Raw genomic sequence first — 56,191 nt, 5'->3', positions numbered from 1 at the left:
GCGGCCTTCAGGCCATGAAAAAGGCCACCGCCGCCCAGCCGCAAAGCATCACCGCCAGCATGGAGGGTGCCAGCAGCCGCCAGAGTTGCGCCGGGCGGGTGCCATCCGCCAGCAGCCCGGCGATCATCGCGGTGACGCCGAAGCTCATGCCCGCGCCGGCCGCCCCGGCGAAGTTGTGCAGGCCGGCAGCGTTGACGAGCGGCAGCCCGGCGGTGTGCCCCAGCGTCGCCTGCACGGGCATGAGCGCGGCGTTGGAGCCGACATTGCTGCCCGTCACCATGCCGGAGAGGAGGCCAAGCGGCGGCAGCGCATAGGCCGCAAACGGGCCGAGCGCGCCGGCGGCGGCGGTGGCCAGGCCGCTGGCGATTCCCGATCCCGCCAGCCACCGCCCAAGCAGGACGTAGAGCAGCATGGCCAGCACCGGGCGGCGCGCTCGCGAGAGCGCCGTCCCCGCGGCGACAAGCGCGCTTCGCGGGCGGAGCGCCAGCAGCAGCGTGGCGACGCTCCACAGAACCACCGCGACGTGGTTCAGCGGCAGGCCGGGCAGGTCCGACCAGGGATGCAGCGCCGGCGCGCCGTGCCAGGAGCGTGCCAGCAGCAGCGCCAGCGTCAGCCCTGCCCAAGGGGCGAGCGCGAGCATGGCATGGCGCCAGCCCTGCGCGCCGCGTGGCGGGTCCAGCCGCCAGAGCACCGCCAGCAAGGGCAGCCCGGCCGCCAGGATACCCGCCACCTCGTAGGGCAGGGCGAGATTGGCGGCCAGCAGCAGCACCACCACGGAGGCCATCAGGCCGAGCTGCGCCAGCTTCTCCCGGCCCGGCACCGTCATGCCCGCCGCTGAGGCCACGTGCCACCCCACCGCCACCAGGCAGAGCAGCCAGCCGGCTTGCGGCCAGGCGGTCGCCAGTGCCACGCCCTGCGGGGGCAGGCTGACCAGCGCCGCGCCCAGGGCGGTGCCCGGCCCAAGCCCGCCCCAGGGAACCAGCACGAGGGCGAGCAGCGCCAGTGCTCCCGCCGGCGGGCCGGAAAGTCCCATCCGGCGGAGTTGCGCCAGGGCGAAGACGGCGCCCACCGCGAAGCCTGTCACGCTTTCCACGAAGGCGCCGCCCAGCAGCGTTGCGGCGAAGACCCGCCGTGCCGTCGCCGGCTGGGCCGGCAGGCCGGTGGGTGCCAGCCTTACCACGGCGGCATGGAACAACAGCCCGCCCGCCAACACGCTGATGGGCTGAATGGCGAGAAAGGCGCCGCGAAGACTTTCCCGGGCCAGGAAGCCGAGCGGCTCGACACCCGTGGGCAGGGTAAGCGAGACCGCCGGCAGGCTCGCCGCCAGGGCGGCAAGGCAGGCGGCGACAGGCCCGGCGCGCCCGGAAATCAGCAGGACGAGCAGCAGCAGAAGCGGCGCGGATTGCAGCAGCAGGAGCATGGTATCCGCATCCTCCTCCAGCGGCCGCGTTCACGCCAGGGCACTCCGCATCGGGGAGCGGGCGGAGTTTTCCTGGCCATGCCGCCGCCCCGCCCTTTCACGCCCGGTCCGGACGGTGCAGCCTGAGGCGCGCACCAGGAAGCAACTGGAGGGCCATTGGCCCCGGAGGAGACGACGCATGATCCTGTCCCTTGTCGCGCCACGCAAACTGCTGATCGGCGGTGGCGCGGTGCAGCAACTTCCCCATCTGCTGCGTGAGTTCGGCCTCACCCACCCGCTCGTTGTCACCGATCCCTGGATCGTCTCGTCCGGCATGATCGACCGCGTGCTGGCGCCGCTCGCCGAGGCCGGCATCGCTGCCAAGACCTTCTCCGACACCGTGGCGGATCCGACGGACACGGTGGTCGCCGCCGGCGTGGCGTTGCTCCGCCAGGAGCATTTCGACTGCCTGATCGGCTTCGGCGGCGGCAGCCCGATGGACACGGCCAAGGCCATGGCGATCCTCGCCGCCGCAGGGCCGGGCCAGGCGATGCGCGACTTCAAGGTGCCCGCCAGTGCCGATCGGGGCGCGATGCCGGTGATCTGCATTCCCACCACCGGCGGCACCGGCAGCGAGGCCACCCGCTTCACCGTCATCACCGACACGGCGAACGACGAGAAGATGCTGATCGCCGGCCTCGGCGCGCTGCCGCTGGCGGCGGTGGTGGACTACGAGCTGACGTTCAGCGTGCCGCCGCGCATCACCGCCGACACCGGCATCGACAGCCTGACCCATGCCCTGGAGGCCTTTGTCTCGCGACGCGCCTCGCCGCTCTCCGACATCTATGCCCGCGCCGCAATGCCGCTGATCGCGCGCAACCTCCGCAAAGCCTTCGCCGAGCCGCGCGACGCGGAGGCACGGTCCGGCATGATGCAGGGCGCCACCCTCGCCGGGCTGGCCTTTTCCAACAGCTCGGTGGCGCTGGTGCATGGCATGAGCCGGCCGATCGGCGCGCATTTCCACGTGCCGCACGGGCTTTCCAACGCCATGCTCTTGCCGGCGGTGACCGCCTTCGGGCTGGAGGCGGGCCGCGCCCGCTATGCTGAGGCGGCGCGCATCATGGGTTTCGCCGAGGAAGCGACGCCCGACGCCGTCGCGGCTGGGCAGCTGCTGGCGGAACTGCGGGCGCTGAATGCCGAGCTCGGGGTGCCGAGCCCGCAGCGATTCGGCATTGGCGAGGCGGAGTGGGAGGCGGCGCTGCCGACCATGGCGGCGCAGGCGCTTGCTTCGGGCAGCCCGGCCAACAATCCGCGCGTGCCGGATGCGGCCGAGATCGCCGCGCTCTATCGCGAAGCCTATTCCCTCTCGCGCTGACGATGCAGCCCGCCGCGCCAGGCCATGCCCCAGGCGGACAGCGCAGCGGCGGGCAGCGGCCGGCTGACGGCGTAGCCCTGGGCGTTGTCCACCCCCGCGGCGGCGACCGCGCGCCAGAGCAGCGCGTTGGAGATGCCTTCCGCGGTCACGCTCATCCGCCGCGAATGGGCAAGCTCGGTCAGGCGCTCGACCTCGGTGCGCGCCCGGCGCCGGTGCGGCATCGCAGCCACCAGATGCCGGTCCAGCTTGATGCCGGCGAAGGGAAGCTCCAGCAGCGCGGCGCGGTCCTCTTCCAGGCCCATGTCGTCGATCAGCACCGGCAGGCCCGCGCGCTGCAGCCGCCACAGGGCGCGCCGCAGCGCGGGCCGGTCGCGCACCGGCGTGGTTTCCGTCAGCTCCAGCGTGAGGGCACTGAGGGGGAAGTTCGCGTGGCGCATGAGGCGGCGCATCCACCCCAGCACGTCCCGCTCCAGCAGCACCGCAAGCGGAAGGTTGAGGCTCAGAGCCGCACCAATGCGGGCGGGCGCCGCCGAGAGCTCGGAGAACGCCGCCGCCGAGACCGCCATGGCCAGCGCCTGCGCCTGGCCGCTCCGCTCCGCCAGCGGCACGAAATGGTCCGGGCCGACCGGCGCATCATTCCGCCGGTGCCAGCGCGCCAGGCCCTCCAGCAGCACCGGGCGGCGGTCGGCGATGCTGACCACCGGCTGATAGCGGACGGTGATCTCGCCGCGCGCCAGCCCGATCGCGAGTTCCTCGGGGCCGGCTTCAGGGCCGCGCGGATGCAGACCCGCAGCCTTGCGCAGGGCGGCGGTCAGAGCCTCGGGGAGGGAGGAGCCGCCAAGCCGGCGAAGAAAGCCGTCGTCGCCCTGGCCGACCACAACAATGCCGGCCGGGCCGAAGGGATCATTGGCCGTGGCCCGCAAGGCTGGCCAGATCTCCCCGGCCGCGGAGGGTTCGCAGACCAGTTGCCGGGCCGTCTCGCCCGTGCTGAAGAGGTGGCGCAGTGCTTCCAGGCCGGAGCCGACCAGGCGAGGAGGGCCGCTGGGCAGACGCGCGGCAGCGAGCCGTGCGGCCTCGATGATGGCGGGATCGTGCGCCAGCACCAGAAGTGCCGCGTTTCGGTCACCAGGGATGGGTCGGAACTGCAAAGCCATTCATCTCCCCCCTCGCAGGGAAGTTGCGATGCAGTGTCTAGGCGGCCAGTCCGCTCTTTGTAAAGAAAAAATATCAGTTTTGAGACCAATGGGGTGAGAAAACAACCCTTGGTTTAATTTAACACACGCAGAGCGATGGGGATAGGCGATCAAATCGCCGAGAGGTTTATAATCTCCCCCGGCCCGGCTGCCAATGCGCCAGGAACCGGGGGAGGTGTGGCCCAGGGCGGCGGTCAGGGGCTCGGGCGGGCGGGCTGTGCCGGCGCCGCCATCGCTTCGGTACCGCGCCGCAGGCGGTTCTCTCCCAGAAAGAGCAGCAGCGGCGCCGCCATGAAGATGGAGGACCAGGTGGAGGCGACGATGCCGAAAATCATGGTCCAGGCGAAGCCGGACAAGGCGTCGCCCCCGAAGATGGCCAGCGGCAGCGCCGAGAGCAGCAGCGTCATGGAGGTGCCGATGGTGCGGTTCAGCGTCTCGTTGATCGACTTGTCGATCAGCTGGCGCAGCGGCATCGTCTTGTACTTGCGCAGGTTCTCGCGCATCCGGTCATAGACCACGACCTTGTCGTTCACCGAGAAGCCGATGATGGTCAGCACCGCCGCCACCGTCGTGAGGCTGAACTCGATGCGCGTCACCGCCAGGAAGCCGACCACCTTGGTGGTCTCCAGGATCAGGGTGATGATCGCGCCGAAGGCGAACTGCCATTCGAAGCGGAACCAGATATAGGCCATCATCGCCAGCATGGAGATGCCGAGGGCGAGCAGGCTGCCGGCGAAGAGCTCGTCGCTGACGCGGTTGCCGACCGCCTCGGTGCGCAGCAGGCGGGCGCCGGGCGCCACCTGCTCCAGCGTGGCCCGCACCTTGTTGACGGCCGTCTGGGTGGCGCCTTCCTCGCCCTGCACGGGCAGGCGCAGCAGCACCGTGGAGGCGTCGCCGAACTGCTGGATGCCGACCTCGCCGAGTTCGAGCGCGCTGACCGCGCCACGCAGCGAGGCGAGGTCCGCCGGGCCGGGGGTGCGGACCTCCATCAGGATGCCGCCGCGGAAGTCGATGCCCTTTTCCAGCCCGGGGTAGAAGGCCAGCATGACCGAAAGCAGCGAGATCAGGGCGGAGAAGGTCACGCCCAGGATGCGGCCGCGCATGAAGGGGATGTTGGTGTTGTCCGGCACCAGCCGGAACAGGGGGCGCGTCAGGAACATCATCGTGCGTTTCCCGTTCAGACCGGCAGCGTCTTGGGGCGGCGGGCGCGGTACCACCAGGAGACGAAGAGGCGGACCAGGGTGGTCGCCGTCCACATCTGCACAACCGTGCCGATCGCCACCGTCACCGCGAAGCCGCGCACCGGGCCGGAGCCGAAGCCGTAGAGGCAGGCCATGGCGATGAGGTTGGTCAGGTTGCTGTCCATGATCGTGCCGGAGGCCTTGGTGAAGCCCGCCTCCAGCGCGCTGATCGGCGGACGGCCGAGCTTGGTCTCCTCGCGGATGCGCTCGTTGATCAGGATGTTGGCGTCGAGCGCGGTGCCCAGCGTCAGCACGATGCCGGCGATGCCGGGCAGGGTGAGCGTGGCTTCCAGCACTGAGAGTCCGGCCAGCATCAGCAGCAGGTTGACCAGCAGCGCCAGGTTGGCGAACCAGCCGAACAGCCCGTAGGCCAGGCCCATGTAGAGGAACACGAAGGCGGCGCCGGCGGCCAGGCTGAGCAGGCCGGCGCGGATGGCGTCCGCCCCGAGCTCGGGCCCGACGGTGCGCTCCTCCACCACGGTGAGCGGCGCGGGCAGGGCGCCGGCGCGCAGCAGCACGGCGAGGTCATTCGCCGAGGCGGCGGTGAAGTTGCCGCTGATCTGCCCCTGGCCGCCGGTGATCGGCTCGCGGATGACGGGGGCGGTGATCACCTTGTTGTCCAGCACAACGGCGAAGCGCTGCCCGACATTCTGCCGCGTCACGTCGGCGAAGCGCCGGGTGCCGACAGAGTCGAAGGTGAAGTTCACCACCCACTCGCCATTGCGGCTGTCACGCGCCGCACGGGCATCGGAAAGGTTGGCGCCATCCACCTCGATGCGCCGGCGCACGGGGTAGCGCAGGCCCGCCGTCTCGCCCTCCAGGAACTCGACACCCGGCGGCGGCAGGCTGGCCTGCATGTTGGCGTTCTCGTCCAGCAGGCGGAAGGTCATGCGGGCGGTACGGCCCAGCAGCTCCTTGATCCGGTTGGGGTCCTCGACGCCGGGAAGCTGCACCAGGATGCGGCTCTGGCCCTGCCTCGCGATCAGCGCCTCGGAGACGCCGGTCTCGTCGATGCGGCGGCGGACGATCTCCAGGGACTGCTCCACCGCGCTGCCGGCGCGGGCGCGCAGCGCCGCCTCGCTCAGCGTCACGCCGACGGTGCCGTCCGGCGCGGCGGCGAGATCCAGGTCCGGCGCGGTCGCGCCGCCGCCGATCGGCACCGGGTTGGCCAGCTCGCGCAGGGCGGCCATGGCCGCGTCCACCTGGCCCTGGTCCCGCACGCGCAGGCTCAGCCGGTTGTTCGCCGGATCGGCCTGCAGGTTGAGGTAGCCGATATTGGCCTGCCGCAGCTTCGTCCGGGCCGCATCGGCCAGGCCTTCCAGCCGCTCCTTCACCACCGCGTCGAGGTCCACCTCCAGCAGCAGGTAGGAGCCGCCCCGCAGGTCGAGGCCGAGCGAGACCTGCCGGGCGGGCAGCCACGACGGAATGGCCGAGCGCGGGAACAGGTTCGGCAGGGAGAGCAGCACCCCCGCCAGGATGACGCCAAGGATCGCGGCAACCTTCCACCGCGCGAAATACAGCATGGCCGAGCAGGCCCCCCCGAGCTTGAGGCGCGGAAAATGCTGCCCCGCCGCCGCCGATGCAACCCACCATGCGCGGGCGGCCACTCTCTGCTACACGCCCCTCCGGCAGAAACGAGGAGGCGGGCAGCGATGCGGCTGAAGCTGGGCGTTCTGGGCGCGGGTCATTTCGGGCGCTTCCACACGCTGAAAGCGGCCAGGGCGCCACGGGTGGAGTTCCTGGGCCTGGCCGACGCCGACCCGGCGCGCGCCGAAACGGTGGCCGGGGAGGCAGGCTGCAAGGTCTGGGATGTTCCGGCGCTGCTTGCGGCGGCGGATGCGGTGATCGTCGCCGCGCCCACGGCCTTCCATCACGAGCTCGCCTCGGCGGCGCTGGCGGCGGGCTGCCATGTCTTCGTGGAGAAGCCGGTCGCCGCCACGCTGGAGCAGGCCGACGCCCTGGTGGCGCAGGCCGCCGCCGCGGGCCGGGTGCTGCAGGTCGGGCATGTCGAGCGGTTCTCGGCCGGCATGGCGACGCTCCAGGGCAGCGCCGGGGTGGGCCGCGCGCTCTACATGGAGGCGGTGCGCATCGCACCCTTCCGCCCGCGCAGCCTCGACGTTTCGGTGGTACTGGATCTGATGATCCACGACCTCGACCTCGTGCTCTCGCTGGCCCGCTCGGAGCTGGTGGCGGTGGAGGCGGTCGGCGCCGCCGTGGCCTCGCAACGGACCGACATCGCCAATGCGCGGCTGCGCTTCGCCAACGGCGCCCAGGCCACCATCACGGCGAGCCGCGCCAGCCTGAAGATGGAGCGCCGGCTGCGCGTCTTCGGCACGGAGGGCTATGCCAGCATGGACTTCCTGGCCCGCGAGCTGAAGCTGGTGCGCAAGGGCCAGGGCGAGCCGCTGGAGCAGATCCCCGGCCACGGCATCGAGCTGCTTTCCTGGCAGGACCGCGACAACCTGGAGGCGGAGCAGGCGGCTTTCGTCGCCGCCTGCCTGGATGGCACGCCGGTCGTGGTGGACGGCGGCGCCGGCCGCGCCGCGCTGGACGCGGCGCTGCGAGTGGAGACGGCGGTGGCGGCCTCCCTGGCGGCGGCGCTGGGCTGAGGCCGCGCAACCCCCTGAGCCGGGCTGCGGGGATGGCGTCACCGCAGCCCGGCCCGGGTCACGAGGCGGACGACCGAAGGTGCCTCAGTAGCGCCTGCGCCCATCATAGGGCGGCGGACGGCCATAGCCGCGCGAAGGCTCCTGCGACTGGTTGTAGATGTAGCCGCCGGCCGCGCCGGCGCCGGCGCCAAGCAGCGCCCCCAGGCCGGCATCGCCGGTGAAGGAGCCGATGATGCCCCCCAGGGCGGCACCACCGGCGGAGCCGCCGACGATGTCCCGGGTCTGCGGGTTCATGCCCCCGGCGCAGCCGGCGAGCGCCAGGGACGCGGCGAGCGGAAGGGCGAGGCGAAGGGGTCGGATCATGGTCTGCGTTCCTCCCCTCAGCGGCTTGTGCCGCCGCGCGCCGGGCGCTGCGGGGTGCTAGAGGGCGGGCAGGGATAGGTCGCCTGCATCCAGCGGAGCAGGCCCTCGATGGCCGGTTCGCTGTTGTGCTGCGGGTTCTGCCGCGCCCATGCGGCGAAGCCGAGGCCGGACTGGGCGACGGTCGGCGGGGGGTTGGGCAGGCAGAACAGGGGAGGCCGTGCGCCGCCCTCCGGATGCAGCGCGGTGTGGTACTGGCCCGCGGCCGTCACGTAGCCCTGGCAGTAGGCGATCGCCTCAAGGCGCCGCGGGCTGTTGGCCGGCGGATCGCACAGGATCGTCAGGTCGGCGACCGTTCCGGCCTGGCTCACGCTGGAGGAGGCCGGCGATTGTGCGAGAGCGGGTAGGCTGGCCAAACCGGCAAGCGCCGCAGCAAGGTAGATGGTCCGCATTCTTGGGTCCTCGCGGTTTTCATGGCCGCCTGGCTTCACGCTCCTGCGGACGCGGAAGCCCTGCGGTCGAAGGACGATCGCCGAGTGGCCGAAGCCCCTGCGGCGGTCCTGACGGGGAGTCGTCACCCGCGGCGTGGTTTCCGCAGGAGGATGGCGGAGCGCCAGCACGATGCTCCCGCCCCGGCACTCAATCGGCCCGCAGCACGATGATTGGCCAGCCACCGCTCAATGGCTGGCTGCCGGCGGCTGGCCGACTGCTCCCGGTGAGCAGGCAGCGCCAGCTCCGCCCTGCCAGCTCGGGCGGCAGCGGCAGGCGGGTATCGCCCCAGGCATCCGGCGCGAGGGCCAAGCCGTCCTGCATCGCCCCGAGCAATGGCACCGACCGGATCGGCACCGCCACCAGCAGCGCCTCCGTGCCGGCCTGCCGCAGGAAGGCCAAGACCCCTTCGGCCCGGGAGCCTTCCGGCCGCAGCGGGATGAGCCGGCCGTGGCGGAACAGTTCCGGGCTGGCGTTGCGCGCTTCCAGCAGGCGGTGGATCAGGAACTGCTTCACCGCGCCCGACGGCCAGTTCCGCAGCAGGATGGCGGGATCGGCGGGCGCCGTCTCCAATGCGGCGTGGCGGGCCGCGTAGTCCACCGGCCGGCGGTTATCCGGATCAACCAGGGACAGGTCCCAGAATTCGGTGCCCTGGTAGAGGTCGGGAACGCCGGGAACGGTGAGACGCAGCGCCGTCTGGGCGAGGCTCTTCAGCGCGCCGGGCGGAGCGATGCGGGCGGCGAAGGCCTCCAGCCCGCGCGCGAGCTGCGGGTGGCTGGCAGGTTCGAGCACGCCGCGAAGGAAGGCGGCGGCGGCCTGCTCATAGGCCTCGTCCGGCATGGCCCATCCGGAGCGCCGCTTGGCCTCGCGGATCGCCTTCTGCTGCCAGCCCATCAGCCGCTCGACCCAGGCCTCCACGCCTGCACGGTCGGAGACCGCCAAACTGAGCGGCCAGGAGGCAACGATCATCTGCAGGAACATGGCCGCGTCCCCGCCGTCGGGGGCCGCGCCTTCGGGCAGCTCGCACACGAGATCCCGGCTCTCGGCCAGGAAGCCGCGCAGCGCCGAGGCCCAGTCGTCCGGCATCTCGGACAGCACGGCGAGACGCATCCGCAGGTCCTCGCCACGCTTGTGGTCATGCGTGGCGGTGGCCAGCAGGGCGTCCGGGTAGGTTTCGCCGCGCGCGATGCAGGCGGCGTGGAACTCCTCCGGGGCGAGGGAAAGCTGGCCCGGGTGCGAGCCGACCTCGTTGCGCGAAAGCAGCCGGCCGTAGCGGTAGAAGGCGGTGTCCTCGACCGATTTCGCGGCGGTCGGGGAGGAAAGCTGCTGAAAGCGGGAGCGGGCGCGCAGCAGGTCGCGGCGGGATGCGCCGGGCGGGCGCTGGCGGATGTCCTCCTCGGCCAGCCAGTAGATCAGATGGGTCAACGCCAGGTGGTCGGTGGTGCGCAGCCGGGCGCGGGCGGCGTCGGCGGCCTGCTTCAGCACCCGCGCATCCTCCGGGCTGGGCCGTCCGGCACGGGTGTAGATGCGGTAGACCGGGAAGTGCAGCAGCAACTCCGCCAGCACGCGGCGGATGGCGTTGAAGGCGAGGTCGCGCGAGCGGATATGGCCGCGCGCCAGGTGGTGCAGCGCACGGGCGGAGGCGTCCAGCTCGGCGGCGAGGCTGTCACGCAGGATCTGCTTGCGGGCGGCCAGTTCCTCGGTGGGGAAGTCCGCGGCACTGCCGCTGACTTCCCGCCAGAGCGCGGAAAGCGGTGCCTCGCCGGCCGGGTCGTGCAGCAGGGCGCCGACCTGGTCCATGAAGTCGTAGCCGGTGGTGCCGTCGGTGCTCCAATTGACCGGCAGCGGCTCGCCGGGCGCCAGGATCTTCTCGACGACGACATAGGGCGGGCCTGCCGGCGCCTCGGCCGGGCGATGGCGGCCCGCCTCGGCCATCCTGCGGCGCAGCTTGCGGCAATAGCCGTGCGGGTCGGACAGCCCGTCGATATGGTCGATGCGCACGCCGTCAATCAGCCCTTCGGCGTAGAGGCGGAGCAGCAGTTCGTGCGTGGCGTCGAACACCGCCGGCTCCTCCGCCCGCAGGCCGGCGAGACCGGTGACGTCGAAGAAGCGGCGCCAGTTGATCTCGTCCGTCGCGGTGCGCCACCAGGCCAGCCGGTAGTTCTGCCGCTCCAGCAGGGCGTGCAGGCGGGCCAGCCCGTCCAGGCTGGTCGCGTCATAGCGGGCGAGGCCGTCATCCTCGCCGAGGATCATCTCGGCATCGATGCGCGCGATGGGGAAGCGGTTGCCGTAATAGGCGACCGCCACGCCGGTCGGCCCCTCGGCGACCAGCGAAAGCTCGCCTTCCGCCAGCGCCTCGCCGTAGGGCCTGCCGAGAAAGGGGGCGAGCATCTTGCCGCGCAGGGCGGGGTCGGCGCTCTCCCAGTCGATGTCGAAGAAGGTGGCGTAGTCGCTGTCGCGGCCACGGGCGAGCACGTCCTGCCACCAGGCATTGTGCGGTCCGTCCACGCCCATGTGGTTGGGCACGATGTCGAGCAGCAGGCCCATGCCCTCGCGCCGCAGCGCCGCCACCAGCCGGCGCAGCGCCGGCTCACCACCAAGCGCCGGGTTCACCGCGCCATGTGCGACGATGTCATAGCCATGGGCCGAGCCCGGCGCCGCCGGCAGCAGCGGCGAGGCATAGAGGTGACTGACGCCGAGCCGCGCCAGATAGGGCACGACGCCCACCGCGTCATCGAGCGTGAACTCGGCGCGGAACTGGATCCGGTAGGTGGAACGCGGCGCGGTCGCGGCGGGCGGGCTCATTCGGGGGCTCTCCGCGCCCGCGCCAGGGCGCGCAGGCGCTGTTCGAAGGCGGGGTCGTGGAACAGCATCTCGACCGGCGGATCGAGCCGGCGACGCCAGTTCGGGTGCTCATCAACGGTGCCGGGCATGTTCGGTTGCTCCACGGCCGCGAGCGCATCCTCCAGCGGCAGAAGCGCCAGCTCGCAATGGGCGCGGCCGATATAGGCGGCCGCGGCATCGGCCACCTTGCCCACCTCCTCCGGTCCCGGCCCTGGCCCGCGCGCCACCCCCGCCTTGCGAAAGGCCGCCCAGAGCTTCGGCCGCTCGGAAAGGCGGGTTTCCTCCTGCCCTTCCAGCGTGCTGCCCAGCTTCGTGCGCCATTCCAGGTCCCGGCCGCGCCACCAGCCCGCCACGGTCGGCAGGTCGTGGGTGGAGGTCATGGACACCGCCTCGCGGGTCCAGCGCGCCGGGTTCTTGAAGCCGCGGCCGCTCTGCTCGAACCACATCACACGCATCCCCGCGATGCCGGCGCTCTGCAGCTGCGGCCGGAAGCCCTCGGGCACGGTGCCCAGGTCTTCCCCGATGGCGATGGCCTGGGCACGCTGGGATTCCAGCGCCACCAGGCGCAGCAGGTCCTCCTGGGGATAGCGGATGTAGCAGCCATCGGCCGGCGAGGCGCCCTGCGGCACCAGCCAGAGCCGCCGCAGCCCGAGCACGTGGTCCAGCCGCACGCCGCCCGCGTTGCGGAAGGCGGCGCCCAGCATCTCGCGGAAGGCGCCGAAGCCGTTCGCCACCAGCCCGTGCGGCGAATAGGTGGTGATGCCCCAGCTCTGCCCGCGGGCGTTGAAGATGTCGGGCGGCGCGCCGATCTCGACGCCGGGCAGGAACTCGGTCTGCCGCGCCCAGGCATCGCTGCCGCCGCCATCCACGCCCACGGCGAGGTCCGCGATCAGGCCGATGCGGGCGCCGCCCTCGCGCGCCGCCTGCTGCGCCCCGGAGAGGCCGCGATCGGCCAGCCATTGCAGGAAGGCATGGTAGCCGACCTCCTCCGCCTGCGCCTCGGCGAAGGCGGCGACTTCGGCGCTCTCGGGGTCGCGCAGCGCCGCCGGCCAGCTTCGCCACTGCCAGCGGCCGGCATCCTGCGCGAGCTGCGACGCGTGCAGCGCCTCGAAGCGGGCATGGTTCTCAAGCGAGGTGCCGCCCTCGGTGCGAAACGCGGCGAAGGCCTTGCGCAACTCGTCCGGCGCAAGCCTGAGGAAGGCGTCGTAAAGCTGGCGCAGCCGCGCGAGGCGGGCGCGCGTGCTGGCCGGCCAGTCGATGAGGTCGAGCGCTTCCAGGCGCGCCCATTCCGCCTTCAGCTCAGGCGGAAAGGGGGGCGCGTCCTCCATCAGGGTTTCGCCGTCGGCATGGCGCACGTCCAGCCGCAGGCGGCTGGAAGGCGCATAGGGGCTGGAGCGCGAAGGGTCGGCGGTGAACTGCGCGTGCACCGGGCTGATGGCGACGGCGTCCGCTCCCTGCGCGGCCGCGCCGGCGGCGAAGGACTGGAGGGCGGTGTAGTCGCCGATGCCGCCGTCGCCGCTGCGCTTCAGCGAGTAGAGCTGCACGGCGAGACCCCAGGCGCGGCCGCCGGGGCAGGCATCCTCGATCCGGTGGCCATGCGCCGGCGCCACGGCGAGGGTGAAATGGGCGCTGCCGATCTCCAGCAGGTAGTAGCCGGGCAGGGCAGGCACGGTGAGCCTGGCACCGCCCGGGGCAGGTGTCGCGGTGCCCTCGACGGCGAGGCCGTCCTCGGCCGTCAGCCGGTAGCGCCCGGCCTGGGCGGGCAGGCGCAGCGTGGCGCCGGGCGCGGCAGTGTAGAGCGGCGGCGGGGACGCTTTCAGCGCTTGGTGCCAGGTGCGCAGGCTTTCGCGCACCTGCCCGGCGCTGCCGGCAGGAAAGCCGAGGGCGCCGAGTACGGCGCGCAACGTGTCGGGCGCCACCATCTTGCGCCGGCCGCTGGCGTCCTCCCATTCGATCATCAGGCCAGTGGCGCGTGCCAGCCGGCGGAGATCTGCCTCCTCGCTCACGCGGTGGCGTCCGGATGCTGCAGCCAGGCGATGGCGGATCGGGCGGCGAGGCCATGCTCGGGCAGTTCATCCTCCAGGCCGGTGCGGGATTCCGCCAGCAGCCGGCCGGGGCCGACCTCGCAGGGCACCGTGTGCTCGCCGAACTGCGCCGCGATGGTCAGCACCGAGCCATCCGCCAGTTGCCACTGCGCCCGCACCCCACGCTCGCCGAGCTTGCCGGCGCCGAGCGGCTTCGCTCCCTCGTAATGGGGCGCGAGGCGCATCCGCCGCAGCCGCAGCAGGGTGGAGACGAAGCTTTCCATGTGCTCCTGCTCCGGCTGCTGCCGCTCGGCCGGGTCGAGGCAGCTTGCCGCGAAGGTTTTCGGGTCGTTCGGGTCGGGAATCTGCTCGCGCCGGTGCGGGTCGGCGAAGGCGGGAAAGCGGGCGAACTCCTTGCGCCGCCCCTCGCGCACCGCCTTGGCCAGTTCAGGCGAGGGAAAGCCGGTGAAGAACAGGAAGGGGCGCTTCGAGGCGTATTCCTCCCCCATGAACAGCATCGGCACCTGCGGCGCGAGCAGCAACAGCAGGGTCGCGGCGCGGACATTGCCGATCGGCGCCAGCGCCGCGATGCGTTCGCCGAGGGCGCGGTTGCCCACCTGGTCATGCGTCTGCATGGAATTGACGAAGGCGGAGGGAGGCAGGTGCGCGCTCGGCTTGCCGCGCCCGTCCTTGTGGTTGTCCGTCGCCTCGCCCTGGTAGACGTAGCCTTCCATCAGGGCACGGGCAAGGCGGCCTGCCGGATCGTCGGCGTAGTCGGCGTAATAGGCGTCGTGCTCACCGGTGAGCAGAACATGGAGGCAATGGTGGACATCATCGTTCCACTGCGCGTCGAAGTCCTTCTCCAGCCGGCTGGCGTCGTTGGTCTCGTTCTCCAGCACCAGGTAGACGGTGCGGCCGCCAACCGCGGCGCGCACGCGCTCCGACAGCTCGTGCAGGAAGGTCTCGTCGGCGATGGCATGCACGGCGTCGAGCCGCAGCCCGTCGAAGCGGTACTCGGTGAGCCAGTAGATGGCGTTCTCGATGAAGAAGTCGCGCACCGGCTTCTCGCGGAAGTCGATGGCGTCGCCCCAGGGCGTGTGGATGTCCTTGCGGAAGAAGTCCGGCGCGATGCTGTGCCAGTAGTTCCCGGCCGGGCCAAAGTGGTTGTAGACCACGTCCAGCATCACCGCGATGCCATGGCCATGGGCGGCGTCCACCAGCGCCTTGAGGTCGTCCGGCGTGCCATAGCTCTCGTCCGGCGCGTAGGGCAGCACGCCATCATAGCCCCAGTTGCAGCTGCCGGCGAAGTCGGCCACCGGCATGATCTCGATCGTGTTGACGCCGAGCGTGGCGAGCCGCTGCAGATCTTCCTCTACGCCGCGCGTCCCGCCCATGGCGCCGAGATGCAGCTCATAGACCACGCTGCGCGGCCAGGGATGCGCCGTCCAGCCGGTATGGCGCCATGGATAGGCAGCATGGTCCACCACCACGCTCCAGCCATCCACATCGCCATCCTGCGCATGGCTGGCGGGGTCGGGCACGGTGGGGCCATTGCCGAGGGCGTAGCGATAGCGGGTGCCGGGGGCGGCCTCCGTCTCGACCGACCACCAGCCTCCCTCCTCGGCCTGCATCGGCAGAGGCCCGGCGTCACGCCGCTCCAGCCCGACGCCCGGCTGACCAGGCGCCCAGAGGCGGAAGCGCGTGCGGCCGTTGGGCAGGTGAAGCGCGCCGAAGGCGTATCGGTGGCTCATGACGGGGGTTCCTTGGGGGGCAGCGCGGCCACGAGCAGACGGGCCGAGCGGCCGGAAACGATGATGCGCGAGCCTCCCACCGGCACAACCGGCGCCTCCGGATCCGCGCTGTCAAGCGCGGCGACCCAGGGAAAGGCGGGCGAGGGAAGCGTGAACACCCGGTCGTCCGTCGAGCCGTTGACCAGCAGCAGCGTGGCCTCGGCCCTGCCGCCTTCCACGAGGCCGGCGCGGCGCAGCGCCAGCAGCGGCTGCTCGGGGTGGTGCCACTCGTCGCCGACCAGCGCCTTGGCGTGCTCGTCGAACCAGGCGACGTCCGGCACGTCGGGCAACGGCTCGGTGAGGCCGTGCAGGAACTTGGCGGAGCGCAAGGTGGGATGGCGCCGGCGCAGCTCGGCCGCCCGCGCGACGAAGCGGGCCAGCGCCTCGCCTTCCGGCTTCGCCAGCAGCGACCAGTCCGTCCAGGAGATGTCGTTGTCCTGGCAGTAGGCGTTGTTGTTGCCGCGCTGGGTGCGGCCGAACTCGTCACCGGCGAGCAGCATCGGCGTGCCATGCGAGGCGAAGAGGGTCAGCAGCATGGCGCGCTTGAGCTGCTCGCGCAGCGCGTTGACCTCCGGATCGTCCGACGGTCCCTCGACGCCCCAGTTGGCGCCGTGGTTGGCACCGTGGCCGTCGCGGTTCTCCTCGCCGTTCGCCTCGTTGTGCTTCTCGCGGTAGCTGACGAGGTCCTGCAGCGTGAAGCCATCATGCGAGGCGAGGAAGTTGACCGAGGCCCAGGGCCGGCGGCGGCGGCGGTCGAACAACTCGCCAGAGCCGGAAAGCCGCGCGGCGAGGTCGGCGCGCCGGCCGGCATCGCCGCGCCAGAAGCGGCGCACGCCGTCGCGGTAGTGGTCGTTCCATTCGGCGAAGCCGGGCGGATGGTTGCCGAGCTGGTAGCCACCCGGCCCGATATCCCACGGCTCCGCGATCAGCTTGAGGCGGGACAGGATCGGATCCTGCCGGATCGCATCGAAAAAGCCTGAGCCGGGGTCAAAGCCCGTCCCCTCCCGCCCCAGCGTGCTGGCGAGGTCGAAACGGAACCCATCCACGCGAAACGCGGTGGCCCAATGGCGCAGGCTGTCCATCACCATCTGCAACACGCGGGGATGCGAGAGGTTGACCGTATTCCCGCATCCCGTGTCGTTGATGAACTGGCGCTCGTGACCGGGGAACAGCCGGTAGTAGCTGGCATTGTCCAGCCCGCGCCAGGAGAGGGTCGGCCCCAGCTCGCTGCCCTCGCAGGTGTGGTTGTAGACGACGTCCAGGATCACCTCGATGCCCGCCGCGTGCAGGCGGCGGATCGCGACGCGGAGCTCGTCGTTCTGGCCGGTGGAAAGATAGGCCGGCTCGGGCGCGAAGAAGGCGAGGGTCGAGTAGCCCCAGTAGTTGCGCAGCCCTTTCTCGACCAGGAAGCGGTCCTGCAGGAAGGCCTGAACCGGCATCAACTCGACCGCGGTGATGCCAAGGCGCTGCAGGTGCGCGATCATGGGCGGCGCGGCAAGCGCGGCGAAGGTGCCGCATTCACGCAGCGGCAGGTCCTCGCGCAGCAGCGTGAGGCCGCGCAGATGCGCCTCGTAGATAACGGTCTGGTCCCAGGGTACGGCGGGCGGACGGTCGTCGCCCCAGTTGAAGGTGTCGTCCACCACCACGGATTTCGGCATGGCTGCGGCGCTGTCGCGGCGGTCGTAGGTGAGGTCGCCGCGCACGGCACCGAGGCGGTGGCCGAACAGCGCATCCGACCAGCGCAACGCGCCTTGAAGCTGTCGCGTGTAGGGGTCGAGCAGCAGCTTGTGCGGGTTGAAGCGGTGCCCCTGTTCGGGCTGGTAAGGGCCATGGGCGCGATAGCCGTAGATCAGGCCGGGCCGCGCCTCGGGCAGATAGCCGTGGAACACTTCGTCCGTGCATTCGGGGAGCGGCATGCGCGCCACCTCACGCCGCCCCCCGGCGTCGAAGAGACAGAGGTCGATCTGCGTCGCATGTGCGGAGAACACGGCGAAGTTGACGCCGAGCCCGTCCCACGTGGCCCCCAGCGGGTCAGGTCTGCCCGGCAGGAGGCGATCGGCAAGGAGCGGCAAGATCAGCTCCCTGCGGGCACCAGCACCAGGGTGGAGAGCGCCGGCAGCTCCAGCGCCAGGGAGGCGTCCAGCCCATGCGAGGGCTCGGCCGCGGCATGCACCATGCCGCCATTGCCGTGGTTGGCGCCGCCATAGATCGCCGCGTCCGAGTTGAACACCTCGCGCCAGCCGCCGGCGGAGGGCACGCCCAGCCGGTAGCCGGAGCGTGTCACCGGCGTCATGTTGACCACCACCAGCGCCGGCACTCCTCCCTCCGGCGCCTGGCGCAGAAAGGCGAAGACACTGTTCTGCGCGTCGTCCAGCACCACCCAGCGGAAGCCGGCCGCGTCGGTGTCCAGCACATGCAGGGCGGGCATCTCGGCGTAGAGGCGGTTCAGGTCCCGCACCAGGCGCTGCAAGCCGGCATGGCGCGGCTCGTCCAGCAGGTGCCAGTCGAGCGAGCGATCATGGCTCCATTCCCGCCGCTGGGCGATCTCGCCGCCCATGAACAGCAGCTTCTTGCCGGGATGCGTCCACATGAAGGAGAGATAGGCACGCAGGTTGGCGAACTTCTGCCAGTCGTCGCCGGGCATCTTGCCGATCAGCGAGCCCTTGCCGTGCACCACCTCGTCGTGGCTCAGCGGCAGCATAAAGCGCTCGGAAAAGGCATAGACGAGGCCGAAGGTCATGCTGCCATGGTGGTACTGCCGGAAGACCGGGTCATCCTCCATGTAGTGAAGGGTGTCGTGCATCCATCCCATGTTCCACTTGAAGTCGAATCCCAGCCCGCCCTCGTCGGCCTTGCGCGTGACGCCGGGGAAGGCGGTGGACTCCTCGGCGATCAGCAGCTTGCCCGGGCAGCGCTGCTCGATGATCCGCGAGAGCTCCTGCAGGAAGCTGATCGATTCCAGGTTCTCGCGGCCGCCATGGATGTTGGGGACCCACTGGTCGTGCGGGCGGCTGTAGTCGCGGTAGAGCATGGAGGCCACGGCATCGACCCGCAGCGCGTCCACGCCGTAGTGCTCCAGCCAATGGATGGCGCTGCCGAGCAGGAAGTTCCGCACCTCCCGCCGACCAAGGTTGTAGATGTAGGTGTTCCAGTCGTGGTGGAAGCCCTCGCGGGGGTCGGCATGCTCGTAGAGCGCGGTGCCGTCGAAACGGGCAAGGCCATGCGCGTCGGTCGGGAAATGCGCCGGCACCCAGTCGAGAATGACGCCGATCCCCGCCTCGTGGAAGCGCTCCACCAGCCGGCTGAAATGCTCCGGCGGGCCGAAATCCGCCTGCGGTGCGAACTGGCCAAGCGGCTGGTAGCCCCACGACCCGCCGAAGGGGTGCACCATGATGGGCAGGAACTCGACATGGGTGAAGCCCATCCCCTTCACGTAGGGGATCAGCTTGTCGCCCAGTTCTTCCCAGGAAAGCGGGGCATTGCCATCGCCATGCATCCAGGAACCGGCATGCACCTCGTAGACGGCCATCGGCTGCCTCGCCGGGTCGCCCTGCGGGACGAGCGGCTTCGGCGGGCGGATATTGGCCGTGTCGGCGACCACCGAGCCGGTGGCGGGCGCAGGTTCGGCCTGCCAGGCCACCGGATCGGCCTTCAGGGGCAACATGCTGCCGTTCGGGTCGAGCAGTTCGAACTTGTAGATGGCGCCAGGCATCACCCGCGGGATGAAGATCTCCCAGATGCCCGCCTCGATGCGCCGCCGCATCGGGTGGCGGCGGCCATCCCAGCCGTTGAAGTCGCCGACCACGGAGGCGCGGCGGGCATTCGGCGCCCAGAGCGCGAAGCGCACGCCGCGGACGCCTTCCAGCGTCACCGGATGTGCGCCGAGGCAGCGGCCGATGTCCTGGTGGGTGCCCTCCGCCAGCAGGTAGATGTCCATCTCGCCCAGCAGGGGCGGAAAGGCATAAGGGTCCTCGGTTTCCTGGACGACGCCGTTCCAGTCGATGCGCAGCAGGTAAGGCTGCTCGGCCAGGGGACCTTCGAACAGGCCGGCAGGATGGATCTTCTCCAGCGGGCGCGCCCCGCCGCGTGTCACCACTTCGACCGAGCGGGCACCCGGCAGGAGCGTGCGCACCACCTGGCCCGCCGGCGTCGCGTGTGGACCGAGCGCGGCGAAAGGATCGCCATGGCGGCCTTCCACCAGGTCACGGATCGCGTCGGGATGCAGCGTGGTCTCAGCCATTCGGCGTCTCCTTCCCCAAAAGGCGGGTGGCGATGGCGTCGAGGCCACGCAAGGGAATGTGCAGCCAGGTCGGGCGGTTGGCTGCCTCGTAGCAGATCTCGTAAGCCGCCTTCTCCAGCAGGAAGAGGTCGAGCAGCGCCGCCTCCGCCTCGACGGGAGCCCAGCGGCGGGGGGCGGCGGCATGCACCGCCTCGTAGGCCGCCATGAAGGCGGCGATGGCGCGCTGGCGGAAGCCTTCCAGCAGCACGTCGTGCCGTTGCGTGGTTTCGCCGGGAGCGATGTGCTCGGGCGCGATGCTGGCCACGGCGTAATCGTAGGAACGCAGCAGGCCGGCGACGTCGCGCAGCGGCGACGTCTTGGCCCGGCGCGCCGCCAGCGACTTCGCGGGCTCTCCCTCGAAGTCGATGATGAAGGCGTCGCCCTGCGCCACCAGCACCTGGCCGAGATGGAAGTCGCCGTGGATGCGCGTCTTCAGCACGCCGACAGCCGCCTTGGCCCGCTCCTGGATGGCGCCAAGCAGCGCGCCACGCTCGGCGGAAAGGCGTTGGGCGCGCGCCGCATCCTCCGGATCACGCCAGTTCCGGACGTTTTCCAGCGCGCCCAGCGCGGCGAGCAGCTGGTCATGCGCGCCCTTGGCCCAGGCCTGCGCGTCCTGCTTGGCCGCCGGCTCGGGCCGGAAAGCGTCATCGTCGCATTCCTCCGAGAGCAGGGCGTGCATCTCCGCCAGGCGCCGGCCCAGCGCGGTGGCGAAGAGGGTGTAGCCGGAGAAGGCATCCTCCTGCTCGTCCGCCGGCGCCTCCGTCACCGCCATCTCGGTCACGGCACGGTTGAGGAACTGGGTGGTCCATTCCCAGCCATCCCCCTGATTGCGCACGAAGCCCTGCATCACAACCAGGGTGCGCGGCGTGCCGTCCGGCGTCACCCGCACCACCTCGCCGAGCAGAGGCGCGGTCTGCGCGAAGCCGCGTTCCGTCAGGTGGCGCGTCATCTCGGTTTCAGGGCTGATGCCTTCGGTGATGCGCCGCACCAGCTTCAGGACGGCCTGATCGCCAATGATCAGGGAGGAGTTCGACTGCTCGGCGGACAGGCGACGGATCTCGGCCTCGGCGGGAATGCTGGCGGGGTCGAAATGCGAGGTCGGCAGGAAGCGGATCTCGCCCTCGGAGAGCGGGATCACGCGGCCGTCCTTCAAGCCGCGCAGCACGCCCCAGGGCAGGGCGTCCAGCGCGAAGGCATCGGTCAGCAGGCCGACGCGGCGGCCACGGCGGACACGGGCGAGCGCGAGCTGCTGCGGCAGCGCGTCGTTGCCGATCTCCTCCTCCCAGATGATGCCGAGCGGCAGCTGGTAGCGGGCGGGACCCTTCGCCTCGGTCACCTCGACCTCGGCCAGCAGAACCTCGACGGAGGTGCCGGTCAGCGCCTCGGCGAAGGCGAGATGCGGTTTGGTCGGCGGGCCGTCCTTGCCGGCGAACCAGCGGCGCTTGGAGAGGTATTGCGGCAGGCTGTCCTGCTCGATGACCTTGCGGGGGGCAGGTGCCAGCACCTCCGCCAGCCCGCCGCGCAGGACGAGGGTGGAGAGTTCCGACATCGCCTCTGGCGCCGGCGCGTGCCAGTTCGGCATGGCTGCCTCCGTTGCGAGGAGAAACCAGTAGAAGCCGTAGGGGGGGAGCGTCAGGAGGTAGGTGAGCTGGCCGATCGGCGGAAAGGTGGAGCCGCCGAGCAGCTCGACCGGCACGCGGCCATTGAACTGCGAAAGCTCGAGCTCCACCGCCTGCGCCGTGCGCGACAGGTTGCAGACGCAGAGGATGGTCTCGCCCTCGTGCTCGCGCAGATAGGCGAGGATCTTGCGATTGCCCGGATAGAGGTAGCCGAAGGTGCCGCGGCCGAAGGCCTTGTGGCGCCGCCGCACGGCCAGCATCCGCCGTGTCCAGTTCAGCAGCGAATGCGGGTCGGCCGACTGCGCCTCCACGTTGACCGCCTCATAGCCATAGACCGGGTCCATGATGGCGGGCAGGACCAGCTTCGCCGGATTGGCGCGCGAAAATCCGCCGTTGCGGTCGGGCGACCACTGCATCGGCGTGCGCACGCCGTCACGGTCGCCGAGATGGATGTTGTCGCCCATCCCGATCTCGTCGCCGTAGTACATCACGGGCGTGCCGGGCATGGAGAGCAGCAGCGAGTTCATCAGCTCGATGCGGCGGCGGTCATGCTCCAGCAGCGGCGCCAGGCGGCGGCGGATGCCGAGGTTGATGCGCGCGCGCCGGTCGGTCGCGTAGGTTTCCCAGAGGTAGTCCCGCTCCTTGTCGGTGACCATCTCCAGCGTCAGCTCGTCGTGGTTGCGCAGGAAGATCGCCCACTGGCAGTTCTCCGGGATCGCCGGGGTCTGCCGCAGGATGTCGGTGATGGGGAAGCGGTCCTCCTGCGCCATCGCCATGTACATGCGCGGCATCAGCGGGAAGTGGAACGCCATGTGGCATTCGTCGCCCTCGCCGAAATACTGCTGCGTGTCCTCCGGCCACTGGTTGGCCTCGGCCAGCAGCATCTTGCCGGGCGCCATGCGGTCCAGCTCGCCGCGCAGCTTCTTCAGCACCTGATGCGTCTCGGGCAGGTTCTCGTTGTTGGTGCCGTCCCGCTCGATCAGGTAGGGAATGGCATCCAGCCGCAGCCCGTCCACGCCGGCCTCCAGCCAGAAGCGCATGACGGAGGTCACCTCCTTCATCACCTGCGGGTTGTCGAAGTTCAGGTCCGGCTGGTGGCTGTAGAAGCGGTGCCAGAAGTACTGGCCTGCCTCGGCGTCCCAGGTCCAGTTCGACTTTTCGGTGTCGAGGAAGATGATGCGCGTGCCGTCGTACTTCTTGTCGGAGTCGGACCACACGTAGTAGTCGCGATGCGCCGAGCCCGGCTTCGCCCTGCGGGCGCGCTGGAACCACGGATGCTGGTCCGAGGTGTGGTTGATGACCAGTTCGGTGATGACGCGGATGTTGCGCGCATGCGCCTCGGCGATGAAGCGCTTGATGTCCTGCAGCGTGCCGTATTCCGGGTGCACCGCCTTGTACTCGGCGATGTCGTAGCCGTCGTCGCGGCGCGGCGAGGGATAGAAGGGCAACAGCCAGACGGCGTCCACACCAAGTGAGGCGATGTAGTCGAGCTTGGTGATGAGTCCGGGCAGGTCGCCCACGCCATCGTCATTCGAATCGAAGAAGGACTTGATGTGGAGCTGGTAGATCACCGCATCCTTGTACCAGAGCGGATCGGCCGGCATTTCCGGCTTGGTCTTACGCGGCATGGATCAGGCCTTGTCGGCGGCGCGGACGCGCCAGATGGCGAAGGGCAGGCTATGCGGATCGAGGCGGACATGGCGATGTGTGCCGTGCCAGCGCTCCTCGCCGCCCTGCATGAGGTTCTCGGCCACCAGCGTGGCGCCATGCGGCAGGCCCATGGCGTGCTGCGGCAGTTCGAAATGCGTCTCCAGCGGCTGGTGAGGATCCATCGACACCGCGACCAGAACCACGTTCTCCCCGTCCGGCGTGGACTTCACGTAGGTCAGGATTCCCTCATGGTTGGAGGGCAGGAAGGTGGTGCCGAGATGCGTCTGCAGCGCCGGGTTCTGCCGGCGGATGCGGTTGAGCGTGGTGATCTCGGCACCGATGTTGCCGGGCCGGTCATAGTCCCACGCCTTGATCTCGTATTTCTCGCTGTCGACGTATTCTTCCTTGCCCGGCGCCAGCGGCCGGGCCTCGCACAGCTCGAAGCCGTTGTAAACGCCCCAGAGGCCGGACAGGGTCGCCGCCAGTGCGGCGCGGATCAGGTGCCCGCCCCGGCCGCTGTTCTGCAGGAAGACCGGGTTGATGTCCGGCGTGTTGACGAAAAAATGCGGGCGGAAGAAATCGGCCACCGGTGGCTTGTTCAGCTCCTCCAGATACTCCCGCATCTCCCAGGCGGTGTTGCGCCAGGTGAAGTAGGTGTAGCTCTGCGAAAAACCGATCTTCGCCAGGCGGTACATCACCTTGGGCCGCGTGAAGGCCTCGGAGAGAAACACCACTTCCGGGTCACGCGCCCGTACCTCACCGATCATCCATTCCCAGAAGGGAAGGGGCTTGGTGTGCGGGTTGTCCACGCGGAACAGCTTCACGCCTTCCTTCACCCACAGCAGCACGACGTCGCGCAGCGCGATCCACAGCGCCGGCTTGGCGCCCTCGGTGTAGAAATCGACGTTGACGATATCCTCGTACTTCTTCGGCGGATTCTCGGCGTATTTGATCGAGCCGTCCGGCCGGTAGTCGAACCAGTCCGGGTGCTGCTTCAGCCAGGGGTGGTCCGGCGAGCACTGGATGGCGAAATCGAGCGCCAGCTCCAGCCCATGCTCCGCCGCCGCACGCACCAGGCGGCGGAAGTCCTCAAAGCTGCCGAGTTCAGGATGCAGCGCATCATGCCCGCCGTCCGGGGAGCCGATCGCGTAGGGGCTGCCGACATCGTCCGGACCGGGCGTCAGCGTGTTGTTGCGGCCCTTCCGGTTCTTTTCGCCGATCGGGTGGATCGGCGGGAAGTAGAGCACGTCGAAGCCCATGTCGCGCACGCGCGGCAGGATGCGGATGACGTCGTCGAAGGTGCCGTGGCGGTTGGGATCGCCGCTCTGGGAGCGTGGGAAGATCTCGTACCAGGAGGCGAAGCCTGCGGCACGACGCTCGGAGTCCAGCTTGAAGGGCTCGGTGCGCACCTTGAACGGCCGGCTGTCCGCCTCGGTCATCAGCGCACGCGCCTCGGCCGCAGTGAACAGCGCCACCGCCGCGGCATCGTCGGCGGCGCGCAGGCGCTCGATGATGCCGGCCAGCCGCTCCGCCGCCTCGCCGGACAGGGCGGCCTGGCCCTCTTCCAGCATCTTCATGCCTTCCTGACGTTCCAACGTGATGTTCACGCCGGCGGAATGCTTCTTCCTGATCTCGTCGCGGAAAGCCTCGAAGTGGTCCACCCAGGCTTCGATGCAGTACAGGTAGCGGCCAACCCGCTCCGGCACGAAGCTGGCGGCGTAGATGTCGTTCACCACGAAGGCCATGGGCACTTCGTTCCAGGCCTGCTGGTCGGCCGGGCGCCACAGCATGCGCACGGCGATCTTGCCATGCCCTTCGGTGAACACGTCGGCGGTGACGCGCACCGCATGGCCGACGGTCCGCTTCACCGGGAAGCGGCCACCATCCACGCTGGGGCGGATTTCCTCGATGGCGATGCGGGGCGCCTCGGTTGCCGCGAGGGCGGCTCGCTGGCCCCCGCGCAAGGGCAGGCGCACCGGCGCGACGTCATGGATCGGCATGCATCGTACCTCTGCGGGGGCAAGAACCAGCCGGCCATCGGCATCGAGGCTCTCCGGCGGCACGCTGCCCGGGCGGGCGAGCGGCCCGAGCAGTTGCGCCGCCGAAAGGCGGGCCGGCCGCTGGAGCGAGGGGTTGGCCACGATCAGAATGCGCGACTCCCTGCCCGATGCAGCCGCCTCCCGCCGCAGCAGCGCAACCGGCGCGCCGGGGGCGGAGAGAACCTGCGGCGGCAGGGTGCCTGCGCCCGCCGGCAAGCCGGCACGGAGCGCGTTGACCTCGCGGACGGCGCCGGTGAGGTCGAGGCGCGGCGCGCGGCGCAAGGCCGCGAACAGTTCCGCTTCGTCGCGCCCGCGGCCCATGCGGTGCAGCGCGCCATACTCGTAGCCCATCGGTAGCATCCAGGCCGCGCCGGAAAGCGCCGCGAAGCGCAACGCCCTTTCGGCCTCCAGATCGCCGGCCGCGCGATCGGTCTGCGCGGCGAAGCGCCGCTGGGCGAAGGGTGCCTCGGGCGTCATCAGCACCGGCGCGACGGCTGCCAGGTGCTCGGCCTCGGCCGGCCACCAGCCGGCGCGGAAGTCCCACCAGGGCAGGGAGGAGGCCACCAGGTCGAAGCCGCTGCCCGCCAAGCCTTCCACCGCGCGCTGCGGCGTTCCCGGCGTCCAGGCGATGAAACGGGTGTCCGGCACCGCCTGGCGCACCGCGGTGATCAGCGGCTCCCAGAAGCGGCGGCCGCCTTCGCATGGTTCCAGGCACCGGAAGCCGCCGATGCCGGCTTGCGCCCACTCCGTCAGCCGCTCCCGCCAGAAGGTGGCGAGGTCTTCCGGCGCGGGTCGCAGCAACCGTGCCGCATGCGCCAGCTCCGCCGGGACGCGGGGGTCGGGTGGCGCATCCTCGGGAGCGCGCCAGGCAATCCAGCCGCGCGCACCGTGAAGCACCGGCGCATCGCGTGCCAGTCGGTCGGTCACCAGGTCCAGCAGAAGCGTCAGACCTTGCGCGCTTGCGGCCTCTGCGAGGCGGCGCAGCGCGGGCAGCGCCTCGCCACCGCCCAAGGCGGGATGGAGCAAGGCGTGATCGCGGGTGAGAAAGGGATCACCATCCTCGCCCGGGGCGAAGGGCGGGGCCACCGCGACGGCGCCGAAGCCAAGCGCGGCGATGCGCTCGAACTCGGCGGGCCAGGTGTCAAGCGGCCCTGCCGCCAGAGGATTGAGATAATAGATGGCGGAGGGAAATACGGCACCAGGCAACGGAATTGCGTCCTTCTTCGCCGAGCTTGCGGACAAGGTGGAGCAGGTTCTGGACCGGCCAACGTCGCGGCAACAGCCAAAGTTGCGCGAGAACCGTAAGCTGCGCCAGGGCGCGCAACCCGGTTCCGCCTGCTGCGTTCGGCCTGGGAGGCAAACGATCCGGAAGGAGCGTCCAATGCGATTTTGCCCCGGCTCAAGCCCGGCGCCGCAGTCATGCTGACGCTGGAGGAAGCCCCGCCCATTTCCCTCGCCCGGCGATGGCGGCAGGTCCGGGACCGGACAGAGGACCTCGCCGCCAGTCTCTCTCCCGAAGACCAGTGCGTGCAGTCGATGCCGGATGCCAGCCCCGCGAAGTGGCACCGTGCGCACACGACCTGGTTCTTCGAACAGTTCCTGCTGGTGCCGCACCTCTCCGGCTATCGCCGCTTCGATCCCGCCTTCGCCTACCTGTTCAACTCCTATTATGAGCAGGCGGGCCCGCGTCATGCGCGGCCCTATCGGGGCTTGCTCACCCGTCCCTCGGCGGAGGAGGTCGGCGCCTATCGTGCGCATGTGGACACGGCGATGGAGCGCCTGCTGGCGCAGCCGCTGGCGGGTGGGGTCGTGGATCTGGTGGAGCTTGGCCTCCAGCATGAGCAGCAGCACCAGGAGCTGCTGGTCACCGACCTGATGCACGCCTTCTCGTTCAATCCGCTGCGCCCCGCCCTGGCGCCGGGCTGGAGCGAGCCGCCGGCACCCTCCCGGGAAGAGGCGGCGATGCGCTCCATCGAGGGCGGGATCGTGCGCATCGGCGCGCTGCATTCCGGCTTCGCCTTCGACAATGAGCGGCCGTGTCATGACGCGCTGTTGGCGCCCTTCCGCATCTGCAGCCAGCTTGTCACCAACGCCGAGTGGTGCGCCTTCATGGCGGACGGCGGCTACCGCCAGCCGCTGCTGTGGATGTCGGAGGGCTGGGCGGCGGTGCAGCAGAACGGCTGGGACGCCCCGATGTACTGGGAGCGGGCCGGCGAGCAGCATGACGGCGCCTGGCAGCAGATGACGCCTGCCGGAATGCGGCCCCTCGATCCCACCGCACCGGTGCGGCATGTGAGCTGGTACGAGGCCGACGCCTTCGCCCGCTGGGCCGGCAAGCGCCTGCCGACGGAGCAGGAATGGGAAGCCGCCGCCCGCCGCGGGCAGCTTGCCGACGCCGGACGATTCGTCTGGGAATGGACCGGCAGCGCCTACCGTCCCTATCCCGGCTTCCGTCCGCCGGAGGGCGCGGTCGGGGAGTACAACGGCAAGTTCATGATCAACACGATGGTGTTGCGCGGCGGCTCCCTCGCCACGCCGCCCGATCATGCGCGCCTGACCTATCGCAACTTCTTCCATCCCGACCGGCGCTGGCAATTCACCGGCCTGCGCCTTGCCGACGAGGGCTGAGCCGCATGAACTCTCCGATCGTGCCCGTCACCATGGCGGCGGAGCGGCATTTCGACCCTGCCACCGCCGAGGTGGCGCTGAGGGGGCTGCGCGCCTCCCGTAAGACCCTCCCCGCGCACCTTCTCTATGATGAGGAGGGGTGCCGCTTGTTCGAGGCGATCACCCGCCTGCCGGAATACTATGTCACGCGTACCGAGCTGGCTCTGTTGCGACAGATCGGCCCGGAGTTGCGGGAACGGGTCGGCCCCGGCGCGGCGGTGGTCGAGTACGGCGCCGGCGCACCCACCAAGGCCAGCCTCTTGTTGGCGGCGCTTGACCGGCCGGCGGCCTATGTGCCCTTCGATATCGCCGAAAGCGCGGTTGTCGCGACCGCGGAGGCGCTGCGGGAGCGTTTCCCCGGGCTCGCGCTGCACCCGCTGGTCGGGGACTTCATGGATGGCGTCGCGCTCCCGGACCTGCCCAGGCCGCTGCTCGGCTTCTTTCCCGGCTCCACCATCGGCAACCTCGACCCGGAGGCTGCGGTGCGCTTCCTGGGCAAGGTGCGCGGCGCGCTGGGCGAGGGGGGGCGGTTCCTGGTCGGCGTGGACTTGCCGAAGGCGCCGGAGGTGCTGGTCCCGGCCTATGATGACGCCGCCGGCGTCACGGCCGCCTTCAACCTCAACCTGCTGCGCCGGCTGAACCGCGAAGCCGGTGCCGGCTTCGACCTCGCGCACTTCGCGCACCGCGCAGTCTGGAACGCCACCGACAGCCGCATCGAAATGCATCTGCAAAGCCGCCAGCGGCAGTCGGTCCCGGTGGCCGGCGTGCCGGTCCATTTCGAGGCGGGCGAGACGATCCACACGGAGAACAGCTACAAGCGCTCGCCGCAGGCCTTCCTCACCCTGGCCTCGCAGGCGGGCTGGCATGGGGAGGCGCTTTGGCGCGACCCCGATGGGCTTTTCTCGCTCCACCTGCTCGCCAGCTGACAGGGCCCGGGAGGAGCCGGGGCGCCCGTCCCCGGCTTTCCCTCCTGTTGGCGGGCTTTCCTAACGGTACGACCGGCCGCGCAGCAATTTGGCGGTCAGCACCGAAACGGCCGTGACCACCACGGCGGACAGGATCGGGTTGCTGGTCACGGGACGCGTCAGGCGGTTGAAGCGCGCGACGAGGCCCGGGCCGCGCATCTCGGGCGGCAGTTCCTGATCTTCGTCGTCCAGCATGGCCGCGTAGCGGTCTCGCGTGGCGCGCACCTGCCGGTGCTGCCGCTGCAGGAGCTGCCGCGCCTCGGGAGGAAGGTCCGGGGCAGCCAGCGCCTCGTCATAGGCGTCTTCCAGCGCTGCCTCGCCGCGCACCACCTCCCGCAGCACGCGCCGGCGTCCCTGGCGGAACAGGCTGCCCTTGAGGTCCAGGTAGGCCCGGTGCGCCGTTCCCAGCGCGCTGCCCTCCTTCTGCGGCGGGGCGTTCTTCTGCCGCAGCAGGGCGTCCACATCGGCTGCCATCTTCTCGCGCTTCTCCGCCAGCTCGCTGAACTCGATGCGGAGGAAGCGGTCGGCCGTCAGGTGGCGGCCCTGGTCGTAGCCGCGATGGCTGTCATGCAGGAAGGCGCTGATGCCCCGTAGCGCGGCCGGGTCCAGGCCGGCGGCCGTGGCCACCTGTTGCTCCGCCATGCTGGCGCTGTCCATGAAGGCTCTCCCTGACATCCTTGCGCTCCGCTTGTTCGAGCGGGTCCTCACAGCGGGAAAACGCCCGTGCCCGTGTTCCGTTCCAGTGGGGTGCCAATGCCTCGCCTCAGGCGCGGGTCGAGGGCGGCGGCTCCTCCGGTTCCGAGTTGCCGTAATGCCGCTGCGGGAATTCCTTCTCGGCGTCGGGCGGCACTGGCTTGGGTTTCGGATCGCCTGAAGGCGGGTTCTCCGGCGGTTCGGGATTTGGCCCGGCCGGCAGCGCGCCAGGGGCGGCCGGTGCCTGCTGCGACGGCGGAGCCTCCGGATTGAGCTGCTCCCGGCGCTTCGCCGCCTCTTTGGCCGGAGCCTGCCCGGAGGGCGTGCCCTCCGGCGGGCGGGGTGGGGTGATGTCGCTGTTGTCCAACGCCATGGCGGAACCTCCCTGGCAGTCTCGAAAAAGACGACTGGGTTGGAGATCAGGCAGCGCGGTGCAGCTTCTGCGGAGCCACCTCCGGCAACGCCGTGATCACCTCCAGCGCGCGCCGCACTGTGCCGCCGACATCCCCCTGCGCCATGAGGCGCCCCATCAGCCGTTCCGCCAGTGCGGCACGCAAGGCGCGAGAGGCCGACTCAGCGGAGGAGTGGTGGGCAGGGTTCGGGAGGGGCTTGGCAGGCACGGTGGTCTCCGGTTGCGGAAAGGTTCGGGCCGGCGGCGGCATTGCGCCGGCCCGGAGCAGGATCGTTCAGGACGTGGACTCGTCCTGGCCGCGCGCGTTCTTGCTGTGGGTCGCCTGCCCCCCCTTCCTGCCAGCCGCAGCCGCCAGGTTGCGGTCGCGCGAGAAGGACCGGTCGCTTGCCTGCACAGCCTGGCCGCCCTTGCGGCCTGCCTCGGCGGCGAGGGCAGGGTCCTGCGCGAAGCTCCGCTTCGCCGCCGGCACGCTCTGCCCGCCCTTGGAGGCGATATCGCGCTGCTTGGCCTGGTCCATCGAGGCAAAGCCTTGCTTGCCACTGCCTGTTCGTGTTGTGGACATGGTTCGGGTTCCTTTTGTGCCCGCCCGGCGAGCTTTTCCCTGCCGGGCCTGGTTGTCAGCCGCCCAGCGTCGCGGGGAGCCAGGCTTAGCTACAACCGCCCGGTCGAGGCCAAGTTCCCGATCTCCTGTGCCAGGGCGCTGTTCATCAGGTCAGACCGAGAACAGGCGGGCGACGATGAAGGCAAGGATCACCAGCACGATCGAAATGAGCAGGATCCAGCGCACATGGCCGGTTGTACGGCCCTGCCGGGCCGGGGTGGCGTCCAGCGGCTTCTCCGGCATCGGGGCGGCATGCGGTCCCGGCGGCGGATCGATGGCGCGTTCCCGCGGCGGGCGGTTGGGCGTGTCGGACATCCTCTCGGTTCCCTTCTGGCGAGGCATCTGATGCTCAAGCTCAACATGGGAAAGCCGGCAGGGCGCCAGGGTTGCAGGGAGGGGGGCGGAACTCCGGGCATGTTGCGGGGTTATAGGCATGGCGACCAAGCCAGGACGTAGCGAAGGAGGCGAGCCCCCATGTCGGAACCCATTCCTTCCGGCGGAGATGAAATCCCCCGCCGGGCGTCCTCGCACCTGATCAGCTCGGATCGCGTCGAGGGGACGGCGGTCTATGACCCCTCCGGCAACCGGCTGGGCTCCATTGAGACCCTGATGATCGACAAGGTCAGCGGCACGGTGGAATACGCCGTGCTCTCCTTCGGCGGCTTCCTGGGCATCGGAAGCTCGCATTATCCCTTGCCCTGGAACAAGATGCGCTACGACATCGGCCTTGGCGGCTATGTTGTGGACGTGACCGAGGAGCAACTGAAAGGCGCCCCCTCCTTCCACCGCGAGGAAACGGTGGACTGGTCGGACGCTTCCTGGGGAGAGAAGGTTCGGGGGTACTACGGCCCGTCGCCGTATGGGTCGCGCGACGGGCTCTAGGCCTCTGGCGCACGGCCGGGTCACCGCGGAGCACCACCGCTGGGGTCACCCCAGCGGGAGGCCCTGGCGCGAAGGTGAGGGCGGAGGCGCCTAGCCCGCCAGGCGCTGGCGGCTGTCCGCGCTGGTGCTGCGGTGAAACCGATGCGGGCTGACCGGCTGGCTCGCCTGCTCCTCTTCCAGCAGGACGAAGAGGGCTGTGCGGGCGCGGTGCACCCGGCTCTTCACCGTGCCGACCGCGCAGTTCAGGACCCGCGCCACATCCTCATATGGCAGGCCCGAGCCGGCGATCAAAGTGAGAATGGAGCGGTGATCCTCAGGAAGCCGGTGGAAGATCCGTTGGAAATCGGATAGTTCCAGCCCCTCTTCCTGCCGGGCGGAGACGGGCACCCGCTCCATCTCCCCCTCCTCCATCTCGCGGGTCAGGCGTCGCTTCGCCACGAATTCATTGAGGAAGCGGTTTCTCAGGATGGTAAATGCCCAGGCCTTGAAGTTGGTGCCGGGCTGGTAGCGGTCGGCGGAGTTCAGCATCCGGACGACGGCATCCTGCACCAGGTCATCCGCATCATGTCTGTTGCGGGTGAGAGAACGGGCATAGGCGCGCAGGTCCGCGAGGCATGCGAGCAGATCATTCTCGATCGACGGCATCTTGACCTGAGGGGTACGGGACATCTGCTCCTGGAACGTGACCGGCGGGCCAGGAGTTTCGTCCGTGCACCTGATGCCCGGCTGAGCCGGTCCGGTGCACCGCGATATCAGCGGGAGCAGAATCAGCCGAACGCTTTGCGATAGCGATAGGCGCCGACATCAGGACATTTAGGATCGCGGTGCGAAATCCGCCGAGAGAGCTCTCCGATCGTCGGCGGGCAGGCGGGTCGCATCCGGAGAATCCTCATGTTCGTTTCGAATCCCGCCCAGTCCGCTCCCCGCGCTTCCCTGGCCAGCGAGGCCGGCCTGAATGGCACCGCGCCGCTTTCTCCCGCACCGTTCACACGGAATCTTGAGCTGCGGATCGAGGAGGGCAGCCGGACCGCCTGGTGCGTGATGCGCCCGGAGGGAAAGCCCAGCTACACCCTGGAGCTGATGCAGGACGTGCACCGGATGCAGCACGCCATGGTTGAAATGTTCTCTGGCCACGAGCAGGGCGCGCCGCGGCCGGTGGACTGGTTCGTGATGGCCTCGGCGGTTCCGGGCATCTACAATCTTGGCGGCGACCTGGCGCATTTCGCCGAGCGCATTCGCGCCCGCGACCATTCCTCCCTTGTTCGCTATGGCCACATCGCGGTGGAAGCGATCCATCGCAACACCGTTGCCTTCGGCCTGCCGGTGGTGACCATGGCCCTGATCCAGGGCGACGCGCTGGGCGGGGGCTTCGAGCACGCCCTGTCCTTCGACCTGATCATCGCCGAGCGCAGCGCCAAGGTCGGCCTGCCGGAAGTCCTCTTCAACATGTTCCCGGGCATGGGCGCCTACAGCTTCCTTTCCCGCCGGCTGGATCGCCGCCGGGCCGAGGAGCTGATCCTCTCCGGCCGCATCCATACCGCCGAGGAACTGCATGCCATGGGCGTGGTGGACGTGCTGGCGGAGGATGGCGACGGCGAGGCGGCCGCGCGCGACTACATCGCCCGCCACAGCCGCAAGCACAACGCGCATTACGCCATGCTCCGGGCCCGCCGCCGGGTGAACCCGGTGACCCTGGAAGAGCTGCGTGACGTGGTGGAGATGTGGGCGGACGCGGCGATGAACCTCACCGAGGCCGACCTGAAGAAGATGGGCCGGCTGGTGGCCGCGCAGGACCGGCGCCTGGCGGGCCTGGCTTCGCCGGGCTACGCGCAGGCTGCGGAGTAAGGGCGGCGCATGCCGGCTGGTCCCGTCAGCCAGGCAGCGGAGTCCCGAGAAGGGCGTCGCGGGTACGTGCGAGGGCTTCGCGCCCACGCTCCCCCAGCGCGGTGCCCTCCCGCCGCATCACCTCGCGGTCCAGCGCGCGCCATTCCGCGCAGAGCCGGATCAGGCCGACGGCACCCAGGTTGGAAGCGCTGCTCTGCAGCGCGTGCACCTCGGCGCGGAAACGGTGCGTGTCGCCCGCGAGGGCCGCCGCGACAATGGCATCCACCACCTCCTCCGCGTCGGCGAGGAAGTCTTCCGCCAGGCTCTGCACAAAGGCGTCGCCGCCCAGCTGCCGCAGGTTCTCCACCGTCTGCTGGTCCACCAGGGGGGCGTTGGGCCGATAGCGCGGATGGACGGCCATCTCCGTGACCACCGACCGCTCCTGCGGCACCGCCCGCACCACCTCCGCGCCCGGCGGGGCGGGGCGCGCCCGCTGCTCCACCAGCTCCAGAAGCGCCTCGGGCTGCACCGGCTTGGTGATATGCCCGTCCATTCCGGCCGCGAGGCAGCGCGCCGCCGTCTCGCCGGTGGCATCCGCCGTCAGCGCCAGGATCGGCAGGTGCGGCTGGCCCAAAGCCATGACGCGGAACAGCTTGGTGGCTTCCAGCCCGTCCGTCCGGGGCATGTTCACGTCCATCAGGACGAGGTCGAGACGGTCCGCTTCCGCTTCCAGGACGTCCAGCGCCGCATCGCCATCCTCCGCGAGGACGGCGGTATGCCCCCCATGCTCCAGGATGCGGGCGAAGACCCGCCGGTTCACCGGGCTGTCGTCGGCCACCAGCACGCGCAGGCGGCGCGAGGGGCGGGCCGCCGCGGGCGTGTCCTTCTCCGCCCCGCCTGCACCGGGGCCGCTGCGCCGCGGGGCGAGGGCGAGGGCGAGGCGCAGGCCCTGCGCGAGGGTTGCGGCGCCGGCATCGGGCGCCAGCCGCACCGCACAGTCCCTCCGCTGCGCTTCCGGGGGCAGGCCCTCGGGCGCCGTGGCGCCGAGCCGCAGGCAGCGGCTCGAGTCGAGTCCCGACGGCAAGGCGCCGCTCCCGGCCGCGATCAGCAGCGTGGGCGGTGCGCCCGCGGGCACTTCCTCCGCCAGCATGTCGCTGGCGCGCGCGGCGTTCTCGGCCTGCCGCACCCGTGCGCCGAGCTGCGCCAGCCGTGCGCCGAGCGCCTCGGCCAGCTTTGGGTCCGGGCGCAGCAGCACCACCGTCAGGCCAGAAGGCAGCGGCGCCTCGGCGCCCTCCGGCGCCTCCGCCGGGGCGACCGGCACGCTGAAGCGAAAGGTGCTGCCGGTCCCGGGCGCTGATACCACCTCGATCTCGCCCCCCATGAGACGCACCAGCCGCCGGCAGATGGTCAGACCCAGGCCGGTGCCGCCGAAGCGGTTGATAATGGTCGAGTCTGCCTGGGTGAAGGCCTCGAAGATGCGCTGCTGCGCCTCTGGAGCGATGCCGATCCCGGTGTCGGAGACCTCGGCCACGAGGTGCAGGCGGCCCTCCCGCCCTTCGATGGGCGCCGCGTCCAGCGCCACCGTGATGCCTCCCTCGGCGGTGAACTTCGCCGCGTTGCCGGCGAGGTTCAGCAGTACCTCAAGAAGGTGGCGCCGGTCGCCCACCAGCCGCAGCGGGGTGCGCGGCGTCACGTGCAGGGAGAAGCGCAACCCCTTGCTGCGGCATTCGGCGGCCAGCAGCGCGCGCAACTCGGTCAGCAGCTCGCCGACCTCGAAGGCCGCGCTGGCGATCGGCATGCGCCCGGCTTCGATCCGCGAGAGGCTCAGGATGTCCTCGATCAGCGAAAGCAGGGCGCGGGCCGCGGTGTCGATGGTCCGCAGCATGTCTCCCTGGTCGGAGTTGAGGCTGGTCTCGCGCAGCAGTCCGCCCATGCCGATGATGGCGTTGAGCGGTGTCCGCAGCTCATGGCTGACACTGGCCAGGAACAGCGATTTCGCCTCGCTCGCCGCCTCCGCCTGCTGCCGCGCCTGGGAGAGCTTGTTGATCAGCGTGCCGGCATAGAGCGGCAGCAGCAGCAGCCCGAACCAGAGGCCGATCGCCAGATGGAGCTGGGCGGTCCAGAAGGCGGTGGTGGCGATGACGGTTCCGAAGCCGGCGAGCGCCGCCAGCATCGCCAGGCGGAGCCAGCGCAGGCCGAAGCGGAAGCCGTTGCCGAACACCACCCACAGGTAGATGGGGAAGAAGGCCGCGGCTGGCTCGCCACCCAGATGCAGCTGCCACGAGAGAAAGCTGCAATCCAGCAGCAGTGCCGCCAGGCGGCGCGGCAGGCAGGTGGCGGGCACCACGACGATGTGGATCAGCACCGCGCAGGCCAGCGCGATGAAGACCGCCATCCAGAACAGCGAGTCGCCGGCGCTCGGCGAGTTTCCGGCCAGCAGGGCGAGCACGATGATCCCGGCGAAGGCGAGCCGGTTGAAGCTCATCTCGTGTTCGCTGTCTGGCCGGTTGCGCAGCCGGCGCATCAGCCAGGCCAGCCAGCCGCGCTGCGGCGCCTCCCCCGGGGAGCCGCTCATTGCTCCCTCACACCTGCGGGTGCGGCGCCGCCAGGGAAGTCGCCGAGACCAGTCCGGCCTGCACCAGGCGGGCGAAGGCCTCGGCGGGTATCGGGCGGCTGAAGTAGTAGCCCTGCACCTCGTCGCACCCCTCGGCGCGCAGGGCCTCCAGCTGCGCCTCGGTCTCCACGCCTTCCGCCACCACCTGCAGGCCGAGCGTATGCGCCAGCTCGATGATGGTGCGGACGATGGCCGCGCTGTTGGGCTCGTCGATCATGCCGCCGACGAAGGACTGGTCGATCTTCAGCCGGTCCACCGGAAAGCTCTTCACATAGCTGAAGGAGGAGTAGCCGGTGCCGAAATCATCCACCGAAAGATGGACGCCACGGTCCCGAAGGCTCTGGAGGGTCGCCGCCATTTCCTCTCCCTGGTTCATCAGGATGCCCTCGGTCAGCTCGAGCTCCAGCAGCCTGGGATCCAGCCCGCTTGCCTCCAGGGCAGCCAGTACCATGGCAGGGACGTCCTGGTGGCGGAACTGCACTGGCGACAAGTTGACGCCCATGCGCAGGCGCGGCAGCCCGGCGGCACACCATGCGGCCGCCTGTCGGCAGGCCTCCCGCATGACCCATTCATTGATCGGCCCGATCAGCCCCGTCTCCTCCGCCACCGCGAGGAAGGCCCCGGGGGTGACCAGCGCCCCGTTCCGGTACCACCGCAGCAGGGCCTCGGCGCCAACGATCCGCCCGCTGCACAACTCGACCTGCGGCTGGTAGTGCAGCACCAGCTCACCACGGGCGAGGGCCTGGCGCAGGTCGGCCTCGATCTGCATGACCTGGCGCGCATGGGCTTCCATTGGCGCGGCGAAGAAGCGCCAGCCGTTCCGGCCTTCCGCCTTCGCCCGGTACATCGCGAGGTCGGCATTGCGGAGCAGCTCGTCCGCCTCCGCGCCGTCGCGCGGGTGCAGGGTGATGCCGAGGCTCGCGCTGACCGAGAGAATATGGCCCTCGCACTGAAACGGGGCGGCGAGGGCGGCGATCACCCGCTGGGCGAGTTCCGCCGCCTGCTCCGGGCCGGCGATCTCCGTCTGCAGAATGGCGAACTCGTCGCCGCCCAGCCGGGCGAGGGTCTCCCCCGGCTGCAACGCCTGCAGCAGCCGCTGCGTCACGCTGCGCAGCAGCGCGTCGCCCATGTGGTGGCCGAGCGCGTCGTTGACCGCCTTGAAGCGATCCAGGTCGAACAGCAGCAGGGCGAAGAAATGGTCGCCCCGGCGGCCGCGGGCCAGCTCGCGGCGAAGCCGCTCGTCGAGGCCGATGCGGTTGGGCAGGCCGGTGAGGGCATCGTGCTGCACCATGTGGCCGAGGCGCCGCTCGGCCTGCTTGCGCTCGGTGATGTCCACCGCGGTGGTCAGCACCGCCACCATCTCCCCGCGGGCGTTCCGCAGCGGCGCCTTGCTGGTGAGAAAGCTGCGGGGCGAGCCGTCCGGCCCGGTCGCCTCCTCCTCGCGCTCCGGCAGTGGCTCGCCGCTGCGAAACACCAGCCGGTCCAGGGCGCGGTAATGCGCCGCCCGCTCCGGCCCGAACAGCCGCGACAGATCGTGCCCCACCAGAGCCTCGGGGGTGGCGCCGGCGAAGCGGGCCTGCATGGCGTTGACGAAGACGCAACGCCCCTGCCGGTCAGCGGCGCTGATCAGGGCGGGCACGGTATCGATCACCTGCGCCAGCGCCTGCCGGCTGTCCCGCAGCAGCTCCTCGCGCGAGCGGTTGGTGTCCTCCAGCTCCTGCTGCAGCGTGGCGGCACGGCGCTGGATGATCTGCTGCTGCTGGCGCATCCGCAGCAGGTTCCGTGCCCGCGTGAGGAATTCGCAATGATCCACGGGGCTCAGGAGGAAGTCGGTCGCGCCGGCCTCCAGCGCCTCCAGCCGATAGGAACGGTCGCTATAGGCGGTGATGACGATCACCGGGACGTCCGCCGCCGTGGGGTCGTCCTGCAAGGCGCGCAACCGGCGCGTGAACTCGGCCCCGTCCATCCCGGGCATCCGGAAGTCGGTCACCACCAGATCGGCGCCATGCTCCCGCAGCCAGTTCAGCGCCAGCGCCGGGTCTCCGAAGGCCTGCACCTGGATGTCCCGGTCCAGCGACTGGGCAAGGCGCGAGAAAATGTGCCGGTTCGTCGTCCTGTCATCCAGGATCAGGATTGTCGCCATCACGCTTCGCAGCTTGCCTGCGCCCGGTGTTGCATTTCTTGCACCCTAACAGGAAAGTTTGAGCTGCACCTATTTTCGATCCGCAAGATAGTCTGACCGCCATGCTGATGCACGGAATCTCACGCATGGCGCGGTGAGGCCCCGGCGCCATGGCAAGGCTTTCGGCGGGGCTGCCTTGTGGCGCCGCATCCCGCGCCCTAGCGTCGGCACAAACCAGGGGGAGAGGCCGCCATGGCCAAGCTGCACGACCGGTTGGCTCCGGAGGGACATGGGACGGCCGCACGCATCGCGGGTGCGGCGGTGGCCTGCCGCCCGCACGCGCCGGGCGTCGCCCGGGAAGGGCGGCTTCGGCCCGCGATGCGTGGGGCGCTTCGCGCAACGCCGCGCTCCGTTCCCGGGCAACGGCGCCGGCCGGTGACCGGGCCCGCCAGCCGCCAGGGGCGCTGACCCGATGGCGCGCGTGCTCTACGAGCTGGCCGGCACGGATCCGGCCCGCCGCTTCAGCCCTTATTGCTGGCGTTCCCGCATGGCGCTGGCGCACAAGGACCTGGAGGCGGACTACCAGCCCTGGCGCTTCACCGAGGCTGAAAGCCTGGCCTTCTCCGGCCAGGCCAAGGTGCCGGTGCTGCGGGATGGCGAGCGGGTGGTCTTCGACTCCGGGGCGATCGCCGAGTATCTGGAGCGGATCTATCCCGACCGGCCGGCGCTGTTCCCCGGCACGCCCGAAGCCAGCCGCTTCATCGTGGCCTGGGCCGACACGGTGCTGAACGCGCATCTCGTCAGGCTGATCGTGAGCGACATCCCGCAATGGCTGGGCGAGGGCGAGCAGGCCTATTTCCGTTCGAGTCGCGAAGCCCGGTTCGGCAAGCGGCTGGAGGAAGTGACGGAAGGGCGCGAAACCCGCCTGCCGGCCTTCCGGGCCGCCCTGGAGCCCCTGCGCGCCACGCTGCGGGAACAGCCCTTCCTCGGTGGCGAGGCTCCGGCCTACGGCGACTATGCGGTTTTCGGCGGCTTCCAATGGGCGCGGGTGGTCTCGCCGCTGGTGCTGCTGGAGGCCGACGACCCGGTGGCCGGCTGGCGCGAGCGGATGCTGGACCTCTTCGGCGGCCTGGCGCGCGCCACCCCCTCCTGCGGAACGTGATCGGCGGCCTGCCGCTGCGGCGGCGGGCCGGCACCCTACATTCCCCGCACGTGCCGCCGCGAGGAGCCTCATGGAATCGATCTACTGGGTGGCCTGCTGGGCCTGCCACCGCAAGTGCCGCCACTGCTATGAGGCGCGTTTCCGCCCCTACGTGCGGGAGGCGCTGGAGGCGGTGGTCGCCGAGGCGGAGCGCAACAGCCGCCTGGTGCTGGAGAACCTCCCGCCGCGCCTGACCTACCGCGAGGCCGCTCCGGCGGATGGCGAGCGGCCGGAAAGGCCCGCCCGCATCATCCTGGCCGGCGGCGAGGCGCTGCTGGACCGCGTGCGGCAGCGCGTGACCTATCCGATCCTCGAAGGGCTGCGGGCGCGCTATGCGGAGCAGGGCGGTGTGAAGGTCATCGTGCAGACCACGGGCGACCTGCTGACGCCCGCCATCATTCGCGAGTTGCTGGCGCGCGGGGCCTGGATGATTTCGGTGGCCGGGCTGGACGACTTCCATGTCGGCATGGAGGGCGCCGAGCGGCAGGAGGCCTGGCGGCAACGGCTCTCCGCGATGATGCGGGCCGAGGGAATGCAGCCCGCCGGTATCGCCGTGCAGAACCGCAGCACGCTGGAGCGGGAGGAGCCGGTCTTCTCCTTTTTCGGCGCCACGCCGGAAAGCTGGATCGGAAAGCTCTGGCCCCGGGGCCGCGCCTGGGAGAACGGCCTGTCCTCCGCCACCCTGGCCGACAACTTCTGCAACCGCTGGTCCGGCGGGCTGAACTTCCTGCGCCATGGCGAAGCCGGCGCCGAGGTCTCCATCGAGCCGGACGGCTCCGTCTATCCCTGTTGCCTGAAGACGCGTGTGCCGCTCGGCAACCTGACCGAGGAGCCGTTGCTGGAGATCCTGGAGAGCCTGCGCGACGACCCGGCCTTTGCGGCGATCAGCCGCGGCGAGCCGGAGCGCATGGGCCTCGCGGATGGCTGGTCGGCTGAGGATTTCATCGCCCGATCCCATACGGTGACGCCGCAGGGGAAGCCCTACGCCAACCTCTGCATCGGCTGTGACCGGTTCCACGAGGAGGTGCTGGGGGAGCGGGTGGCGGCCGCGCGCGCGGCGCGGCACGCCCGCCGTGCGGTGGTCGCATGAGGCTGCAGCGCCGCGCGCTGGCGCCGGTGCTGGCCGGCCTCGCCGCCGCCCTGCGGCCCGCCACCGCGGGAGCCGCCAACGCGACCGACGTGCCCGCCGCCCCGCCTCGGGAGGATGTGCCGGCCGCCGCACCCTGGGAGCGGCTGTTGCGCCGCGCCGCCGGTCAGTCGGTGAACTTCCATGCCTGGGCCGGCGATGCCCGCACCAACGCCTTCATTTCCTGGACGGCGGACCGGATGGAGGCGCTGCACCGCATCCGGCTGCGCCATATCCGCCTGCGCGACACGGCCGAGGCGGTGGCGCGGGTGGTCGCCGAGCGGGCGGCGGGGCAGGATTCGGGCGGCGCAGTGGACCTCGTCTGGATCAACGGCCCGAACCTGCTGGCGATGAAGCAGCAGGGCCTGCTGCGGCGCATCGCCGACGACCTGCCGAACTTCGCCCTTGTGGACACCACGGGAAAACCCGCCACCGTCACCGACTTCACCGTGCCGGTGGAGGGGCTGGCCTCGCCCTGGCGAATGGCGCAGGTGGTGTTCATCCATGACGCGGCGCGGCTGCCGGAGCCGCCGCGCACGATGCTGGCCATGGCCGACTGGGCGCGCGCCCACCCCGGCCGGCTGACCCATCCCAACGCACGGGACTTCCTCGGCGCCACCTTCCTCAAGCAGGCGCTCTACGAAATGGTGCCGGACCCCGCCGCCCTGGCCCGTCCGGCGACCGAGGCCACCTTCACCCTGCTCGCTGCGCCCCTCTGGGAATGGTACCGCGCGCTGCGGCCGCATCTCTGGCGGCAAGGGCGCACCTTTCCCGAGAGCGGCCCGGCGCAGCGCAACCTGCTGAATGACGGCGAGATCGACCTGATGATTTCGTTTAACCCCGCCGAGGCCGCGGCGGGCATCGCCGACGGCCTTCTGCCGGAGACCACGCGGAGCTACGTGCTGCAGGGCGGCACCATCGGCAACTGTTCCTTTGTGGGCATCCCCTTCAACGCCGCCCAGCCGGAGGCGGCCATGGTGGTGGCGGATTTCCTGCTCTCGCCGGAAGCCCAGGCCGAGGCAGCGGACCCGCGCAAGCTGGGCAGCCCCACCGTGCTGGACCTCGACCGCCTCAAGCCTGGCGACCGGCAGCGTTTCGACGATCTTCCGCGCCTGCCAGGGATGCTTGGCCCTGCCGCGCTCGGCCAGCCTCTCCCGGAACCCCATCCGAGCTGGATGACACGCCTCACCGCCGATTGGGAGCGCCGCACGGCAGGGGGGGCGCGCTGAGGAGGGGGCGGTGCGGCTGCCGGCCTGCCTCCCCGTGCTGCTGCTGGTCGCCGCGGTGCTGCTGCCGGTGCTTGCCGGGCTGGCGGGAACGCTGCTTCCGGCCTTCGGCCACCTTCCGGCGCTTGGTGCGGTGGGCTGGAGCCTGGATCCCTGGCGCCGCCTGCTGGACGAACCCGGCCTTGCGGCGGCGCTGCGCCTGACGTTGGTCAGCGGCTTCGGCGCCACCGCCCTCGCGCTGCTCTCCGTTGCGCTGTTCTGCGCCGCCTTCCATGACCGGCCACTGTTCCGCCGGGCGCAGCTCTGGCTGGCGCCCTTGCTGGCCACCCCGCATCTGGCGATGGGCGTCGGCTTCCTGGCGCTGGCGGCGCCCAGCGGGCTGCTTGTCCGGCTGCTCGCCCCCTTGCTGGGCCTCGACCGGCCGCCGGACCTTGCCACGGTGAATGATCCCTGGGGGCTGGCGCTGCTGCTTGGCTTGGCGCTGAAGGAGGCGCCCTGGCTACTGCTGGTCAGCCTCGCCGCGTTGAACCAGATCCCCGCCGCCCGGCTGATGGCCACCGCGCGGCTGCTCGGCCAGCCAGCGCCGGTGGCCTGGCTGAAGGTGGTCTTTCCGCTGGTCTACCGGCAGATCCGGCTGCCGCTCCATGCCGTGCTGGCCTACTCCCTCGGAACGGTCGAGATGGCGCTGCTGCTCGGGCCAGGCAGTCCGCCGCCGCTCGCGGTGCTGCCGGTGCGCTGGTTCCTGGACCGCGACCTCGGCATGACCTTTCCCGCCGCGGCGGCAGCTACCCTCCTGCTGGTCCTGACGCTGGCCGCCATCCTGCTCTGGGAAGGGGCCGCCGCGCTGGCGGGCCGGGCGGGCCGCCGCTGGGCCGCCTCCGGCGTCGCCGCGGGCGCGCGGCTGGTCCGGCTGGGTGGATGGTTGCTGCCGCTCCTGCTGCTGCTGGCGCTGGGCAGCCTGGGCGCGGTGCTGCTCTGGTCGGTGGCCGGACCCTGGCGCTTTCCCGACCTTTGGCCTCGCCGGCTTGATTTCGCCACCTGGGCGGCCCATCGCGAGGGGCTGCTGGCTCTCGCCGAAGCCACCCTGCGGGTGGCGCTGCCCGCCACCGCCCTCGCGCTCGCGCTGTCCGTGGCGGCGCTCGAGGCGGTGGCGCGGCACGGCCGCGCCGCCTGGCCATGGCTGCTTGGCCTGAGCTACCTGCCCCTGCTGCTGCCGCAGACCGCCTTTCTCCTCGGCCTTCAGGTTCTGCTGCTGCAACTCGGCCTCGACGGCGGGCTGCCGGCGGTGCTCTGGGCGCACCTGGTCTTCGTGCTGCCCTATGTGCTGCTGGTGCTGGCCGCGCCATGGGAGGCGCTCGACCCGCGGCTGGCGCGCAGCGCGGCGGCCCTCGGGGCGGGGCCGCTGCGCATGCTTTGCATGGTGAAGCTGCCGGTTCTGCTGAGGCCGCTGCTGGCGGCGGCGGCCGTCGGGGTGGCGGTCAGCGTCGGGCAGTACCTGGCCACCCTGTTCGCCGGCGGTGGCCGCTACGCCACCCTGACCACCGAGGCGCTGGCGCTGGCCTCCGGGGGTGACCGCCGGGTGCTCGGCGTCTTCGCCGCGCTGCAGGCCGGCATTCCGCTGGCCTGCTACGCCCTGGCGCTGCTGCTGCCGCGCTGGCTGTGGCGGCGCCGCGCGGGGTTGCGCGCCGCATGAGCGGGCTGGCCTTGCGCGACGTGGTGCTGCGGCTGGATGGCCGGGCGCTGTTCGCGCCGCTTTCCCTGGAGGTTGCGCCGGGCGGCGTGGTGACGCTGATGGGCCCGAGCGGCTGCGGCAAGTCCAGCCTTCTTGCCTGGCTGTGCGGCACGCTGGACCCGGCGCTGGCCGGCCAGGGCAGCGCCTGCCTGGACGGTATGGACCTCGACGGGCTGCCCCCGGAGCGCCGCCGCCTCGGCATCCTGTTCCAGGATGACCTGCTGTTCCCGCACCTTTCGGTCGGGGGCAACCTGGGCTTCGGGCTGCGCCCTGGCCTGCCGCGCGCCGAGCGCCGGGCGCGCATCGAGGCAGCGCTGGTGGAGGCGGAAATGCCGGGCTTCGCGGCGCGCGACCCGGCGAGCCTTTCCGGCGGCCAGCGGGCGCGGGTGGCGCTCATGCGCGTGCTGCTGGCCGAGCCGCGCGCCCTGCTGCTCGACGAGCCCTTCAGCCGGCTGGACGCGGCGCTGCGCGGCCGCTTCCGCCGCTTCGTGCTGGACCACGCCGCGGCCCTCCGCCTGCCGGTTCTGCTGGTGACGCATGACCCCGCGGATGCCGAGGCGGCGGGTGGACCGGTGCTGCACCTGGCCTCCCTGGCGACGCCTTGAGCGCAACCTCGCCTTGTGCCTGACCGTTCTCCCTGCGAACAATGCAAGGAGATTCGTTTTTGCAAGCAGAGAATGTCTGGCTGGAAGGTCAGCCGGATGCCCCCAACAACCCGCGCCTGCCTGTCCGGATCCACCGCTGCGTGCTGCCGCCAGGCGAGCCGGAGGCGGCGGAGTTGCTTTTCGCCAGCAATGGCTGGCCTCCGGCCTGGCGCGACGGCATCTTATCCTATGTCCATTTCCATTCCACCGCGCACGAGGCGCTGGCGATCGCCCGCGGCGAGGTGGCGGTGCGGCTGGGCGGCGAGGCGGGGCAGGACTTCGTGCTGAAGGCCGGCGACGTGGTCATGCTGCCGGCCGGCACGGGCCACCAGTGCCTGGAGGCCAGCGACGACCTTCTGGTGGTCGGCGCTTATCCCGCGGGCCAGCGGCCGGACCAGCACCGCGCCATCGTGGAGCAGTCGGCGGAGCTTCGCGCCCGCATCGCCCGCCTGCCGGACCCGCCGAGCTGCCCGGTCACAGGGGAGGCCGTGCCACGCCGGCCCTGAGCATTCCTGGTGAGCGCCCTCAGGCTTCGGCGATCGCCGCATCCATGGCCCGGACGCCGGCGGCGGGACCTTCAGGATGGTTCCAGACGGCGCCCACGACGGCGAGGAAGTCGGCCCCCGCCCGTACCAGCGGCGCACAGTTCTCCGCCGTGATGCCGCCGATGGCGACGCAGGGCAGTTCAAACATCTCCGACCACCATTCCAGCAGCCCGACCTCGGCCTTGTGCTCGACGGCCTTGGTGCTGGTCGGAAAGAAGGCGCCGAAGGCGACGTAATCGGCGCCCACCTCGCCGGCCTCCATGGCCAGGTGGCGGCTGCCGTGGCAGGTGACGCCGAGCGTCCGGTCCGGCCCCAGCAGCTTGCGGGCGGCGGCATGGCTGCCATCGGTCTGGCCGAGATGCGCACCGTCGCAGCCGGTCTGGACGGCGAGGTCGGCACGGTCGTTCAGCAGGAAGGCGACCTTGCGGGCCTGCGCGACGGGGCGCAGCACGTCGATGGCGCGGCGCAGCGCGTCGTCGTCGGCATCCTTCAGGCGGAGCTGGAGGGCGGCGACGTCTCCGGCGTCCAGCGCCCGTCCCAGATCGTCCGCGAAGCGGGCGGGATCCAGGGCGGGGGGCGTGATCAGGTAGAGGCGGCAGCGGGCTTCCCCGCCGCCGCCATGCGCATCCGCCTTGGCGGACGCCGGCATCAGTTGGACGACTTGTAGACGGCAACGATGTCGGACAGCAGCTTCAGCGCCTCTTCCTTCGGGCGCTGGAAGGTGTTGCGGCCGATGATCGAGCCGTTGCCGCCGCCGGCGTGGATGCCCTTCGCCATCTCGACGATGGACTCCGCCGTGCCGGCCTCGCCGCCGGAGAACACCACGATGCGGCGGCCGCCGAAGCAGGCCTGCGTGATGTGCTTGATGCGGCCCGAGAGCTGCGAGATGTCGGGAACCGGCGACTTCTCGTAGGTCTTCTTGGCGGCGTCGAGCGAGATCGCCTCGGTCGGCGGCTTCACCTTGATGATGTGGGCACCGAGCAGCGCGGCCATGTGCGCGGCGTAGGCGCAGATGTCCAGCGCCGTCTCGGCGGTCTTGTCGAGGTTCGGGCCGCGCGGATAGGACCACACGACCACGGCGAGGCCGGCCGCCTTGGCCTCCTCGGCCAGCTCGCGGAGTTCCTCCATCATCTCGAACTGGTACTCGGAGCCCGGATAGATGGTGAAGCCGATGGCCGAGCAGCCGAGGCGCAGCGCGTCGGAGACGGTGCCGGTCACGGCCTGGTCCTTGGTGGTGGACAGGCTGTTCGAGCTGTTCACCTTCAGGATGGTCGGGATGGCGCCGGCATAGGTGGCGGCCCCGGCCTCGATCATGCCGAGCGGGGCGGCATAGGCGGAGAGCCCGGCCTCGATCGCCAGCTCGAAGTGGTAGCGCGGGTCGTAGGCGGCGGGGTTGGGAGCGAAGCTGCGGGCCGGGCCGTGCTCGAAGCCCTGGTCCACCGGCAGGATCACCAGCCGCCCGGTGCCGCCGAGCTTGCCCTCCATCAGGATGCGGGCGAGGTTCGCCTTGGTGCCCGGGTTGTCGCTCTCATACCAGGAGAGGATTTCCTTCACGCGTCGCGTGAGCTTCATGGTGGTTCCTTCCGTATCGGCGCGGTGTCCGGGCTTTAGCCGAGGCTTACCGTGCTGTCACCATCACCCCCCTGGTTCTTCTTCCTTCATCCAGCGGGCCAAACGGAGATGTGTGCGGTAAGGCTCCCCCCTGTCCGGCCCAAGGTCGAGCGCAGGAGGCGGGGAGGGCCAGAGTTCGGTCCCCAGTGCCTGCGCCACGGCGGCCACGCTGCCGAAGGCGGGGCATTCGGGCTCCAGGACCACCACCGGCACGCCGCCCCGCAGCCCCGCCAGCGCGAGCCCCGGCGCGCCGCGGCAGTCGAGAACCGGCAGGGCTCGGGGCAGGGGCAGGGGCAGGCGCGGCCGTGCCTCGGGCGTGGCCTGACGCGTTCCCTCCGCCACCATTTCCAGGAAAAGCGGTGCACCGAGCCAGCGGGCCGCGCCTGGGGGCGAGAGCAGGGGCAGGGGTGCGGAGCGGCCGGCCGCGCGCGCCGCCCGCAGCGCCAGCGCGACCTGCGCGGCGCTCCGTACCACCACACCCCGCACCTCTGGCGGCCGAAGGGCAATCATGCAACTCTTCCAAGATGTTTCCGCGACTATGGCGCAGCCATTGGACCCTGCGTGGCGTTGACCCTGGCGGCGCCCGCCGCGTAAAGCCTCTGACAATGAATGGCATGGCGCGAGCAAGGGCGGCAGCATGAGCGAGAGCGTAGGCGAGGCGGCGGCCCGGCTGGAGCAGGCGGTGGAACGGTTGGCGGCGGCCCTCGCGGCTCGCCCACCCCAGTCCGCTGGCGTCTCCCCGGAGGCCGTGGCCGCGCTCTCGGCGCGGCTGGATGAAACCCTGGAACGGCTGCGCGGCGCCCTGGCCGAGATGGAAGGCGCTGCCGCCCCGCAGGACCCGGGCTTCATGACCTCCGAATCGGATGCGCCGGACGATTCTGCCATGCCGGATGACGTTAGCAGCGAGGAGAGCTGAGCTTGGGCCAGGTCACGGTTCGCGTCGGCGGCTACACCCACCCCGTCTCCTGCGAGGATGGGCAGGAGGGGCACCTCATCGCACTGGCGGCGGATGTGGACCGCCGCGTCTCCTCCATCCGGGCGATGGGCGGGCAGTATGGCGAGAGCCGGCTGCTGCTGCTGGCCTCCCTGCTGCTGGCGGACGAGATCCACGACCTCCGGGTCGAGCTGTCGCGCGCCCGCTCCATGCCGCCGCAGGGCGCGGCGGCCGATCCGCGGCTGGCCGATCGGCTCGGCCGCATCGCGGAGCGCATCGAGGGCATTGTCGCGTCGCTCGGCCGTTCCTAAATATGCGCCGCGGAGCTGCCCGGTGCGTCAGGCAATTTATCCCTGGGGCCAATAAGCATCCTCCGGGAGCTGGCTCTGGCCGGATCTTGGTCCGGCTACCTGGTGCCCACCTGCTAACGCAGGCCTTAGGAGGATAAAAACGCCAACGGCCATGGCGGCTCCGCACGCAACCTCCCCCGATCCCTCCGCCGATCCGCCGTCGCTCGCCGCCTCCAAGGCCGCGCTGCGCCAGGCGGCGCTTGCGGCGCGCGATGCCTTCGCACCCGAGGGCGCACCCGAGGGCGCCGCCGAGGCGCTCGCGGCCGTGGTGCTGGCCGCTTGTCCGCCAGCGCCCGGCGCCGTGGTCGGCGGGTTCTGGCCGATGGGCGGGGAGATCGACATCCGCCCGTTGATGCGTCGGCTGGAGGCGGCCGGCCACGTGCTGGGGCTGCCGGTGACGCCGCCGCGCGGGAGCCCGCTCGTCTTCCGCCGCTGGCGCATCGGCGAAGCGCTGGTGGCGGGGCGCTTCGGGACCTCCGTTCCGGCCGAGGGGGAGGCCGTCGCGCCGGACTTCCTGCTGGTGCCGCTGCTCGCCTTCGACCGGCGTGGGATGCGCCTTGGCTATGGCGGGGGCTATTACGACCGCACCCTTGCCGGTCTGCCTGGCGCCCGCGCCATCGGCGTCGCCTATGCCGTGCAGGAGGTGCCCGAGTTGCCGGTCGGCGCGCACGACCAGCCCCTCGCCGGCATCGCCACCGAAACCGGCTTCATTCCGACCAACAAAGGATAGATCGCGTTGCGGATCCTGTTTCTGGGCGACGTGGTTGGCCGCACCGGCCGCGACGCCCTGACCGCCGAGCTGCCCGGGCTGCGGGCCCGCCTGAAGGCCGACCTCGTGGTGGTGAACGCCGAGAATGCCAGCCACGGCTTCGGCGTCTCGCCCGAGATGGTGCGCGCCTTCCTGGCCGCCGGGGCTGATGTGCTGACCCTCGGCAACCATTCCTGGGACCGCAAGGAGATCATCGGCTTCATCGACGGCGAACCACGGCTGATCCGCCCGCTGAACTATCCGCCCGGCACGCCGGGGCGCGGCGCCACCATGGTCGAGGTGCCCGGCGGCCGCAAGGCGCTGGTGCTGAACGTGATGGGCCGTCTCTTCATGGAGCCGCTGGACGACCCCTTCCGCGGCGCACAGGCGGAACTGGCGCGGTACAGCATGGGGGCCGGCGGCAGCGTGCAGGCCATCGTGGTGGACATCCACGCCGAGGCGACCAGCGAGAAGATGGGGTTCGCGCACAGCTTCGACGGCCGGGTGAGCCTGGTGGTGGGCACCCATACCCATGTGCCCAGCGCCGACCACCGCATCCTGGAGAACGGCACCGCCTACATGACCGATGCCGGAATGTGCGGCGACTACGACAGCGTGATCGGCATGCAGAAAGGGGGCGCGGCGCTGCGCTTCTGGCGCAAGGTGCCCGGCGAGAAGCTTGCGCCCGCCGAAGGACCGGCGACCCTTTCCGGGGTCTTCGTGGAAACCGACGATGCCACCGGGCTGGCGCGGCAGGTGGCGCCGGTCCGGCTGGGCGGCCAGCTCGCGCCGGCCATGCCCGAATTCTAGCGCCCTGGCCGCGAGGTCCGTCCCCACCCACGAAGGCGGCGGGCCGGCCGGCCACTGAAAACAGGGCCTGGTGCCATGGTCCCGAGGTCCTAAGGACGTCGCGATCCGGACACCCGGCGCGCGTGGGGCGGCCATGAGCCACCCCACGCTCGCTCCCGTCAGACGACGGTCAGGCCCACATCCACATTGTTCCGGGTCGCGTTGGAGTAGGGGCAGATCTGGTGTGCCTTCTGCACCAGCGCCTCGGCCTGGGCGCGCTCGATGCCGGGCAGCGAGACCTTCAGGTCGGCCGTGATGCCGAATCCGCCCGCGGAGCGGGGGCCGATGCCCACCTTGGCCGTCACGGTCGCATCATCCGGCACGCGGATCTTCTCCTGCGCGGCGGCCGCCTTCATGGCGCCAAGGAAGCAGGCCGCATAGCCGGCGGCGAAGAGCTGCTCGGGGTTGTTGCCGGTCCCGCCCGCGCCGCCCAGTTCCTTCGGGGTGGAGAGCTTCACGTCGAACGCGCCGTCGGCGGTGCGGGAGCGGCCGTCGCGACCTCCGGTGGCGGTGGCCTCGGTGCTGTACTTCACGTCCACGGACATCGGTATCTCCTTTGCAGTGAGGCGCCGGCTTCACGCCCGCGCCATTCAGTTGCGGACATTTAAATAGGACACAATATAATTGCTTGCAAGGATAAACTGCCCTAGAACCTGCCTTGAGGGGAGCTGGAGCTTCGATGACGGAAATCCCGGGCTGTGGCCGGTTGGAGGACAACCTGTGCTTCGCCGTCTATGCCGCGAACCACGCGTTCACCGCCGCCTACAAGCCGCTGCTGGAGCCTTTTGGCCTGACTTACCCGCAGTATCTGGTGCTGCTGATCCTGTGGGAGCGGGAAGGGCAGACGGTGAAGGAGATCGGCGGCCGCCTGCATCTGGACTCCGGGACCCTGACCCCCCTGCTGAAGCGCATGGAGGCGAATGGGCTGGTGCGCCGCGAGCGCGATGCGGCCGACGAACGGCAGGTCCGCATCCGGCTGGCCGGGAGAGGTATCGCGCTGCGGAGCGCGGTCGCCGGGATCAGGGACAGGCTGGCCTGCACGCTGGATGAGGCGGAGGAGGCGATCGGCGCCCTCCGGGATGCGCTGGCCACCTTGACCGGCCGGCTGCGAGGCGCCGGAAGCGCGGGCTAAGGCGCGGCGCGCGCTCCTGTTCCTGCTTCGCCCTCCCGGCGGCGCGCCGGCGATCATTCCGCGGCCCTTTCCTGCTCGGGCCGGCCTCCGGGGCGTGCCTCCGGGCGCAATGCCTCGAAGCGCGGCCGTTGCGTCTGCCCGGAGGGCGCGGGCCAGCCCTCGCGCTGCTTGCCGCGCCGCCCGTCGAGTTCGTCGGTCTGGTCGTGCAGCAGGTGCACCTGGGTTTCGAAGGGCATGTCTATTCCGGCGCCGTCGAGCGCGTACTTGACGGCTTCCACCACCCGCGACCGGGTGTGGATGCGGTCGTGGCGGCGCGGGTCGGACCACCAGAAGATCCGCAGCGCCACCTGGTAGGCGGCGAGATCCTGCACCAGTACCTCAGGGGCGGGCTCGGCCTCCACCCCCTCCAGGCCGTGAATGGCCTTCAGGATGACGCCGCGCGCGGTGCGGATGTCGTCGCCATAGCCGATGCCGACGTCAAACTGCGAGCGGCTCTTGGCGAAGGCGGTATTGACCAGCACCGCGTTGGTATAGACGTCGCTGTTGGGCACCAGCACCATCCGCGAATCATAGGTGCGGATGGCGGTGACCCGCGCCTCGACATGCTCCACCGTGCCCTCGAAGCCGTTGATGACGATCTGGTCGCCGGGCCGGAAGGGCTGGCGCAGCAGGATCAGCACGCCGGCCAGCCAGTTCTGCAGGATATCCTTGAAGGCGAAGCCGATGGCCACCGACCCGACCCCAAGCCCGGCGACGAGGTCGCCCGGGTTCAGCGAGGGCAGCACGATGGTGATGGCCAGCAGGCCGCCGGCGATGATGAGCGCGAGCTTGAGGAAGCCGCCGAGCACCGCGCCGAGGTTCTCGCGCCGCCTTGCCACGGCCCAGTGGTTGAAGCTGCGCTGGGTGATGCTGCCGAACAGCCAGAAGAGGCCGAGGACCAGCGCCGCCACGATGATGTTCGGCAGCAGCACGATCAAGCCGTCGAGCCATCCCTCAAGCTTTGCCTGAAGCCCGTCGACCGAGGCGCTGATCTGTTCGGCGGCGCTGCTGCCTGCCCCCGACGGGAGTGCTTGGGCGAAGGCGTCGGGCATGGTTGCGCTCCTGATGGCGGGCTCGCCTGCCTGACCGGGGGGAGGCGCAGGGAGCGGCGATGCCTGGAGAATGGCCTCGGGCCGCGGAAGGTTGCCGCGCCCGCCCGGCGCCCGCCCGGCGCCCGCGGCGGAAGGCGCCCCCTCGCGTCCGGGCGCGCGGGAGGCTATAGCTCCGCGACAGCCCGGAACATCACGAGAATACCGGAGAGCAGCGCGTGGCCGGCCATTCCCAGTTCAAGAACATCATGCACCGGAAGGGCGCGCAGGACGCCAAGCGGGCGCGCATCTTCGCCAAGCTGATCCGCGAGATCACGGTGAGCGCCCGCCAGGGCCTGCCCGACCCGGCCTCGAACCCGCGGCTGCGCTCGGCGGTGCAGGCGGCGCGCGTCGCCAACATGACCAAGGACACCATCGACCGCGCCATCAAGAAGGCGACCGGCGGGGCGGGCGGCGAGGACTATGTCGAGGTGCGCTACGAGGGCTATGGCCCCGCCGGCGTCGCCATCATCGTCGAGACGCTGACCGACAACCGCAACCGCACCGCCTCCGACATCCGCTCGGCCTTCTCCAAGTATGGCGGGGCGCTGGGCGAGACCAACTCGGTGGCCTTCCAGTTCGAGCGGCTGGGCGCGGTCCGCTTTCCCGCCGCGGCGGGCAGCGCCGACGAGGTGCTGGAGGCCGCCATCGAGGCCGGTGCCGCCGATGTCGAGAGCGGCGAGGAAGGCCACGAGATCCGCACGGCGGTCGAGGACCTGTTCACTGTCCGCGACGCGCTGGAGGAGAAGTTCGGCCCGGCGGAGAGCGCCAAGCTGGAATGGCGCCCCGGCGTCACCGTCGAGCTGGACGAGGACCAGGCGCGCACCGTGCTCAAGCTGGTGGACGTGCTGGACGAGCATGACGACGTGCAGGCGGTGACGGCGAATTTCGAGGTGCCCGAGGCCGTGCTGCAGAAGCTCTCGGCCTGAGCCGCATGTCCGGGGGCATGGTGCGCCTTCTCGGCCTGGACCCCGGGCTGCAGCATACCGGCTGGGGGGTGGTGGAGAGCAGCGGCAACCGGCTGCGCCACATCGCCGACGGGGTGATCTCCACCACCACCGATCTCTCCCTGGCCGACCGGCTCTGCCAGATCCACCGCGCGCTCAACACGCTGATGGACCTCTGGAAGCCGGATGAGGCGGCGGTGGAGCATACCTATGTCAACAAGAACCCCGGCGCGGCGCTGAAGCTCGGCCAGGCGCGCGGCGTGGTGCTGCTGGCGCCTGCCTTGGCGGGGCTTCCGGTCGCCGAGTACCAGGCGATGGAAGTGAAGCGCGCCGTGGTCGGCACCGGGCATGCCGAAAAGGAGCAGGTGGCCGAGATGGTGCGCCGCCTGCTGCCCGGCGCCACGCTGAAGCGGGCCGACGCCTCCGACGCGCTGGCGGTCGCCATCTGCCACGCGCATCACCGCTCAACCCGCGTGGCCCTCGCGAAAGGCCGCGTTTCCGCATGATCGGCAAGCTCACCGGGAAGCTGGACACCCCGTTCGAGGGCGGCTGCATCTTCGACGTGAACGGCGTCGGCTACCTCGTCGCCTGCTCGGCGCGGACGCTTTCCGCCCTGCCGCAGCCGCCGGCCACCGGCGCGCTGCTGGTGGAGACAGTGGTGCGGGAGGACGCCATCATCCTCTACGGCTTCGCCGAGGCGGCCGAGCGCGACTGGTTCCGCCTGCTGACCGGCATCCAGGGGGTTGGGCCGAAGCTGGCGCTGGCGCTGCTCTCCACCCTTTCGCCCGCCGACCTCGCCCGCGCGCTGATGGCGGGCGAAAAGGGCGCGCTGAGCCGGGCGCCGGGCGTCGGCGCCAAGCTCGCCATCCGCCTGATCTCCGAGTTGCGCGACCGCGTCGGCGCCATGCCGACCGGCCCGGCCTTCGCCGCCGGCATCGCCGCCGCGGCGGCGGACCTCGCCCCCGGCGACCGCGCCACGGCGGACGCCATCTCCGCCCTGACCAACCTGGGCTGGAAGCGGCCCGAGGCTTCGGCGGCGGTGGCGCGCGTGGCCGAGCGGGCCGGGGAGGGGGCGGGGCTCGAAACCCTGATCCGCGAGGCGCTGAAGGAACTGGCGCCGCGATGAAAGTGCCCCAGCCATGAGCGAGCGCATCGCCGATCCCCATCGCAGCGAGGAGGACGCCGCCGAGGCCACCCTCCGGCCGCAGACGCTGGACGACTTCACTGGCCAGAAGTCGCTGCGCGAGAACCTCGCCATCTTCATCCAGGCGGCCAAGGCGCGCGGCGAGGCGCTGGACCATGTGCTGCTGCACGGCCCTCCTGGCCTCGGCAAGACCACCCTGGCGCAGATCGTCTCGCGCGAGCTGGGTGTCGGCTTCCGCGCCACCTCCGGGCCGGTGCTGCAAAGGGCCGGCGACCTCGCCGCCATCCTGACCAACCTGCAGCCGCGCGACGTGCTGTTCGTGGACGAGATCCACCGGCTGCAGCCGGCGCTGGAGGAAACCCTCTACCCCGCGATGGAGGATTTCCAGCTCGACCTAATCATCGGCGAGGGGCCGGCGGCGCGCACCGTGCGGATCGACCTGCCGCCCTTCACGCTGGTTGGCGCCACCACCCGCGCCGGCCTGCTGGCGACGCCGCTGCGCGACCGCTTCGGCATTCCGCTGCGCCTGCAGTTCTACACGCCGGAGGAGTTGCTGCTGATCGTCCGGCGCGGTGCGCAGAAGCTTGGCTTCGCGCTCACCGAGGAGGGCGCGGAGGAGATCGCCAACCGCTCGCGTGGCACGCCGCGCATCGCCGGGCGCCTGCTGCGGCGGGTGCGGGACTTCTCGCTGGTGTCGGGCCACAAGGCCGACCGCGCCATGGCGGACGGCGCGCTGAATCGGCTGGAGGTGGACGGCAAGGGCCTCGACTCGATGGACCGCCGCTATCTCCGCCGCATCGCCGAGCACCATCATGGCGGCCCGGTCGGCGTGGAGACGCTGGCCGCCGCCCTGGCCGAGGGGCGGGACACGCTGGAGGAGGTGGTGGAGCCCTACCTCATCCAGGAAGGCTTCGTGCTGCGCACCCCGCGCGGCCGCGTGCTGGGCGACCCGGGCTGGCGGCACCTGGGGCTGGCCCCGCCGGCCGGCTCGCAGCCGGACCTTCTCGGGGGCGGCTTGTGACAAAGGGTTTCCCTTGGCCACACCGCTTTCCCGTCCGGGTTTATTTCGAGGACACCGATGCGGGGGGCATTGCCTACCATGCCACCTATCTCAGATGGGCCGAGCGGGCGCGGACAGAATCTTTGCGTGCCATAGATTTGCCGCATCAACTTATGATTCAGGATTACGCTTCATTGCTCGTGGTGCGGCGCATCGAAGTGGAGTATGTGGCGCCCGCCCGCCTTGATGAGCCGCTGATCGTGGAAACCTCCGTGTGCCGCCTGCGCGGCGCGTCGGTGGACCTCGACCAGGTGGTGCGCGAGGAGGGCGGCGGGGTGAAGGCGTCGCTCAAGGTCGGGTTGGTCTGCGTGCGCGCCGAGGGAATGCGCCCGGTGGCCATTCCGGAGCCCTGGCGGAGCGCGCTCCGTGATGCGCTGGGGCAGGGCGCCTGAGGCTTCGCCGGAGCGCGGCGCCCTGGCGGCACTGCCTCGCCGGCGCCCGGAACGAGACGTGAGGCCCCGCGCGACTGCCGGGGCGATTGAAGGAGAATGCCGTGGGTGAGAGCGTGAGTGCGTCCAACCTCGGTCAGGTGGCGCACGACCTTTCCCTCTGGGGTCTGTTCCTGCAGGCCGACTGGGTGGTCAAGCTCGTCATGCTGGGCCTGTTGCTGGCCAGCATCTGGGTCTGGGCGATCGTGTTCGAGAAGCTGACGACGCTGCGCCGGATCAACCGCGCCGCCGACGTCTTCGAGGATCGCTTCTGGTCCGGCGGCAGCCTGGACACGCTGCACCAGCAGGAGGGCGAACGCCCGACGCATCCCCTGGCTGCCGTGTTCGGCGCGGGCATGCGGGAGTGGGAGCGCAGCGCCGCCCGCCCGGCCGGCAGCGAGGTTTCCGTCGCCGGCGTGCAGATGCGCGCCGAGCGGGCGATGAACATCGCGATCCAGCGGGAGATGGACCGTCTGGAGCGCTGGATGGTGTTTCTGGCCTCGGTCGGCTCGGTGGGACCGTTTGTCGGCCTGTTCGGCACGGTCTGGGGCATCATGAACAGCTTCGCGGCCATCGCCGGCATGAACAACACCAACCTCGCCGTGGTGGCGCCGGGCATCGCCGAGGCGCTGTTCGCCACCGCCATCGGCCTGGTCGCCGCCATTCCGGCGGTGCTGGCCTACAACAAGGTCAGCACCGACCTGGCGCGCTTCGCCGCGCGGCTGGAGGGCTTCGCCGCCGAGTTCGGCGCCATCCTCTCCCGCCAGGCCGACGAGCGGGCCTGACGCCATGGCGATGTCCACCGGCGGCAACGGCTCCAGGGGCAATGGCCGGCGCGGACGCTACCGCGCCATGGCCGAGATCAACGTGACGCCGCTCGTCGACGTCATGCTGGTGCTGCTGATCATCTTCATGGTCGCGGCGCCGCTGATGACGGTCGGCGTGCCGATCGACCTGCCCAAGACCAGTGCCCAGGCCCTGAACCAGGAAACCGAGCCGCTGACCATCTCGGTCAACGCCGAGGGCAAGATCTTCATCCAGGAGAGCGAAGTGCCGCTGGAGAACCTGGTGGCGCAGCTCCGCGCCATCCTGGGCGCGCAGCCGGCGGGGCAGCCGGAGCGGCGCATCTTCGTGCGCGGCGACCGCGGCATCACCTACGGCCGCGTCATGGAGGTGATGGGCACCGTCTCCGCCGCCGGCTTCACCAAGGTGGCGCTGCTGGCCGAGCAGCCCTCGGGAAAGCCCGCCGCCATGGGCGCCGCGCGCGCGGCGCCGGCACAGACGCGGCGCTGAGAGAGGCTTCGGCAGGATCATCATGGCCCCGCACGGCCTTCGTTTCTGGGGCGGCTTCTCGGCGGCACTGCACGTGCTGCTCGGCGTGCTGCTGCTTTTCAAGTTGCCCGGCCGCGACATTCCGCCGCCGCAGGAGGCGATCCCGGTCGAGCTGGTGACGCCGGATCAGCCGCAGCTTGCGCAGGCACCGAGCCCGGCGCCCAATGCGGCTCCGCCCAAGCCCTCGGCGGAACCCGAGCCCACCACGGACGCCCCGGCGACACCCGAGCAGCGGCCAACGCCGCCCTCGCCGCCGCCTCCGCCGCCGCCGCCTCCGCCCGCGCCGAACCCGACGCCCGCGCCGCCGCCGCCCACGCCACCCGTGCCGAACCCCGCGCCACCGGCGCCGATGCCGGCCCCCGTG

General features: G+C 70.8%; 49 protein-coding genes, 1 other RNA gene and 1 pseudogene. 26 read left to right on the top strand and 25 right to left on the bottom strand.

Annotated elements, in window-relative coordinates; translation table 11 throughout:
• Positions 1 to 7: 7 nt before the first annotated feature.
• The gene (locus E0493_RS02325; RefSeq protein WP_160935312.1) at positions 8 to 1,420 is read right to left on the bottom strand and encodes an L-lactate permease; all 1,413 of its coding nucleotides are present in this window, start codon (positions 1,418 to 1,420) and stop codon (positions 8 to 10) included.
• A gap of 178 nt (positions 1,421 to 1,598) precedes the next feature.
• Here E0493_RS02325 and E0493_RS02320 point away from each other — a divergent pair, with 178 nt between their 5' ends.
• Positions 1,599 to 2,774 carry an iron-containing alcohol dehydrogenase gene (locus E0493_RS02320; RefSeq protein WP_160935311.1) on the top strand — a complete coding sequence of 392 codons (1,176 nt, stop codon included), beginning with the start codon at positions 1,599 to 1,601 and terminating at the stop codon, positions 2,772 to 2,774.
• On the opposite strand, the gene E0493_RS02315 is transcribed toward E0493_RS02320, so the two are convergent.
• The 3 genes from E0493_RS02315 to secD form a co-directional block, all read right to left on the bottom strand.
• Positions 2,756 to 3,922, bottom strand: a complete 1,167-nt coding sequence (locus tag E0493_RS02315) for an EAL domain-containing protein (protein ID WP_160935310.1) — start codon at positions 3,920 to 3,922, stop codon at positions 2,756 to 2,758. The two genes, E0493_RS02320 and E0493_RS02315, sit on opposite strands and share 19 nt — an antisense overlap.
• 239 nt (positions 3,923 to 4,161) lie before the next feature.
• On the bottom strand, positions 4,162 to 5,127 hold the full coding sequence (secF, locus tag E0493_RS02310; protein WP_202396883.1) for a protein translocase subunit SecF: 966 nt from the start codon (positions 5,125 to 5,127) through the stop codon (positions 4,162 to 4,164).
• 17 nt (positions 5,128 to 5,144) lie between these two features.
• Positions 5,145 to 6,731 (bottom strand): protein translocase subunit SecD, encoded by a 1,587-nt coding sequence (secD, locus tag E0493_RS02305; RefSeq protein ID WP_160935309.1) that lies wholly within the window; start codon positions 6,729 to 6,731, stop codon positions 5,145 to 5,147.
• A 129-nt stretch (positions 6,732 to 6,860) separates the two neighbouring features.
• Here secD and E0493_RS02300 point away from each other — a divergent pair, with 129 nt between their 5' ends.
• A complete protein-coding gene (locus tag E0493_RS02300) occupies positions 6,861 to 7,817 on the top strand; it encodes a Gfo/Idh/MocA family protein (RefSeq protein ID WP_160935308.1) in 957 nt (318 codons plus the stop codon).
• Between the two features lie 84 nt (positions 7,818 to 7,901).
• Here E0493_RS02300 and E0493_RS02295 read toward each other — a convergent pair whose 3' ends face one another.
• The 9 genes from E0493_RS02295 to E0493_RS23680 all read right to left on the bottom strand — a co-directional run bounded on the left by E0493_RS02295 (position 7,902) and on the right by E0493_RS23680 (position 26,117).
• Positions 7,902 to 8,180 carry a glycine zipper domain-containing protein gene (locus E0493_RS02295; protein WP_202396859.1) on the bottom strand — a complete coding sequence of 93 codons (279 nt, stop codon included), beginning with the start codon at positions 8,178 to 8,180 and terminating at the stop codon, positions 7,902 to 7,904.
• 17 nt (positions 8,181 to 8,197) lie between these two features.
• The gene (locus E0493_RS02290) at positions 8,198 to 8,629 is read right to left on the bottom strand and encodes a Rap1a/Tai family immunity protein (protein WP_160935307.1); all 432 of its coding nucleotides are present in this window, start codon (positions 8,627 to 8,629) and stop codon (positions 8,198 to 8,200) included.
• 187 nt (positions 8,630 to 8,816) lie between these two features.
• Entirely contained in the window at positions 8,817 to 11,471 is a 2,655-nt protein-coding gene (treY, locus tag E0493_RS02285) for a malto-oligosyltrehalose synthase (protein WP_160935306.1), read from the bottom strand.
• The gene (gene malQ / locus E0493_RS02280) at positions 11,468 to 13,516 is read right to left on the bottom strand and encodes a 4-alpha-glucanotransferase (RefSeq protein ID WP_367614442.1); all 2,049 of its coding nucleotides are present in this window, start codon (positions 13,514 to 13,516) and stop codon (positions 11,468 to 11,470) included. Before malQ ends, treY begins: the two co-directional genes overlap by 4 nt.
• A complete protein-coding gene (treZ, locus tag E0493_RS02275) occupies positions 13,513 to 15,285 on the bottom strand; it encodes a malto-oligosyltrehalose trehalohydrolase (RefSeq protein ID WP_160935305.1) in 1,773 nt (590 codons plus the stop codon). Before treZ ends, malQ begins: the two co-directional genes overlap by 4 nt.
• Complete coding sequence (gene glgX, locus E0493_RS02270) at positions 15,282 to 17,396, bottom strand: glycogen debranching protein GlgX (protein WP_160935304.1); 2,115 nt, start codon at positions 17,394 to 17,396, stop codon at positions 15,282 to 15,284. Before glgX ends, treZ begins: the two co-directional genes overlap by 4 nt.
• Before the next feature lie 2 nt (positions 17,397 to 17,398).
• Positions 17,399 to 19,564: a 1,4-alpha-glucan branching protein GlgB gene (glgB, locus tag E0493_RS02265; RefSeq protein ID WP_160935303.1), complete on the bottom strand. Its 2,166-nt coding sequence runs from the start codon at positions 19,562 to 19,564 to the stop codon at positions 17,399 to 17,401.
• Positions 19,557 to 22,850: a maltose alpha-D-glucosyltransferase gene (gene treS, locus E0493_RS02260; protein WP_160935302.1), complete on the bottom strand. Its 3,294-nt coding sequence runs from the start codon at positions 22,848 to 22,850 to the stop codon at positions 19,557 to 19,559. The genes glgB and treS overlap by 8 nt, the downstream gene beginning before the upstream one ends.
• 3 nt (positions 22,851 to 22,853) lie before the next feature.
• Entirely contained in the window at positions 22,854 to 26,117 is a 3,264-nt protein-coding gene (locus E0493_RS23680; protein ID WP_202396858.1) for a maltotransferase domain-containing protein, read from the bottom strand.
• 213 nt (positions 26,118 to 26,330) lie between these two features.
• Between E0493_RS23680 and egtB the strand changes: the two genes are divergently transcribed.
• A complete protein-coding gene (egtB, locus tag E0493_RS02250; RefSeq protein WP_160935301.1) occupies positions 26,331 to 27,539 on the top strand; it encodes an ergothioneine biosynthesis protein EgtB in 1,209 nt (402 codons plus the stop codon).
• Between the two features lie 5 nt (positions 27,540 to 27,544).
• Positions 27,545 to 28,504, top strand: a complete 960-nt coding sequence (gene egtD, locus E0493_RS02245; protein ID WP_235913543.1) for an L-histidine N(alpha)-methyltransferase — start codon at positions 27,545 to 27,547, stop codon at positions 28,502 to 28,504.
• A 60-nt stretch (positions 28,505 to 28,564) separates the two neighbouring features.
• Here egtD and E0493_RS02240 read toward each other — a convergent pair whose 3' ends face one another.
• The 4 genes from E0493_RS02240 to E0493_RS02225 all read right to left on the bottom strand — a co-directional run bounded on the left by E0493_RS02240 (position 28,565) and on the right by E0493_RS02225 (position 30,564).
• Positions 28,565 to 29,200, bottom strand: coding sequence for a PA2169 family four-helix-bundle protein (locus E0493_RS02240; RefSeq protein ID WP_160935300.1), 636 nt, complete (start codon positions 29,198 to 29,200; stop codon positions 28,565 to 28,567).
• Between the two features lie 106 nt (positions 29,201 to 29,306).
• Positions 29,307 to 29,609, bottom strand: coding sequence for a hypothetical protein (locus E0493_RS02235; RefSeq protein WP_160935299.1), 303 nt, complete (start codon positions 29,607 to 29,609; stop codon positions 29,307 to 29,309).
• Between the two features lie 313 nt (positions 29,610 to 29,922).
• Complete coding sequence (locus tag E0493_RS02230; RefSeq protein ID WP_160935298.1) at positions 29,923 to 30,210, bottom strand: con-10 family general stress protein; 288 nt, start codon at positions 30,208 to 30,210, stop codon at positions 29,923 to 29,925.
• Positions 30,211 to 30,360: 150 nt separating this feature from the next.
• Positions 30,361 to 30,564, bottom strand: coding sequence for a hypothetical protein (locus E0493_RS02225; protein WP_160935297.1), 204 nt, complete (start codon positions 30,562 to 30,564; stop codon positions 30,361 to 30,363).
• A 159-nt stretch (positions 30,565 to 30,723) separates the two neighbouring features.
• Between E0493_RS02225 and E0493_RS02220 the strand changes: the two genes are divergently transcribed.
• Entirely contained in the window at positions 30,724 to 31,131 is a 408-nt protein-coding gene (locus E0493_RS02220; RefSeq protein WP_160935296.1) for a PRC-barrel domain-containing protein, read from the top strand.
• Positions 31,132 to 31,221: 90 nt separating this feature from the next.
• On the opposite strand, the gene E0493_RS02215 is transcribed toward E0493_RS02220, so the two are convergent.
• A complete protein-coding gene (locus E0493_RS02215; protein ID WP_160935295.1) occupies positions 31,222 to 31,776 on the bottom strand; it encodes a sigma-70 family RNA polymerase sigma factor in 555 nt (184 codons plus the stop codon).
• A 246-nt stretch (positions 31,777 to 32,022) separates the two neighbouring features.
• Between E0493_RS02215 and E0493_RS02210 the strand changes: the two genes are divergently transcribed.
• Positions 32,023 to 32,976: a crotonase/enoyl-CoA hydratase family protein gene (locus E0493_RS02210; RefSeq protein WP_160935294.1), complete on the top strand. Its 954-nt coding sequence runs from the start codon at positions 32,023 to 32,025 to the stop codon at positions 32,974 to 32,976.
• A gap of 25 nt (positions 32,977 to 33,001) precedes the next feature.
• Here E0493_RS02210 and E0493_RS02205 read toward each other — a convergent pair whose 3' ends face one another.
• Positions 33,002 to 35,530 carry an ATP-binding protein gene (locus tag E0493_RS02205; protein WP_160935293.1) on the bottom strand — a complete coding sequence of 843 codons (2,529 nt, stop codon included), beginning with the start codon at positions 35,528 to 35,530 and terminating at the stop codon, positions 33,002 to 33,004.
• A gap of 7 nt (positions 35,531 to 35,537) precedes the next feature.
• On the bottom strand, positions 35,538 to 37,712 hold the full coding sequence (locus E0493_RS02200) for a two-component system response regulator (protein WP_160935602.1): 2,175 nt from the start codon (positions 37,710 to 37,712) through the stop codon (positions 35,538 to 35,540).
• 451 nt (positions 37,713 to 38,163) lie between these two features.
• On the opposite strand from E0493_RS02200, the gene E0493_RS02195 reads away from it, so the two are divergent.
• The 6 genes from E0493_RS02195 to E0493_RS02170 all read left to right on the top strand — a co-directional run bounded on the left by E0493_RS02195 (position 38,164) and on the right by E0493_RS02170 (position 44,126).
• Positions 38,164 to 38,853: a glutathione S-transferase family protein gene (locus E0493_RS02195; protein ID WP_160935292.1), complete on the top strand. Its 690-nt coding sequence runs from the start codon at positions 38,164 to 38,166 to the stop codon at positions 38,851 to 38,853.
• Between the two features lie 70 nt (positions 38,854 to 38,923).
• Entirely contained in the window at positions 38,924 to 39,982 is a 1,059-nt protein-coding gene (locus E0493_RS02190; RefSeq protein WP_160935291.1) for an SPASM domain-containing protein, read from the top strand.
• On the top strand, positions 39,979 to 41,247 hold the full coding sequence (locus tag E0493_RS02185) for an ABC transporter substrate-binding protein (protein ID WP_160935290.1): 1,269 nt from the start codon (positions 39,979 to 39,981) through the stop codon (positions 41,245 to 41,247). Before E0493_RS02190 ends, E0493_RS02185 begins: the two co-directional genes overlap by 4 nt.
• A 10-nt stretch (positions 41,248 to 41,257) precedes the next feature.
• Positions 41,258 to 42,937 (top strand): ABC transporter permease, encoded by a 1,680-nt coding sequence (locus tag E0493_RS02180; protein ID WP_160935289.1) that lies wholly within the window; start codon positions 41,258 to 41,260, stop codon positions 42,935 to 42,937.
• Positions 42,934 to 43,581: an ATP-binding cassette domain-containing protein gene (locus E0493_RS02175; RefSeq protein WP_160935288.1), complete on the top strand. Its 648-nt coding sequence runs from the start codon at positions 42,934 to 42,936 to the stop codon at positions 43,579 to 43,581. The genes E0493_RS02180 and E0493_RS02175 overlap by 4 nt, the downstream gene beginning before the upstream one ends.
• 59 nt (positions 43,582 to 43,640) lie before the next feature.
• Entirely contained in the window at positions 43,641 to 44,126 is a 486-nt protein-coding gene (locus E0493_RS02170) for a cupin domain-containing protein (RefSeq protein WP_202396856.1), read from the top strand.
• Between the two features lie 19 nt (positions 44,127 to 44,145).
• On the opposite strand, the gene thiE is transcribed toward E0493_RS02170, so the two are convergent.
• From thiE to E0493_RS02155, 3 genes are all read right to left on the bottom strand, one after another.
• Complete coding sequence (gene thiE, locus E0493_RS02165; RefSeq protein WP_160935286.1) at positions 44,146 to 44,814, bottom strand: thiamine phosphate synthase; 669 nt, start codon at positions 44,812 to 44,814, stop codon at positions 44,146 to 44,148.
• The gene (locus E0493_RS02160; protein WP_160935285.1) at positions 44,814 to 45,737 is read right to left on the bottom strand and encodes a class I fructose-bisphosphate aldolase; all 924 of its coding nucleotides are present in this window, start codon (positions 45,735 to 45,737) and stop codon (positions 44,814 to 44,816) included. The genes thiE and E0493_RS02160 overlap by 1 nt, the downstream gene beginning before the upstream one ends.
• A 63-nt stretch (positions 45,738 to 45,800) precedes the next feature.
• Positions 45,801 to 46,286: a hypothetical protein gene (locus E0493_RS02155; protein WP_160935284.1), complete on the bottom strand. Its 486-nt coding sequence runs from the start codon at positions 46,284 to 46,286 to the stop codon at positions 45,801 to 45,803.
• Between the two features lie 127 nt (positions 46,287 to 46,413).
• Here E0493_RS02155 and E0493_RS02150 point away from each other — a divergent pair, with 127 nt between their 5' ends.
• The 5 genes from E0493_RS02150 (at position 46,414) to E0493_RS02130 (ending at position 48,618) form a co-directional block, all read left to right on the top strand.
• On the top strand, positions 46,414 to 46,692 hold the full coding sequence (locus E0493_RS02150) for a hypothetical protein (protein ID WP_160935283.1): 279 nt from the start codon (positions 46,414 to 46,416) through the stop codon (positions 46,690 to 46,692).
• Positions 46,693 to 46,694: 2 nt separating this feature from the next.
• Positions 46,695 to 47,021, top strand: a complete 327-nt coding sequence (locus E0493_RS02145; protein ID WP_160935282.1) for a cell division protein ZapA — start codon at positions 46,695 to 46,697, stop codon at positions 47,019 to 47,021.
• Between the two features lie 9 nt (positions 47,022 to 47,030).
• Positions 47,031 to 47,186: non-coding RNA, 6S RNA (gene ssrS, locus E0493_RS02140), on the top strand.
• Positions 47,173 to 47,790, top strand: coding sequence for a 5-formyltetrahydrofolate cyclo-ligase (locus E0493_RS02135; RefSeq protein ID WP_160935281.1), 618 nt, complete (start codon positions 47,173 to 47,175; stop codon positions 47,788 to 47,790). The genes ssrS and E0493_RS02135 overlap by 14 nt, the downstream gene beginning before the upstream one ends.
• A 6-nt stretch (positions 47,791 to 47,796) precedes the next feature.
• Positions 47,797 to 48,618 (top strand): TIGR00282 family metallophosphoesterase, encoded by an 822-nt coding sequence (locus E0493_RS02130; RefSeq protein ID WP_160935280.1) that lies wholly within the window; start codon positions 47,797 to 47,799, stop codon positions 48,616 to 48,618.
• 158 nt (positions 48,619 to 48,776) lie between these two features.
• On the opposite strand, the gene E0493_RS02125 is transcribed toward E0493_RS02130, so the two are convergent.
• Positions 48,777 to 49,202 carry an organic hydroperoxide resistance protein gene (locus E0493_RS02125; protein ID WP_160935279.1) on the bottom strand — a complete coding sequence of 142 codons (426 nt, stop codon included), beginning with the start codon at positions 49,200 to 49,202 and terminating at the stop codon, positions 48,777 to 48,779.
• Positions 49,203 to 49,336: 134 nt separating this feature from the next.
• Between E0493_RS02125 and E0493_RS02120 the strand changes: the two genes are divergently transcribed.
• Positions 49,337 to 49,789: a MarR family winged helix-turn-helix transcriptional regulator gene (locus E0493_RS02120; RefSeq protein ID WP_160935278.1), complete on the top strand. Its 453-nt coding sequence runs from the start codon at positions 49,337 to 49,339 to the stop codon at positions 49,787 to 49,789.
• Between the two features lie 53 nt (positions 49,790 to 49,842).
• Here the strand turns inward: E0493_RS02120 and E0493_RS02115 are convergent, their stop codons facing one another.
• Positions 49,843 to 50,880 (bottom strand): mechanosensitive ion channel family protein, encoded by a 1,038-nt coding sequence (locus tag E0493_RS02115; RefSeq protein ID WP_160935277.1) that lies wholly within the window; start codon positions 50,878 to 50,880, stop codon positions 49,843 to 49,845.
• A gap of 215 nt (positions 50,881 to 51,095) precedes the next feature.
• Between E0493_RS02115 and E0493_RS02110 the strand changes: the two genes are divergently transcribed.
• From E0493_RS02110 to E0493_RS02075, 8 genes and pseudogenes are all read left to right on the top strand, one after another.
• Entirely contained in the window at positions 51,096 to 51,845 is a 750-nt protein-coding gene (locus tag E0493_RS02110; protein WP_160935276.1) for a YebC/PmpR family DNA-binding transcriptional regulator, read from the top strand.
• 17 nt (positions 51,846 to 51,862) lie between these two features.
• Positions 51,863 to 52,369, top strand: coding sequence for a crossover junction endodeoxyribonuclease RuvC (gene ruvC, locus E0493_RS02105; RefSeq protein WP_160935275.1), 507 nt, complete (start codon positions 51,863 to 51,865; stop codon positions 52,367 to 52,369).
• The gene (ruvA, locus tag E0493_RS02100) at positions 52,366 to 52,989 is read left to right on the top strand and encodes a Holliday junction branch migration protein RuvA (RefSeq protein ID WP_160935274.1); all 624 of its coding nucleotides are present in this window, start codon (positions 52,366 to 52,368) and stop codon (positions 52,987 to 52,989) included. The genes ruvC and ruvA overlap by 4 nt, the downstream gene beginning before the upstream one ends.
• Before the next feature lie 13 nt (positions 52,990 to 53,002).
• Positions 53,003 to 54,028 carry a Holliday junction branch migration DNA helicase RuvB gene (gene ruvB / locus E0493_RS02095; protein ID WP_160935273.1) on the top strand — a complete coding sequence of 342 codons (1,026 nt, stop codon included), beginning with the start codon at positions 53,003 to 53,005 and terminating at the stop codon, positions 54,026 to 54,028.
• Positions 54,025 to 54,459, top strand: a complete 435-nt coding sequence (locus E0493_RS02090; protein ID WP_160935272.1) for a YbgC/FadM family acyl-CoA thioesterase — start codon at positions 54,025 to 54,027, stop codon at positions 54,457 to 54,459. The genes ruvB and E0493_RS02090 overlap by 4 nt, the downstream gene beginning before the upstream one ends.
• A 101-nt stretch (positions 54,460 to 54,560) precedes the next feature.
• Entirely contained in the window at positions 54,561 to 55,280 is a 720-nt protein-coding gene (tolQ, locus tag E0493_RS02085; protein ID WP_160935271.1) for a protein TolQ, read from the top strand.
• Between the two features lie 4 nt (positions 55,281 to 55,284).
• Complete coding sequence (gene tolR, locus E0493_RS02080; RefSeq protein WP_160935270.1) at positions 55,285 to 55,788, top strand: protein TolR; 504 nt, start codon at positions 55,285 to 55,287, stop codon at positions 55,786 to 55,788.
• A gap of 22 nt (positions 55,789 to 55,810) precedes the next feature.
• Positions 55,811 to 56,191, top strand: a pseudogene (locus E0493_RS02075) (hypothetical protein); the annotation flags it as partial.

This window comes from Teichococcus coralli (assembly GCF_009829925.1).
Lineage (GTDB): Bacteria > Pseudomonadota > Alphaproteobacteria > Acetobacterales > Acetobacteraceae > Pseudoroseomonas > Pseudoroseomonas coralli.
The sequence above is the reverse complement of the archived record's forward strand: the minus strand, read 5'-3'. Positions and strand labels throughout refer to the sequence as shown.

Coding starts and splice junctions, on each gene's coding strand:
- E0493_RS02190 (WP_160935291.1), top strand. CDS start 38,924: ATGGAATCGATCTACTGGGTGGCCTGCTGGGCCTGCCACCGCAAGTGC.
- ruvC (WP_160935275.1), top strand. CDS start 51,863: ATGGTGCGCCTTCTCGGCCTGGACCCCGGGCTGCAGCATACCGGCTGG.
- E0493_RS02235 (WP_160935299.1), bottom strand. CDS start 29,609: ATGGCGTTGGACAACAGCGACATCACCCCACCCCGCCCGCCGGAGGGC.
- E0493_RS02150 (WP_160935283.1), top strand. CDS start 46,414: ATGAGCGAGAGCGTAGGCGAGGCGGCGGCCCGGCTGGAGCAGGCGGTG.
- E0493_RS02210 (WP_160935294.1), top strand. CDS start 32,023: ATGTTCGTTTCGAATCCCGCCCAGTCCGCTCCCCGCGCTTCCCTGGCC.
- E0493_RS02230 (WP_160935298.1), bottom strand. CDS start 30,210: ATGTCCACAACACGAACAGGCAGTGGCAAGCAAGGCTTTGCCTCGATG.
- E0493_RS02195 (WP_160935292.1), top strand. CDS start 38,164: ATGGCGCGCGTGCTCTACGAGCTGGCCGGCACGGATCCGGCCCGCCGC.
- E0493_RS02205 (WP_160935293.1), bottom strand. CDS start 35,530: ATGAGCGGCTCCCCGGGGGAGGCGCCGCAGCGCGGCTGGCTGGCCTGG.
- E0493_RS02175 (WP_160935288.1), top strand. CDS start 42,934: ATGAGCGGGCTGGCCTTGCGCGACGTGGTGCTGCGGCTGGATGGCCGG.
- E0493_RS02135 (WP_160935281.1), top strand. CDS start 47,173: ATGGCGGCTCCGCACGCAACCTCCCCCGATCCCTCCGCCGATCCGCCG.
- E0493_RS02320 (WP_160935311.1), top strand. CDS start 1,599: ATGATCCTGTCCCTTGTCGCGCCACGCAAACTGCTGATCGGCGGTGGC.
- E0493_RS02155 (WP_160935284.1), bottom strand. CDS start 46,286: ATGATTGCCCTTCGGCCGCCAGAGGTGCGGGGTGTGGTGGTACGGAGC.
- thiE (WP_160935286.1), bottom strand. CDS start 44,814: ATGCCGGCGTCCGCCAAGGCGGATGCGCATGGCGGCGGCGGGGAAGCC.
- E0493_RS02200 (WP_160935602.1), bottom strand. CDS start 37,712: ATGGCGACAATCCTGATCCTGGATGACAGGACGACGAACCGGCACATT.
- E0493_RS02185 (WP_160935290.1), top strand. CDS start 39,979: ATGAGGCTGCAGCGCCGCGCGCTGGCGCCGGTGCTGGCCGGCCTCGCC.
- E0493_RS02295 (WP_202396859.1), bottom strand. CDS start 8,180: ATGATCCGACCCCTTCGCCTCGCCCTTCCGCTCGCCGCGTCCCTGGCG.
- treS (WP_160935302.1), bottom strand. CDS start 22,850: ATGCCGCGTAAGACCAAGCCGGAAATGCCGGCCGATCCGCTCTGGTAC.
- treZ (WP_160935305.1), bottom strand. CDS start 15,285: ATGAGCCACCGATACGCCTTCGGCGCGCTTCACCTGCCCAACGGCCGC.
- E0493_RS02325 (WP_160935312.1), bottom strand. CDS start 1,420: ATGCTCCTGCTGCTGCAATCCGCGCCGCTTCTGCTGCTGCTCGTCCTG.
- secD (WP_160935309.1), bottom strand. CDS start 6,731: ATGCTGTATTTCGCGCGGTGGAAGGTTGCCGCGATCCTTGGCGTCATC.
- E0493_RS02240 (WP_160935300.1), bottom strand. CDS start 29,200: ATGGACAGCGCCAGCATGGCGGAGCAACAGGTGGCCACGGCCGCCGGC.
- tolR (WP_160935270.1), top strand. CDS start 55,285: ATGGCGATGTCCACCGGCGGCAACGGCTCCAGGGGCAATGGCCGGCGC.
- egtB (WP_160935301.1), top strand. CDS start 26,331: ATGCTGACGCTGGAGGAAGCCCCGCCCATTTCCCTCGCCCGGCGATGG.
- treY (WP_160935306.1), bottom strand. CDS start 11,471: ATGAGCCCGCCCGCCGCGACCGCGCCGCGTTCCACCTACCGGATCCAG.
- E0493_RS02160 (WP_160935285.1), bottom strand. CDS start 45,737: ATGAAGCTCACGCGACGCGTGAAGGAAATCCTCTCCTGGTATGAGAGC.
- E0493_RS02215 (WP_160935295.1), bottom strand. CDS start 31,776: ATGCCGTCGATCGAGAATGATCTGCTCGCATGCCTCGCGGACCTGCGC.
- E0493_RS02290 (WP_160935307.1), bottom strand. CDS start 8,629: ATGCGGACCATCTACCTTGCTGCGGCGCTTGCCGGTTTGGCCAGCCTA.
- E0493_RS02125 (WP_160935279.1), bottom strand. CDS start 49,202: ATGTCCGTGGACGTGAAGTACAGCACCGAGGCCACCGCCACCGGAGGT.
- E0493_RS02115 (WP_160935277.1), bottom strand. CDS start 50,880: ATGCCCGACGCCTTCGCCCAAGCACTCCCGTCGGGGGCAGGCAGCAGC.
- secF (WP_202396883.1), bottom strand. CDS start 5,127: ATGTTCCTGACGCGCCCCCTGTTCCGGCTGGTGCCGGACAACACCAAC.
- egtD (WP_235913543.1), top strand. CDS start 27,545: ATGAACTCTCCGATCGTGCCCGTCACCATGGCGGCGGAGCGGCATTTC.
- glgB (WP_160935303.1), bottom strand. CDS start 19,564: ATGGCTGAGACCACGCTGCATCCCGACGCGATCCGTGACCTGGTGGAA.
- E0493_RS02220 (WP_160935296.1), top strand. CDS start 30,724: ATGTCGGAACCCATTCCTTCCGGCGGAGATGAAATCCCCCGCCGGGCG.
- ruvA (WP_160935274.1), top strand. CDS start 52,366: ATGATCGGCAAGCTCACCGGGAAGCTGGACACCCCGTTCGAGGGCGGC.
- ruvB (WP_160935273.1), top strand. CDS start 53,003: ATGAGCGAGCGCATCGCCGATCCCCATCGCAGCGAGGAGGACGCCGCC.
- E0493_RS02300 (WP_160935308.1), top strand. CDS start 6,861: ATGCGGCTGAAGCTGGGCGTTCTGGGCGCGGGTCATTTCGGGCGCTTC.
- E0493_RS02225 (WP_160935297.1), bottom strand. CDS start 30,564: ATGTCCGACACGCCCAACCGCCCGCCGCGGGAACGCGCCATCGATCCG.
- E0493_RS02120 (WP_160935278.1), top strand. CDS start 49,337: ATGACGGAAATCCCGGGCTGTGGCCGGTTGGAGGACAACCTGTGCTTC.